Origin of the sequence: Saccharopolyspora thermophila (assembly GCF_014646075.1) — a bacterium.
Taxonomy (GTDB): Bacteria; Actinomycetota; Actinomycetes; order Mycobacteriales; family Pseudonocardiaceae; genus Saccharopolyspora; species Saccharopolyspora thermophila.
Map to the genome: position 1 here is coordinate 54,366 of NZ_BMMT01000011.1, position 55,337 is coordinate 109,702.

A 55,337-nucleotide genomic window follows, 5' to 3' on the forward strand; every position below is an offset into this window, starting at 1 on the left:
CGCCACCGACAAGACCAACAGCTGAGGTCACGGCGGGTGCCGACCGGCCCGGCAAGCACGTAAGGTGGTCGGCGTGGGTTTCTTCGCCGACATGGCGCTGTACCAGTGGATACTGGCGGTCATCTGGCTGGCGGGCATCCCGGTCGGGGTCTTCGCATTCGTGCACGCCACGTTGCAGCGCGCGGACGCCTTCACCGCCGCGGACAAGCTGAACAAGATGGCCTGGGTGGGTATCACGGGTGCCGCCGCACTGCTGCTGATCCTCGACATGAGGGGTCCGTACGGGATCATCTGGATCGCCGGGCTGGTCGCCTCGCTGGTCTACATCGTCGACGTCCGGCCGAAGCTGAAGGAGATCCAGGGGCGGTCCTGGTAGTGGACGTCCGATGGACCGCCCACGGCCGGGGTGCTCCGGTGACGCTGGTCGTGCACGGGCTCGGTGCCACCGAGGGGGAGGCCCGCATCCCGGCGTCCGGGCTGCCGGGGACGCGCGTCGTCGTCACGCTGCCCGGTCACGGCGGTGCTCCGGACGCGCCGCCCGGTTACTGGAACTACGCGTCGGTGGCCGCGGACGTGCTCGCGGTGGCCGATGAGGTTGGAGCGACCCGCGCGGTCGGTGTCTCACTTGGTGCGGGTGCGGTGACCCGCATCGCCGCCGAGCGCCCGGATCGCTTCGCGCGGCTCGCCCTGCTGCTGCCCGCCGCCCTGGACCGGCCGCGCGACGTGGCCGCGACCTGGGCTTTCGAACGGATGGCGGCGGCGGTCGCCGCTGACGACGGCGGCGCTGCGCTGCGCACGCTCATCGCCGCGGACCTGCCGGAGGGCATCGAGGTCGGCGACTACGTCGACCGCCGTGCCGAGGCGCTGATGCGGCTGGAAGAAGCGCTGCGCGACCTGCCTGAGCAGGCGCCTGTTGCGGACGCCTCGGCGTTGGCCGCGGTCCGTTCCGAGGTCCTGGTCATCGGTGCCACGGGAGACCCGCTGCACCCGGCGGAGGTGGCCAAGGCGGTGGCGGCGGCCTTCGCCAGCGCCCGGTTGGAACTGCTGCCGTCGCCCGCGCCGATGCTCACGCACCGCCGCGAGTTGCGGCGGCTATTGGTGGACTTCCTCGGTTGAGGCCCTCGTAGGGTTTGCGTATGGGTGTTGACTGGTCTGTGGCCGCCGGGACGCTCCAGGTGACCTCGGCGCTGGAACGCCTCGACCTGCTCGCCGACCCGGTCGCCGCGGCGGTCCGGGAACTCGGCGACGAGCGCGTCGGAGCCACCGAGATCGATCCGGAACTGGCGGACACCGCTGCCTTCTGCGAGCACTACGCCTCCCCGCTGGAACTGTCGGCGAACTGCGTCATCGTCGCGGGCAAGCGGGCCGGGGAGGTGCGCTACGCGGCGTGCGTCGTGCTGGCCACCACGCGCGCGGACGTCAACGGCGTGGTCAAGCGCCGCCTGGACGTGCGCAAGGCGTCGTTCGCGCCGATGGACGACGCGGTGCGGCTGACCGGCATGGAATACGGCGGGATCACGCCGTTCGGTCTGCCGCCGGAATGGCCGGTGTTGGTGGACCCGGCGGTGGTGGCGGCCCCGGCCGTGGTGGTCGGCAGCGGCCTGCGCCGCAGCAAGATCATCACGCCGGGTGAGGTCCTGGCTGGCCTTGCGACCGCGGAGGTCCTCGACGGCCTGGGCCGCTGACGCCACATCCGCGCGCCCTCCCGGACCCCGACGCTCACGTCGCCAAGGCCCGGGAGGTCAGGCCATCGACTGGGCAGGGGTCAGAAGACGACCGTGCGGCGGCCGTGGACCAGGACTCGGTCTTCGAGGTGGGCTCGGAGTCCTCGGGCCAGCACCACCTTCTCGATGTCCCGGCCCTTGCGGACCAGATCCGCCACGTCGTCGGTGTGGTCCACGCGGATCACGTCCTGCTCGACGATCGGGCCCGCGTCCAGCTCCGCCGTCACGTAGTGACAGGTCGCGCCAATGAGTTTCACGCCGCGTTCGTACGCCTGGTGGTACGGGCGGGCTCCGGCGAACGACGGCAGGAAGCTGTGGTGGATGTTCAGCGCGCGCCCCGCCCAGGCGTCGCACAGGTCCGGCGGCAGCACCTGCATGAACCGGGCCAGCACGATCGCGTCCGGCGCGTGCTCGTCCACCAGCTGCCGCACCCGCTCGAACGACTCCGCCTTCGCCGCCGGGTCCTTGGCGAACGGCACGTGGTGGAACGGGACACCGTGCGCCTCGGTGATCGGGCCCAGCGTCGGGTGGTTGCCGATCACCGCCCGCAGATCCACGTCCAGCTCGCCGGAACCGATGCGGCCCAGCAGGTCGTGCAGGCAGTGGCCCTCCTTGGACACCAGGATCACCACGCGGCGCCGCTCACCGGTGTCCGACACCCGCCAGTCGGAGCGGGCGTCGAGCTCCTCGGCGACGGTGGCGAATCGACGGCGCAGCTCGTCGATGCCGAACGGCAGCGAGTCCGCGCGCACCTCCTGGCGGGTGAAGAACCAGCCGGTGTCCAGGTCGGTGTGGTAGCCCGCCTCGACGATCCAGCCACCGAGGTCGGCGAGGAAGGTCGAGATGCGGGCCACGATGCCGGTGCGGTCGGGGCAGCCGAGGCTGATCACGAAACGACGTTCGGAAGGGCTCACGGGGCGTGATTATCGCAGGTAGCACCCGCTGTTTCGGGAGCAGGGCGGATCTTCGGCGCGCCCGCGTGGAGCAATGTGTCCTGACCCGGGTGGCACAGCGGTCCTCGCTCGGACGGACGCTCAGGACGCGCCCGGAAGCGACGCTCGTCGACGCCATCGCCTCGCGGCATCCGTGGGCACGCGCTGCTGCGACTCGCGCGGCTGTCTAGCGGCCGGACGCGATCGCTGCCAGGGCGGCGTTTCCGGTGACGACGGCCGTGCTCGGGCGGCCCCAGACCCGGCGGTACAGCGCGTCGGCGGTGCCGACGACCGTCGCGTCGGCTTCCAGACCCGCGTCCGTCGGGGCTCCCGTCGTCGGCGGCTGGCCGGGGCGGTACTCGACCAGCCACACGCGGCCCGCGTCCGCGGCGTGGTAGAGCACCGTGCCCTCGTGGTCGCGTTCCGCCCAGCCGGGGGCGACCGGCAGCAGGAGCGAGAGGAACTCGTCGATGCCGTCCGCGGCCAGTTCGGGGTCGAAGATCAGGTCGTGCACGTGGTCCGGGCCCAGGCCGGCCAGCGCGTGCTCGGCGTCGAGCCGGTGGATCGCCGTCTCGTGCGCCATCCGCCGCGTCCAGGTCCGCGCGGTGCCACCGGGGAAGAACGACCACACTGGACGGTCCGGGTCCGCTGTGGACAGTGCCGCCCGCACGGCCGCGAGCCGCTCGTCCCACCACGCCAGCACGTCGTCGAACTCGGCCGGTGGCCGCGGCGTCCGCGGCCGCTCGCTGCCCGGCTCCTGCTGGAGCGCGAGCTCCACCATCGCGTAGACCCGTGCCAGGTGCTGCACCAGCCTGCGCACGTCCCAACCGGGGCAGGTGGACACCTCGGCGTTCGGCCCGGCCTGCAGCACGGCGCCGCGGAACGCCGCGGCCTGGTCCTGGAACGCGCGGAAGTGGAACTCGCCGACCATGACTCCACCTTAGGAGCTCGACCGCTGGTGATCGAGCGCCCGGCGACGCGCGTCCGGGCTGGACAACCGACGCTACCCGTGGCCGTCCACCGCCGGCCAGGGTGCGTGTCAGGGGGCGACTGCGGACCAGGGGACGGTGAGCTCGCCGAGGCGCCAGCGGCGGCGACGGTCCAGGACCGGCCAGCCGGTCTCCGTGAACAGCTGGACGGTGTGCGCCCACCGGGCGCGCGGGCCGAACGGGGCAAGCGGCGCCGCCTTCGCCCAGCAGGCGTCGAGCTCGGCCAGCATCGCGTGGATCTTCTCGCCCGGCACGTTGCGGTGGATCAGCGTTTTCGGCAGCCGTTCGGCCAGGTCCGACGGCCGCTGCAGGTCGGCGGGCAGACACGCCAGCGTGAGGGTCAGCGGGCCGCCGCGGTCCAGCGTCACCCAGCAGCAGCGACGCCCGATCTCGTCGCAGGTGCCCTCCACCAGCAGCCCGTCCGGCGCCAGCCGGGAGCACAGCTCCTCCCACGCCTTCCACGCCTCCGGCTCGGTGTACTGCCGGAGCACGTTCAACGCCCGCACCAGCACCGGGCCCGGGAAGTCCCGCACGCCCGCGGCGAGCCCGGCCAGCTCGAAACCGCCCCGGCGGAACTCCAGCGCGGGCGGATGGGCCACCGCTTTGCCCGCGGCGACCCGGTCCGGGTCGATCTCCACCCCCACCACGCGGGCATCGGGGCGCACCCGGCGCAGCCGCGCGGACAGCTCCACAGTGGTCACCGGCGTCGCCCCGTAGCCCAGGTCGATGACCACCGGCTCCGCGGCGTCCCGCAGCACGCGCGCCACCCACGGGGTGCCGACGATCCAGCGGTCGACGCGCCGCAGCCGGTTCGGGTTGGTGGTGCCCCGGGTCGGCATGCCGAGAGCGCGGGCCCGACCGGCGGCGAGCCGGGGCGCCCGCTTCTTCGGGACCGACGTCATCCGCGGCGGGCCAGCCACTCGGTCGTGAACTGCTCCTCGGCCGCCAACAGCTTCTGCACCTGGTCGACCACCAGGTCCTCCAGCTTGCCGCCCACGAACGGCACGTTCACCCGCACATTGCCGGACACCACGAACTCGGACACCGCGGGGCCGGTCCGCTCGCTGATGTCGCGCAGCCACATCGACCCGGTGATGGTGCACGGGGCGCCGGCGATCTCCGCGGCGATCTCGCCGGCGAACGACCCGTCCTCGGCCTGCCGCCACGACTCGCTGCGGTCGATCTGCAGATCCCCGCCGACGACCGTGCGCGCCAACGCGGGCAGTGAGTCGGCCGGCACGCCGTGGTGCAGCTGGAAGCGGGTGCCGTCATCAGTGGCGACGTGTTGCACGAGGGCGGCGTTGTCGCCGCCGAGGCCGGCCAGCCGGTCCGTGAGGTAATCGATGTCGATCAACGCCTCGTAGACCCGGGCGGCGGGCCATTCCGAGGTGCTGCGGTGCTCGATGCGGCGTGCCATGCAGCGGAGGTTACCTTTGGCAACCGTGAACCCCTCCAAGTCCGGTGCCGAAGAGATGCGCGGCGACACACCGTTGCCGGGCGAACACGCCGGTGGTGACCTGCCGCTCGCGGGCTACACCACGCTACGGCTGGGTGGACCGGCGACCGGCGTGGTGGTCGCCCGGCAGCCCGACGAGCTCACCGCCGCGGTGCGCGCGGCCGACGAGGGCGGGCATCGGCTGCTGGTGCTCGGCGGTGGCTCGAACGTGGTGATCGCCGACGAGGGGTTCGCCGGGCACGTCGTGCGCGTGGCCACCAAGGGCCGCCAGTACGACAGCGTCGGCGACGGCCTGGTGCAGCTCACCGCGGAGGCCGGTGAGGACTGGGACGAGGTGGTGGCCGACACGGTCCGGCAGGGACTGGGCGGGCTCGAGTGCCTGTCCGGCATCCCCGGCCTCACCGGCGCCACCCCGGTGCAGAACGTCGGCGCCTACGGCGTCGAGGTGTCGGAGGTGCTGGTCTCGGTGGACCTGCTGGACCGCGCCACCGGCCGGGTGCGTACGGTCCCCGCCGAGGACCTCGGGCTGGGCTACCGCACCAGCGTGCTCAAGCACAACGACTCCGCGGTCGTGCTGCGCGCCAGGTTCCTGCTGCGCGACGACGGCCGCTCCGCGCCCATCCGCTACGCCGAGCTCGCCCGGGCACTCGACGTCGAGCCGGGCGGCACTGTGGACGTCGGCAGCGCGCGCGAGGCGGTACTGGCGCTGCGGCGCGGCAAGGGCATGGTCCTCGACCCCGACGACCACGACACCTGGAGCGCCGGCTCGTTCTTCACCAACCCCATCGTTCCGGCCGACGAGCTGCCGGGCGTGCTGGAGCGCATCGCCGCCAGGGTCGGGCCCGACCAGCGGGTGCCGCAGTACCCGGCGGCGGACGGAGCGACGAAGCTGTCCGCGGCGTGGCTCATCGAGCGTGCCGGGTTCGCCAAGGGTCACCCGGGGCCCGGCGGGCGGGTGCGGCTGTCCACCAAGCACACCCTCGCGCTCACCAACCGCGGCGCCGCGACGACCCGCGACCTGCTACTTCTAGCGCGTGAAGTTCGGGACGGAGTACGCCTGGCCTTCGGTGTTTCGCTGGCACCCGAGCCGGTGTTGGTGGACTGTTCGCTGTAGCAGCCGAAGAGCCGAACGGCCGTAAGGGTGACTCTTCGTGACTGTGGCGTAACCCTGAGTGTTAAATGGTGTAGGTGGAGGGGGCCACCATGCTGAGCATCAGGGAATTGAGGGATCGAGCGGTCATCCGCCCGATCAAACGGGCGGTCGAGGACCAGCTCCTGGACCTACCCGGGGTGACCGCTGTCGACATCGGCGAGAAACACCGTGCCGGACGCCGAACCGGGCAGCAAGTCATCGTGGTGTCAGTCGTGCGCAAGAAGCCCTTGGGACAGTTGGGGCCGGGCACGCGGATACCCGGCGACGTCTTCGGCATCCCGACCGACGTCGTGGAGGAGGAGCCGGTCCTCCAGCACATCCACTGCGGACGCAACGAGCCGCTGGCGCCGCGCCAACGTCGCGAGGAACGTGCCGCCGCGGTGCGCGGTGGCAGCGGTATCGCGCCGTACCGGACGGTGCACCTGGCGCCGCCGGCGGTCGACCAGGCCGGGCAGTACCGGCGGGTCGGGACGCTCGGCGCGCTCGTCACCGGCGCCGCGCCGACCGCGTCGATGATGGGCCTGACCACGTTCGACGTGGCGTGCCTGGACGACGCGTGGGCGGTCGGCGACCGGATGGTCGACCCGGAGGGCGGCCGGGTGCACGGCGACCTGGCGCGGGCGGCGCTGTCCGGGCGGGTCGACGCGGCGGCGGTGGCGATCGCGCCGGGCCTGGAGACGTCCAGCACGATCGACGGCATCGGACCCGTGACCGGGCACGGCACGGCCTACCCGGGTGAGCGGATCCGCAAGAACGGCTTCGGCACCGGCGTGACGCACGGCGTCGTGACCTCCGTGGACGCGACCGTGCGGATCGACCACGGTGAGGCCCTCGGGGTCCGGGTGCTGCGGGAGCAGATCCGCATCGTCGCCACCGACCTGCGGTTCTGCGGGCCCGGGGACGCCGGGGCGGCCGTGCTCGACCCGGGCGGCCGGGTGCTCGGGCTGGTGGTGGCGGGCGCCTGCGGCGGCGCGGTCGGCTTCGCCAGCCCGGTGGCGGACGTCCTCGCCGAGCTCGACGTCGAACTGTGCACCGAACCGCAACGCGTCCGCGTCTGACGAGGTGTCGTCGGGGGCGCCTGGCGCAACCCCGGACGCCGCCCGGCTTTCGCCCCTGCGCATGCGGCGCCGGGGCTGTCCCGCCAGGCGGCGTCCTTCCGGGATTCGCTCCGGCTGTCACTCAACCCGGTGGAACCGGCCGGCGGAGTGCTGGGCCCGGGGCCGCACGACGATGTGGTCGAGGTTCACGTGCGCGGGGCGGGTGACCGCGAAGGCGATCACGTCCGCGATGTCGTCGGCGGTCAGCGGGGTGTAGCCACGGTAGACGGCGGCGGCGCGCTCCTTGTCGCCGCCGAAGCGGACCTCGGAGAACTCCGTTTCCACCGCGCCGGGCGCGATCTCGGTGAACCGCACCGGCTCGCCCAGGTGCTCGCCACGCAGCGTCTGGTGCAGCGCCGCCTCCGCATGCTTGGCGGAGGTGTACCCGGCGCCGTTGTCGTACACCTCGAAGGCGGCGACCGAGGTCACCGTCACCACGTGCCCGTCGCCGGAGGCGATCAGCCGCGGCAGCAGCGCCTTGGTGACCCGCAGCGTGCCCAGCACGTTGGTCTCCCACATCCAGCGCCAGTCGTCCTCCACGGCGTCGACCACCTTGGCCAGGCCCTTGGCCCCGCCGGCGTTGTTGACCAGCACGCGGCACTCCGGCACCTGCGCGGTGAACTCCTCGACCGAGGCCGGGTCGGTGACGTCCAGAGGCAGTGCGGTGCCGCCGATCTCCGCGGCGATCTCGGTCAGCCGGTCGACCCGCCGAGCGCCCAGCACCACGTGGAACCCCTCGGCGGCCAGCCGGCGGGCGGTGGCCGCGCCGATGCCGGAACTCGCCCCGGTGACGACCGCGGTCGCAGAACTCGTGCTCACGTCTTCGATCCCTCCGCGAGATGAGCAGTTTCCGTGTCCATCCGACCACGTCGCCCGTGGTCGATGGGGACCGGTTCGGGCAGGGGTGGGGCGTCACCCGATCGATGTGACCGGACACACTAGGGATCGGGACATCTTTTCGGGGGGCCGGACGTCTTTGTGGATATGAGGGCCACGTTTCGGCGGCCATCCGAGCATTTTCCGGCAAAGAGGACGGACCCGGATCAACTGTGCGGAAAGGGATCGAGGTTCGGGAAGTGAGTGGTTCCAGGCTGCGGCTGTGGTGGACTGCGCTGGCGGGAGTGTTGGCGGCCGTGCTGCTGATCTCGGGTTGCGGTTCGCCCCCGCCGGATTCCCCGAAACCCACCGAGGCGAAGGTCGCCTTCGAACCGGGCGACGGCGCCGCCGAGGTGAACCCGGCCGCGCCCGTCAGGGCCACCGTGGACCGCGGCAGGTTCACCTCCGTCGCGCTGACCAACGCCGACGGCAAGCAGGTCGCCGGCGAGCTGTCCCCGGACGGGCGCAGCTGGCGGGCCACCGAGGCGCTCGGCTACGGCAAGACCTACACCTGGTCCGGGCAGGCGATCAGTGACGACGGCAAGCTGGTGCCGGTGCGGGGCAGCTTCACCACGCTGAAGCCGAAGCAGACCATCCGCGCCACCATCAACCCGACCGACAACGCCGTGGTCGGTATCGCGATGCCGATCAGCATCAAGTTCGACAAGCCGGTGCAGGACAAGGCGGCCATCCAGCGCGCGCTGACGGTGCGGACGTCGGTGCCGGTGGAGGGCGCCTGGGCGTGGCTGTCGGACAGGCAGGTGGACTGGCGGCCGAAGGAGTACTGGCCGGCGCACACGCACGTGAGCGTCCTCGCCAAGCTCTACGGCCTGGCCTACGGTGGCGGCTCCTACGGCCTGGCCGACCTGAGCACCGAGTTCGACATCGGCCGCGCCCAGATCGTCAAGGCGGCGGTGGGCACCCACCGGATGGTGGTGATCCGCGACGGCAGGGAGGTCGCGAACTACGCCGCCAGCTACGGCGAGGAGTACGACCCGGGCCGCAACACGCCGAACGGCACGTTCATCATCATGGAGAAAAAGCCGGTCGAGATCATGGACAACCCCCGCTACGGCTACCACGACGTGCGCAAGACGTGGGCGGCGCGGTTCTCCAACCACGGCGAGTTCATCCACGAGAACCAGGAGAACGCCGCCGCCCTGGGCAAGGTCAACAACTCGCACGGCTGCATCAACCTGAGCGCGGCCGACGCCAAGGAGTACTACGACAGCGCCCTGATCGGCGATCCGGTGGAGGTCACCGGCTCGGCCAGCAGCATGCCGCCGCAGTACGACGTCTACGACTGGCTGCTCACCTGGGACCAGTGGAAGGCGAAGTCCGCGATCTGACCCACACCGCCGCCCAAGGAGGGCATCCCGGCCGGGGTGCCCTTCCTTGTTGCGCTCCGTGGCCTGATGCTTGCGGTGCGTTCGTGCCGGTGTGAGGAGCGCCACCTGGTGTCGTTGATGCGGCCAGTTTTCCGCCGGAGGGGCGGTAGCGTCGGTCGGTGGCCCCGCGGTGTTGCGGAACGTTGCGGGAATGTTTCCGCGGCGGCGGGTGTCGGGGTTGACGTGTGTCCGAAGAGCTCGGGCCGACCGGCATGTGATGGGCAGCAGATGACCTCCAGGACCTTACGCATGCGGCCACGCCGCGCCGCCGTCTTCTCCCTGCACACCTCCCCGCTGGAACAGCCCGGCACCGGCGATGCCGGGGGCATGAACGTCTACGTCGCGCAGACCGCCCGGCTGCTCGCCGAGTTCGGCACCGAGGTCGAGATCTTCACCCGCGCCACGTCCTCCGACATCCCGCCCATCGCGGAACTCGCCCCCGGGGTGCTGGTCCGCAACGTGCTCGCGGGCCCGTTCGAGGGGCTGGACAAGAACGACCTGCCCTCGCAGCTGTGCGCCTTCGCCGCCGGGGCGCTGCGCGTCGAGGCCCGCCACGAGCCCGGCTACTACGACATCGTGCACTCTCACTACTGGCTGTCCGGCAAGGTCGGCTGGCTGGCCCGGGAGCGTTGGGGCGTGCCGCTGGTGCACACCGCGCACACCCTCGCCAAGGTCAAGAACGCCAACCTGGCCGCCGGGGACACGCCCGAGCCGATGGTCCGCGTGCTGGGTGAGGAGCAGGTCGTGGCCGAGGCCGACCGGCTGGTGGCCAACACCGAGTTCGAGGCTGCGGACCTGATCAACCGCTACGACGCCGACCCGGACGCGGTGGCGACGATCCCGCCCGGCGTCGACCTCGACCTGTTCACCCCGGGCGACCGCCGGGCCGCGCGCACCGCGCTGGGCCTGCCGCCGGACGCCGTGGTGCTCGCCTTCGTCGGCCGCATCCAACCGCTGAAGGCCCCCGACGTGCTGCTGCGCGCCACCGCGGCGCTGCTCGCGCGCCACCCGCGGGTCCGCGAGCGCCTCGCGGTGCTGGTGGTCGGCGGACCGTCGGGCAGCGGACTGGAGCGGCCCCGGGCGCTGCAGGACCTCGCCGCCGCGCTGGACATCACCGACGTCGTGCGGTTCCTGCCGCCGCGCAGCGGCAACGCGCTGGCCGACGTCTACCGGGCCGCCGACGTCGTGACGGTGCCGAGCCACAACGAGTCCTTCGGGCTCGTCGCGCTGGAGGCGCAGGCGTGCGGGACGCCGGTGGTGGCCGCCGCCGTCGGCGGCCTGCCGGTCGCGGTCCACGACGGGGTTTCGGGGCTGCTGGTCGACGGGCACGGCACCGAGCAGTGGGCGGACGCGCTGGCCTCGCTCGTGCTGCACCCGGATCGGCGGGCCCGGCTCGCCGCGGGCACCACCGCGCACGCCGCCCGCTTCTCCTGGCGCCGCACCACCGAACTGCTGCTGGACGCGTATGCGCAGGCGAAGATGGCCTTCCATGCGCAGCTGCGGATCCAGGAGGTGACCGCGTGACCCTCGACGCGACCATAAAGTCCACATTGGACGCCAACGGGCTGGACTACGCGGTCAGGGGCCCCGGCCGGTTCTTCGTGACGTTGCCGGGCAGCAAGAAGTTGCAGACCAACTGCTGGCTGATCGTCGCCGAACACGCCCTCGTGGTGGAGGCGTTCGTGTGCCGCCAGCCCGACGAGGCGCACCAGGACGTGTACCGGTTCCTGTTGCGCCGCAACGCAAAGCTCTACGGGGTGCACTACACCCTGGACCGCAACGGCGACATCTACCTCGTCGGCCGCATCGGGCTGCACGCGGTGACGCCCGAGGAACTGGACCGGGTGCTCGGCCAGGTCCTGGAGGCCGCCGACGGCGACTTCAACACCCTGCTGGAACTCGGCTTCGCCACCGCCATCCGCCGCGAATGGGGCTGGCGCGAGGCACGCGGCGAGTCGCTGGCGAACCTGCAGCCCTTCCGGCAGCTGGTGGAGCGCGACGGCCCCGTGCGGCCGCTGCACGACCAGCCCTGAACGGCGGTGCAACCGGAAGATCGTCCGGCTCCGTCCTCGCCGTGTACCCGACGACGGAGGAGAACGAGATGGGCCGGTTGCGGTGGCCGCTGGTGGTACTCATGGCGCTCGGTGCGCTGGTGGGCTGTTCCTCGGCTGAGCAGAACGGCGCCGACCTGACCACCGATTCGCACGCGGTGGCGCCGAGCGAGAGCGGCGACACCGCGCAGAGCACGACCAAGCCGGGCCCGCTTGCGCCTCGCCAGGTGGTCCGCACCGCGGACGTCGACATCGAGGTCGACGACGTGGCGGCGGCCGAGGACGCGGTGCGCCGGGTGAGCGTCGCCGCGGGCGGCTTCCTGCAGCAGGTGAACAGCCGCGCCGCGAGCACGACGCTCGTGGCGCGCGTCCCAGCCGGCAAGCTGGACCAGGTTCTGGTCGAGATCTCCCAGCTCGGGCGGGTCACCTCGCGCGACGTCCGCGCCGAGGACGTCACCGACCAGCTCGTCGACACCGGCAGTCGCATCGAGTCCCAGCGCGCGAGCGTGCAGCGTCTGCGCGAGCTGATGCAGCGGGCGACCACGGTCGACGAGATCGTGTCGATCGAGAGCGAGCTGACGTCGCGGGAAACCGAGCTGGACGCCCTGGAGCGCCGCAGGGCGGCCCTGTCCGGCCAGGTCGAGATGGCCACGCTCACGGTGAGCCTGGACCGCCCGAGCACTGCCCCGGACGAGGACACCGGCTTCCTGGCGGGTCTGTCCGGCGGCTGGCGGGCCCTGAGCGCGACCGGCGCCTTCCTCCTGACGGCCCTCGGCGCCGTCCTGCCCTTCGCGGCCACCCTGGCGGCCCCGGCAGCCGCGACCTGGCTCCTGGTCCGCCGCCGCGCCGCCCTGCGCCGCCCCACGAGCTGAGCACGGTTCCGCCGACTCGGACCACGGACTCACGCGGAGACCGCGCGGGGCGGCTCGGGAGAGAGGGGGAGTCACGAGCACGAGCCGCCCCGCGTGAGGGTCCCGCCTGACGGGCCGGTGGGCGGGGGGCACCCGAGGCCCGGCGGGGCGCGGCCCGATGGGGGAGACGAACCGCGCTCGCGCTCTCACGTGATCGGGGAGTGCGTGGGAGCCGATCAAGGGAGAGCGTTGTCAACTTCGCAGAGTCCTGCAGCCGCCACAAGACCGCCACATTACTCCATTCGTGTGATATTCAAACAAGAACGTAACGCAAAGAAGTCAATCAGCCGTCGTTTTGCCAACGAAGGTGACCGCCGCCACTTTCGTGTCACGGACCTGCGGTGATCGCATAACTGTCGGGTGAACCGCACAACCGAACCTGCGGGTCGCCGCGCAGTGCGCGAGGGTGGTTTTCGGCGGGGGCGGAGCGCCTCCGCGCACCCCGACGAGGAGCGGCGAGATGACCGATCGCAATGCCACCACGCAGTGGACCGGGGACCTCAGGTCCGGCTCCGGCACCGTCACTCTGGACTCGTCCCACGTCGGCCGTTTCCCGGTCACCTGGGCGTCCCGCGCCGAGGACCCGGCCGGGCGCACCAGCCCCGAGGAACTGATCGCCGCCGCGCACTCGGCGTGCTTCTCGATGCAGCTCGCCGGGCTGCTCACCGCCGGTGGCACCCCGCCGGAGTCCATCGACACCAGCGCCCAGGTCGGGTTCGGACCGCGCGGCGAAGGCTTCGCCATCACCGGCATCACCCTCACCGTGCGGGCGAAGGTACCGGGGATCGACCCGGAGGTCTTCCAGCGAACGGCGCAGCGGGCCAAGGAGATCTGCCCGGTGTCGGCGGCCCTGACCGGCACCACCATCGAGCTCGAAGCGACGCTGGACTAGGCGACGGGGGGTCACGCAGCGGAACCGGGCGGTCGGCAGCGGAGTGGAGACTGTGGTGCGCGCAACCTCCTGGGCGAACGTTCCCGGTGAGCTCTATAGCCTGGGCTTATGACTGCGACCCTGGTGCTGCTGCGGCACGGCGAGAGCACGTGGAACGCCGAGAACCTGTTCACCGGCTGGGTGGACGTCCCGCTGTCGGAGAAGGGCGAGGCCGAGGCCAGGCGAGGCGGTGAGCTGCTGCGCGAGGCCGGCCTGCTGCCGGACGTGCTGCACACCTCGCTGCTGCGTCGGGCCATCTCCACGGCCAACATCGCCCTCGACGTCGCGGACCGGCACTGGATCCCGGTGCGGCGCGACTGGCGGCTGAACGAGCGCCACTACGGCGCGCTGCAGGGCAAGAACAAGAAGCAGACGCTGGAAACCTACGGCGAGGAGCAGTTCATGCTCTGGCGCCGCTCCTACGACACCCCGCCGCCGGAGATCGAGCCGGGCAGCGAGTTCAGCCAGGACTCCGACCCGCGCTACGCCGACCTCGGCGACGCCCTGCCGCGCACCGAGTGCCTCAAGGACGTGGTGGCCCGGCTGCTGCCGTACTGGGAGTCGGCGATCGTCCCGGACCTGCGGGCGGGCCGCACCGTGCTGGTGGCCGCGCACGGCAACTCGCTGCGCGCGCTGGTCAAGCACCTCGACGGGATCTCCGACAGCGATATCGCCGGGCTGAACATCCCCACCGGCATCCCGCTGCGCTACGACCTCGACGAGAACTTCAGGCCGACCAACCCGGGCGGGACCTACCTCGACCCGGAGGCCGCCGCGACGGCCGCCGCCGCGGTCGCCAACCAGGGCCGCTGACCCCGGCGAGATCCGTTCCGCGGGAAGGGCGCCTCCGACCGAGCAGTCGGAGGCGCCCTTCCTTCGTCACTCACGGGTGGCGAGAGGTCGCAACGGAGCGCGACCCACCGACCCGGCGGTACGTGAACCCGTTCCGAGCAGGGGATGAAGGCCAGGTGAAAAAGCCCCCCATTTCGTGTCACGGGTATCACGGAACGCCCTCGTAGACTGGCCTTCGCCCACCCCGACCCGCTTACGATGCTGGCGTGACCGCATTGGGCTACGCCCTGATCATCGTCGCGCTGCTCGTCGGCGCGGCCGGCGGCTTCCTTCTCGCGCGGGGGTCCGGGCGCTACGGCCGCGCCACCCCTGCCGGACCCACCGTCGCAGAGCTGCTCCAACGGCAGGTGCACACCAGCGCGAACGGCGTGGTGCTGCTCAACAGGTTCGGCGACGTGGTACTGCACAACCCGCGTGCCGTCGAACTCGGCCTCATCCGCGACCACCAGGCCGACCCGCGCGCCCGCAAGGCCGCCGAACAGGCGCTGACCAGCGGGGAACCGGTTCCCGTGGACCTGTCGCCGCTCACCCGCACCGCGCTGCGCGGCCGCGGCCCGGCCGCGGTGCTCGGCGAGGTCCGGCCGCTTGGCGACGGCTTCACCGTCGTCGACGCCGCCGACGAGTCCGACTCGGTCCGCCTGGAGGCCACCCGCCGCGACTTCGTCGCCAACGTCAGCCACGAGCTCAAGACCCCCGTCGGGGCGCTCGCGCTGCTCGCCGAGGCGGTCCTCGACGCCGCCGACGACCCCGAAGAGGTCCGGCGGTTCTCCACCAAGATCCTGCACGAGTCCACCCGGCTGGGCACCCTCGTCTCCGAGCTGATCGCGCTGTCGCGACTGCAGGGCGCCGATCCGCTGCCCGAGCTGACCACCGTCGACGTCGACGCCGTCGTGGAGGAGGCACTGGGCCGCTGCCGCCTCGCAGCCGAGTCCGCCGGTATCGAGATCGCCGTCGACGAACCCTCCGGCTACCTGCTCGACGGCGACCGGACGCTGCTGGTCACCGCGTTGAGCAACCTCATCGACAACGCCGTGTCCTACTCGCCGCCGGGCAGCCCGGTGTCCATCAGCCGCCGCCTGTCCGGTGACTTCGTGGAGATCGCGGTCACCGACCGTGGCATCGGCATTCCACCCGAGTACCACGAACGCGTCTTCGAGCGGTTCTTCCGCGTCGACCCGGCCCGCTCGCGCGCCACCGGCGGCACCGGCCTGGGTCTGGCGATCGTCAAGCACGTCGCCGCCAACCACGGCGGCGAGGTCAGGCTGTGGAGCCGGCCGGGGACCGGATCCACCTTCACGCTCCGGGTGCCCAGGCACGGCGTGGGCAAGACCGACGGCCAACCGGCCGGTGAGCCGGACCGGGCGGCGCTGCCGACCCGGTCCACGACCGAGAGTGCGGACGGGGTCACAACCGTCGAAACGGGAGGAGTCCGGTGACCAGGGTGCTGATCGTGGAGGACGAGGAGTCCTTCGCCGACCCCCTCGCCTTCCTGCTGCGCAAGGAGGGCTTCACGGCCGCGGTGGCCAGCAACGGCCCGGAGGCGTTGGACGAGTTCGACCGCAACGGCGCGGACATCGTGCTGCTCGATCTGATGCTGCCCGGGATGAGCGGTACCGACGTGTGCAAGCAGCTGCGGCAGCGCTCCTCGGTCCCGGTGATCATGGTGACCGCCCGGGACAGCGAGATCGACAAGGTCGTGGGACTGGAGCTCGGCGCTGACGACTACGTCACCAAGCCGTACTCGGCGCGCGAGCTGATCGCCCGGGTGCGCGCGGTGCTGCGGCGGCGCGGCGAGGCCGAGGACCAGCAGCCGCAGGTGCTGACCGCGGGGCCGGTACGGATGGACGTGGAGCGGCACGTGGTGACCGTGGACGGCCAGGAGGTCAACCTGCCGTTGAAGGAGTTCGACCTGCTGGAGTACCTGCTGCGCAACGTCGGCCGGGTGCTCACCCGCGGGCAGCTCATCGACCGGGTGTGGGGCGCGGACTACGTCGGCGACACCAAGACCCTCGACGTGCACGTCAAGCGGCTGCGGTCGAAGCTGGAACCGAACCCCGCGGACCCGCGCTACCTGATCACGGTCCGTGGCCTTGGATACAAGTTCGAAGCGTGATGTTGACCGCGTGATGGAGGGCACCTCGACCGCGGTTACGCAGGTGCGCGGGCGGGGCGGGGTGGACCGGCGGCCGAGTTGTCGCCCCCACCTCGCCCCTCACCGCGTGCGCAGCCGGTAATTTGTCGGTCATGCGCCTGGGCGTGCTCGACGTCGGTTCCAACACCGTCCACCTCCTCGTGGTGGACGCGCACCGTGGTGCCCACCCGACCCCGATGACATCGGAGAAGACCGTGCTGCGGCTCGCCGAGCGGATCGGCCGGCACGACGGTCGGCTCACCGACGAGGACACCGACGAACTCATCCGCACCGTCGCGCAGGCCCAGGAGTCGGCGATCGCCGCCGGCTGTGAGGAGCTGATGGCCTTCGCCACCTCGGCGATCCGGGACGCGCACAACGCCGCCGAGGTGCTCGATCGGGTGCGCGAGGAGACCGGCATCGCGCTGGACGTGCTGCCCGGCGAGGACGAAGCCCGGTTCACCTTCCTGGCCGCGCGCCGCTGGTACGGGTGGTCGGCGGGCAACCTGCTGCTGCTGGACATCGGCGGCGGCTCGCTGGAGATGGCGATCGGCATCGACGAACAACCCGACCTGGCGGTGTCGCTGCCGCTGGGCGCGGGCCGGATGGCGCGCACCATGCTGCACGACCCGCCGCGGCAGGACGAGGTGAAAAAGGTGCGCGAATGGCTGCAGGGCCAGCTGGCCCCCACCGCGAAGCGCTTCCGGAAGCTGAGCCGACCGGACCGCGCGGTGGCCACCTCGAAGACGTTCCGCTCGCTGGCCCGGCTGGCCGGTGCGGCGCCGGCCTCGGCCGGGCCGCGGGTGCCGCGCACCCTCACCAAGACCGGGCTGCGGCAGCTGATCACGTTCATCACCCGCATGTCCGCCGCCGACCTGGCCACCCTCGACGGGGTGAGCAGCGCGCGAGCCCACCAGCTGGTGGGCGGTGCCCTGGTGGCGGAGGCGGCCATGCGCGCCCTGGGGCTCGAGGAACTCGACATCTGTCCCTGGGCGTTGCGGGAAGGGATGATTCTGCGGCGGCTGGACCACACGAACGGGGACAGCCACACTGCCATCCAGGCCCGGGCCGCGCTGGAGCGCCCGAAGACGGGGCCGACGGGTGGTACTGGACGGAAGATCGAGCACGGGGCACGGTGGGAGCGATGAGTCGGGACAAGGGGGCCGATCAGCCCACCCAGCGCACCGTGGCGGAGCTGCTCGCCGAGTACGGCGGCAGCACCCAGCGGAGTACCCGGCGACGGCGGCGGCGCGCCGATGACCCGAGCGAGACCGCACCGCAGGCGATCATCGATCGGGTGCTGTCGGACAGCGGCCAGCTGCGTGCGGTGCAGCCGGACGCCGAACCTCCGCAGCGCCGCGGTCGGCGCGCGGGCACACCACCCGCCGGGCAGGCAGCGCCACCACCAGCGGCCCAGCCACCCGCCGCGCCTGCGCAGGCCGCGGCGAAGGAGGCTCCCACGCCCGAGCCGCCACCGGCTCCGGAGCCACCGCCCGCGCCACCTGCGGAACCGCCTGCGGCGGCCGGGAAAGCCAGCTACTGGGCGCAGCGGTTCGCCTCCGCGGGCAAGGACAAGGCGGTGCCGTTGGCTCCCGCGGTCCCGCCGGAGGACGACGTCGAGGCCACCATCCAGCAGCCCGCGCTGCGCCGCCCCGAACCGGCGCCGCCGCAGGCGGAGGGCGTGACCGAGCAGCTGCCGCGGGTCGAGGAACCGGCACCGGCCGCGGATGACGTCGAGGGCACGGCCGTGCTGACCTACCCGTCGGCGCCGCCGCAGCAGTCGGAGGAGAAGGCCGAGCCCGACGATCCGTACGACTTCGAGTCCTATGACGAGCCCGAAACCGACTACGCCGAGGACGACGACTACGACCCGGAGCTGCCCGCGGGCCTGGACGCGGACGACTACCGCGCCGACAAGGAAGAGGAACAGCCCTCCGCCCGCAAGGAGTGGGGCACGGTCGCCCTGCAGGGTGTCGCCGGGCTGGTCGGCGGCGGGCTGGTCTGGTTCGGGTTCCGCTGGTTGTGGGCCTTCAACGCGTTCGCCGCGCTGGCGGCCGCGCTGGTGATCACCGGCTGCCTGGTGCTCATCGCGTGGAAGTTCTTGCGCACCAACGATCTGCAGACGATCCTGCTGGCTGTGCTCGTCGGCCTGTTCTGCACGGTGTCGCCCGCGACGCTGTTGCTGATCAGCCACTAGCCGACCCATCCCGTGAACCCTCGGTCATGCTGGGCAGGACATGACAGTGCAACCACCGCCGCACGAGGACGTCCCGGAACGCATCCCCGTCGGGCTGTCCAGCGCGTCCGTGTGGCCGCAGCCGGCGCGCGCCGCGTTCGAGATGGCCGCCGACCTGGGTTTCGACGGCGTCGAGGTGATGGTGTGGGCGGACGCGGTCAGCCAGGACGTGGCCGCGCTGCACCGGCTCTCCGAGCGGCACGGGGTGCCGATCCTGGCGATCCACGCGCCGTGCCTGCTGATCACGCAGCGGGTGTGGTCGCCGGAGCCGGAGGAGCGGCTGCGCCGGGCGGTGGTGGTGGCCAGCGAGCTCGGCGCGTCGACGGTCGTGGTGCACCCGCCGTTCCGCTGGCAGCGCCGCTACGCGGAGCGGTTCGGCGAGCTCGTCGCCGAGCTGGAGGAGACCAGCGGGATCGCGGTGGCCGTGGAGAACATGTTCCCGCTGCGCCCGCCGAGCACCCTGAACCGGCTGCGCGGCGGCCGCAGCAGCGGGCTGTCGGCGTTCACACCGTCGCCGGACCCGACCGAGGTCGGCTACCGCAACTACACACTGGACATCTCACACGCGGCGGCCGCGCACATGGACGCCATCGAGCTGCTCAAGCGCATGAAGGACGGTTTGGCGCACGTGCATCTCGCCGACGGGACCGGGGCGTCGCGCGACGAGCACCTGATCCCCGGCCAGGGCAACCAGCCGTGCGCCGAGGTGTGCGAGGCGCTGGCCGCCGACGGGTTCCGGGGTTCGGTGGTGCTGGAGGTCAACACCCGCAAGGCCCGCAACCCGCAGCAACGCGCGGCGCTGCTGGCCGAGGCGCTGCTGTTCGCGCGGTTGCACCTGGCGCCGCTGCGGGCGGGGTGATCAACAGGGCCACACCCGATGATCAACTTCTGTCCGGGTCACTAGAATCGTGACCATGAACCCGTTGCGCGGATCGGCCGCCGAGTGCTTCCACCCGCTGGACCGCACGTGACCGAGGTCCTGGATCCCTTCGCAGCGGCCACTTCGGTGCGCTCGCTGGGCGACGGCACCTTCGTCGCCAACCTCCACCCGGAATGGGTCGTCGGTGACAAGCCGCACGGCGGCTACCTGCTGGCGCTGCTGGCGCGTGCGTTGGGCGACGTGACCGGGTTGGCACCGCTGTCGGTCAGCGCGCACTTCCTGCGGGCGCCGCGCGTCGGCCCGGTGCTCATCCGCACCGAGGTGCTCAAGACGGGCAGGACGGTCACCGCGGCCCGCGCCCTGCTGGAGCAGCGCGGCGAGGTGTGCGTGGACGCCACGCTGAGCCTCGGCACGGTGCCGGAGGGCGACGCGGTCTGGTCACAGCTGCCGGACATGCCGGTGAACCCGCCGCCGAACGCCGTCGACCTCGCGGCCACCGAGGCGCGGAAGTTCTTCGCGCTCGCGCAGGTCTGCGACATGCGGCTGGACCCGGGCACCGCGGAGTTCCTCACCGGGGGCACCGGGGCGCCGCGGCTGCGGCTGTGGGTCAAGCCGCGGGAGGCGCAGCCGGACCTGCTGTTCGGGCTGGTGGCCGGGGACCTGACGATGCCGGTGACGGTGAACCTGGGCCGGTTCGGCTGGGCGCCGACGGTGCAGCTCACGGCGCTGCTGCGGGCGAACCCGGCGAACGGCTGGCTGCGCCTGGCGGTGGACTGCCGGGTGGTCCAGAACGGCTGGTTCGATGAGGACGTCACGGTGGTCGACTCGATGGGCCGCCTGGTCTGTCAGGCCCGCCAACTCGCCCTCGTCCCCTGAGCTCCGCCGAGCGAAGGACAAAACCCCCGGTACGTACCCGCGAGGGGCAGAGAGGCTGTCCGGGGGACTTCGTCGTCGACCATACCCCCACACGACACGCCAAGACCGGGCCGGGTGAGCACCCAACTTCAGGCAAACATGGGAACGTCTCCGCGCCTTTCTCGCCGGCGTCGGGGGTCAGGTCAGGCGGGTGATGGTGAGCTGGCCTTCGGCGTGTTGCTGGCGGAGGCGCTTCTTGTCGAACTTGCCGACGCTGGTTTTCGGCGCCTCCGGGATGAACGTCCAGTACTCCGGCAGCTGCCACTTCGCCACCTGGCCGGACAGGAAGTCCCGCAGCTCGGCGGCGTCCGCCTGGTGGCCCTCCTTGAGCACCACCGCCACCAGCGGCCGCTCCGACCACTTTTCGTCCGGCACCCCGATGACCATCGCCTCGGCCACCGCCGGGTGTTCCATCACCCTGTTCTCCAGCTCCACCGACGAGATCCACTCCCCGCCCGACTTGATCACGTCCTTGGCGCGGTCGGTGAGCTGCACGAACCCGTCCGAGGTGAGGTAGCCGACATCGCCGGTGCGCAGCCAGCCGTCGTGGAACCTCTCCGGATCGTCGTCGCCGTAGTACGCCCCCGCGATCCATGGGCCACGGACCTCCAGCTCACCGATGCTCCGGCCGTCCCACGGCAGCACCGAGCCGTCGTCGCCGACCAGCCGGGCCTGCACCCCGGCCGGGAAACGGCCCTGGCTGGCGCGGTACCTCCAGCGCTCCTCCCCGGTCAAGCCCGCCGGCGGCCGGGCCACGCTGCCCAGCGGCGAGGTCTCGGTCATGCCCCAGGCGTGCAGCACGGGGATTCCGTACGACTCCTCGAACGTCCGCATCAGCGACGGCGGGCACGCCGCGCCACCGACCACGACCTCCCGCAGGGACGAGACGTCGTGCGGGTTCGCCTCCAGGTACTGCAGCACGCCCTGCCAGATCGTCGGCACCGCCGCGGCCATCGTCGGCCGCTCCGCGGCGATCATCTTCACCAGCGGCTCGGGCTGCAGGAACCGGTCCGGCATGATCATCGACGCGCCCACCATGAACGCCGCGTACGGCAGGCCCCACGACATCGCGTGGAACATCGGCACCACCGCCAGGACGCGGTCGGCCTGCGACAACGCCATCCCGTCGGTCATGCACACCTGCATCGAGTGCAGATAGACCGACCGGTGCGAGTACACCACGCCCTTCGGGTTGCCGGTGGTGCCGGACGTGTAGCACATCGCGGCCGCGGACCGCTCGTCGAACTCCGGCCAGTCGAACTCGGTCGGCTGCCCCGCCAGCAGCTCCTCGTAGGAGTGCACCTCCACCCCGGCCGGGGCTTGTAGGGCGGCCTTGTCTCCGCCCACGACGACCACGTGCCGCACCGTCCCGAGCTCCGGCAGAAGCTTGCCGAACAGCGGCAGCAGCGTCCCGTCGACCAGCACCACCTGGTCCTCGGCGTGGTTGGCGACGTAGACCAGCTGCTCGGGGAACAACCGGATGTTGAGCGTGTGCAGCACGGCGCCCATCGACGGCACCGCGAAGTACGCCTCGAGGTGCTCGGAGTTGTTCCACATGAACGTGGCGACCCGCTCGTCGCCGGTGACCCCGAGGCCCCGCAGCGCGTGCGCCAGCTGTGCCGTGCGGCGGCCGATCTCCGCGTAGCTGGTGCGCCGCGCACCCTCGCCGGTCCACGTGACGACCTCGGCGCCGCCGTGCGGTCCGGTACCGTGCCGCAGAATGCGGGCGATCGACAGCGGGCCGTCCTGCATGGTGCTGAACATGGGGGATCAGAGCTCCTTCGGTCTTCTCGCTCATGCGCGCCGGAGTTCGCTCGGCCGTGGCTGGCGCTGTGATGGCAGCCACACTAGCGGCTGAGATCGAGTCGCGGGAGGGTTCACGGCACCGTGTGCCGCGTTGGGCACACCGGGGGTTGCGCAGCGTGTTCTGGCACCCTGAGCGGCATGACGACGATCGCGGTACTCGGAGCCGGAAAGATCGGGGAGTCCCTGCTGTCGGGCCTGTTGAAGGCCGGTCGCGCCCCGGCCGACCTGCTGTTCACCGAACGGTTCGCGACACGGGCCGCCGACCTGACCAAGACCTACGGCATCACGCACGTCGACGTCGCCACCGCGGTGCAGCGGGCCGACGTCATCGTCGTCGCGGTCAAACCGCAGGACATCGAACCGCTGCTGGACGAGATGGCGCCGAACCTGCCGGCCGGCAAGCTCGTGGTGTCGCTGTGCGCCGGCCTGCCCACCAAGCTGTTCGAACGCCGCCTTCCCGAGGGCACCGCCGTGGTCCGCGTCATGCCCAACACTCCGATGCTGGTCGGCGAGGCGATGAGCGCCATCTCCGGCGGGGCGCATGCCGAGGACGCGCACCTGGATCTCGTCGAGGAGCTACTGGGCAGCGTCGGCAAGGTGGTGCGGGTACCCGAGAGCCAGCAGGACGCGGTCACCGCACTGTCCGGTTCCGGCCCGGCGTACTTCTTCTACCTCGTCGAGGCCATGATCGACGCCGGGATTCTGCTCGGCATCCCGCGCGCCACGGCCGCCGACCTCATCGTGCAGTCCGCGGTGGGCGCCGCGGCCATGCTGCGCGAGGGTGGCGGGCACCCGGTGATGCTGCGCGAGGCGGTCACCTCCCCGGCGGGCACCACCATCGCGGGCATCCGGGAGCTGGAGAAGCACGGCGTGCGGGCCGCCCTCATCGACGCCATCGAGGCCGCCCGCGACCGCTCCGTCGAGCTGGGTCGGGCGCACGAGGAGTGAGTGCTTTCTCCCGGTACAACCAGGAAAAACACTCACCGCAAGGCCGGGTAGTTCGGCCATCGCAGGCATCCCACGTGTCCCGCTACTCTCGATAGAGCACGTGCGTCGGGGTTTGCCGTCGGAGGGGAAGCCGACGGCGCGCATGTGCCGAAGGGCACGGTGAAGCATGTCTGCCAACTCCGAACCCAGTCAACAGGCACCCCCGAGCATGGGTCAGGTGCGGTTCCTCACCGTCGCCGAGGTCGCCAAGCTGATGCGGGTGTCGAAGATGACGGTCTACCGGCTCGTCCACGCGGGCGAGCTTCCCGCCGCCCGCGTGGGGCGCTCCTTCCGGGTAGCGGAAAAGGACGTCCACGCCTACCTGGAGAGCGCCTACTACAGCGCGGGTTGAGGGCGTGGCGACGTCGGGAGGCGAGGTGGTGCGTCGCCGTCCGGCCGGGCTCGTGACGGGGCCCGATCGGACGGCGTTCGCGCAGGCGCGGACCGTTTCGAGGACCACGGCGGAAGGGTCGCGGACCAGGCCCGGTAGAGTTTCGGGTCGGTCGTGCCTGGTGCGCTCGAGCGGCTGCACCGGTGCGGAAGACGTTCGTACTGCCGTCAAGAGTGAAGGAGTCCGCATGGGCTCGGTCATCAAGAAGCGCCGCAAGCGCATGTCCAAGAAGAAGCACCGCAAGCTGCTCCGCAAGACCCGCGTTCAGCGCCGCAAGTTGGGCAAGTGACCCAGCTGCCGCCGTCGACCGCCTCGGGTCGGCGGCGGTTGTTTTTCGAGTGCGCGCCCTGCGCATCCGACGTCCGTCCGGACCCGCTCCGGCAACCCGGTGACCGGGTGCCGCGGCGGTAGCATCGCAGGCGGTAGCCGCGCGGGGGTGAGCATTGGGTCCGAAGGTCGTGCTGGTGACGGGTGTCAGCCGCTTCCTCGGCGGCCACCTCGCCGCGCGCCTCGCCGCCAACCCGGCGGTCGAACGCGTCCTCGGGGTGGACACCGCACAGCCCGCCCGCGACCTGATGCGCCGGATGGGCCGCACCGAGTTCGTCCGCGCCGACATCCGCAGCCCGCTGATCAGCAAGGTGATCGCGAACGCGGGCGTGGACACCGTGGTGCACGCGGCGGTCAACTCCCACTCGGGGCCCGGTGGCCGGGCCACGATGAAGGAGATGAACGTCATCGGCACCATGCAGCTGCTGGCCGCCTGCCAGCAGTCGCCGCAGGTGCGCAAGCTGGTGGTCCGGTCGACCTGCGCGGTGTACGGGGCGAGTTCCCGCGACCCTGCGGTGTTCACCGAGGACATGGAGCCCAAGGACCTGCCGTCCTCCGGGTATGCCAAGGACGCGGTGGAGATCGAGGGCTACGTGCGCGGTTTCGGGCGGCGCCGCCCGGACGTCGACATCACCACGCTGCGGTTCAGCAACCTGATCGGCCCGCGCATCGACGCCCTGCTGACCCGCTACTTCTCGTTGCCGGTGGTGCCGACGGTCCTCGGTTTCGACGCGCGGCTGCAGCTGCTGCACTCCGAGGACGCGCTGGCGGTGTTGGAACGCGCCGCGCTGACCGACCGGCCCGGCGTGTACAACGTCGCCGGGGACGGGGTGCTGATGCTCTCGCAGGCCATCCGGCGGGCCGGCCGGATCGCCATGCCGATGCCCGGCATGGCCGTGCTGCCACTGACCCAGCTGTTCCGTAGCGCCCGCCTGGTGGACTTCTCGCCGGAGCAGCTGCGGTACCTCAACTTCGGCCGTGTGCTGGACACGAGGAAGCTGCGGGAGGAGTTCGGCTACACCCCGCGGTGGACCACGCAGCAGGCGTTCGACGACTTCGTGCGCGGCCGCTCGCTGCGCCCGGTCGTCGAACCCGAGGCGGTCATGGCCCTGGAACGCCGTGCCGGGAAGCTGCTGGCGAAGCTGCGCTGAGGAGGTGTGATGGCGGATGCGCAGGTGATTCCGCTGCGTGCCGCGGACCGCGAGTACGCCGAGGCGGCCGCCGACGACCCACGGCCGGGCTGGGAGGACACCGTCGCCGACGTGCTCGCCTTCGCACGGCGCCGCCTGCTCGGCGACTACCAGGTCGACGAGTTCGGGTTCGACGCGGAGCTGACCGACGAGGTGTTCCTGCGGCTGCTGCGGCCCGTCTACGAGAAGTGGTTCCGGGTCGAGGCGATCGGGCTCGACCACGTGCCCGGTGACCGGGGTGCGCTGGTGGTGGCCAACCACTCCGGGACGCTGCCGTGGGACGCGCTGATGACGACGGTGGCGCTGCACGACCACCATCCGGCCCGGCGGCACCTGCGGATGCTCGGCGCCGACCTGGTCTTCCGCACCCCGGTGCTCGGGCCGCTGGCGCGCAAGGCCGGGCACACGCTGGCCTGCAACCCGGACGCCGAGCGGCTGCTCACGGCCGGCGAGCTGGTGGGGGTGTGGCCGGAGGGATTCAAGGGCATCGGCAAGCCGTTCAGGGACCGCTACAAGCTCCAGCGGTTCGGGCGCGGCGGTTTCGTGTCCGCGGCGCTGCGCACCGGGGTGCCGATCGTGCCGTGCGCCATCGTGGGGGCCGAGGAGATCTACCCGAAGCTGGCCGACATCAAGCCGCTGGCCCGGCTGCTGGGCGTGCCGTACTTCCCGGTCACGCCGCTGTTCCCGCACTTCGGGCTGCTGGGTGCGGTGCCGCTGCCGTCGAAGTGGTACATCGAGTTCGGCGAGCCGATCGAGACCTCCGGCTACCCGGAGGGCGCGGCGGACGACCCGATGCTGGTGTTCAACCTCAGCGACCAGGTCCGCGAGATCATCCAGCAGACCCTCTACCGCCTTCTCGCCCAGCGCACCAACGTCTTCCTCGGCTGACGACGGTCGGCGGGCGCGGCGCATTGTAGGGCCGGCGCGGGCCCGTCGCCGCGTTGCGACGCGAGCCGGAGCGGCGTGTATTGGGGTTGGCGGATGCCCATACCCGCGATCGGGCGCGGGCGGCCCTACCCACGGGCGGTGGATGATGACCTTTCCGGCCTTCGGCGCTCAGGACCCCTTCGCCGACCTGCTCAACCGGTTCTTCGGCATGTCGCCCCGCACCTCGCCGCCCGCCGTGCAGCGGGTGCCGATCGGACGGCTGCTCACCGAGTCCGCCACCGACCTGCTCCGCCGCGCCTCGGCGCGCACCGAGCAGGACGGCAGCGCCGACCTGGACACCGAGCACCTGCTGTGGGCGGCGACCCAGGTGGAGCCGACACGGAAGCTGCTGGCCCAGGCCGGTGTCGAACCCGACCGCCTCGCCGCCCGGATCGCCGAGGTGCTGCCCGGCGCGAGCGGCCAGCCGTCGGCGAACCCGGGCATGACCCCGGCCGCGAAGCGGGTGCTCATCGGCGCGCACGCGCGTTCCCAGGCCGCCGGAGCCTCCTACATCGGCCCGGAGCACATCCTCGCCGCGCTGCTCGACGACCCGGACGCCGCCGCGGTGCGGCTGCTGGACGCGCAGGAGATCGACACCGACCGGCTGCGCGGCCGCGTCGAGCGCTCCGCCGCCGCGGGGGGTACCCCGGTCACCGCCGAGGCCACCGACACCCCGACCCTGGACGAGTACGGCCGGGACCTCACCGCACAGGCTCGCGCGGGCAAGCTCGACGTGGTCGTCGGCCGCGGCGACGAGATCGAGCAGACCATCGAGATCCTGTCCCGGCGCGGCAAGAACAACCCGGTGCTGATCGGCGAACCGGGCGTCGGCAAGACCGCCATCGTCGAGGGCATCGCGCAGCGCATCGTCGCCGGGGACGTGCCGGAGACGTTGCAGGACAGGCGGGTCGTGGCGCTGGACCTGACCGGCCTGGTCGCCGGTGCCCAGTACCGCGGCGAGTTCGAACAGCGGCTGAAGAAGGTCATCGACGAGGTCCGGGAGGCCGAGGGCTCGGTGGTGCTGTTCATCGACGAGTTGCACAATGTGGTCGGCGCCGGCCGGGCCGAGGGCGGCATGGACGCGGGCAACATCCTCAAACCCGCGCTCGCCCGCGGCGAGCTGCACGTCATCGGCGCCACCACGATCGACGAGTACCGCAGGCACGTGGAGAAGGACGCCGCGCTGGAGCGCCGCTTCCAGCCGGTGCTGATCGGCGAACCGACCGTCGAGGAGACCATCCAGATCCTGGAGGGCCTGCGCGACTCGTACGAGGCGCACCACGGCGTGCGGTTCACCGACGAGGCCCTGACCGCCGCCGCCACTCTCGCCGACCGCTACGTCAGCGACCGGTTCCTGCCGGACAAGGCGATCGACCTGCTGGACCAGACGGGCGCGCGGGTGCGGCTGCGCTCGCTGCGCCGCGACACGCGGCAGCGGGAGCGCGAGGACGAGATCGCCAAGCTACGCCGGGAGAAGGACGAGGCGGTGGCCGCCGAGGACTTCGACCGCGCCGCCGAGCTCAAGCACCGCATCGAGACCATTGAAGGCGAACTGGCCGGGATCGCCGAGCGACGCGAGGGCATCACCGACGTCACCGCCGACGACATCGCCGAGGTGCTGTCCCGGCGCACCGGCATCCCGGTGGCGCAGCTGACCGCGGACGAGCGGGACCGGTTGCTGAAGCTGGAGGAGGCGATGCACGCGCGGGTCGTCGGTCAGGACGAGGCGGTCACCGCGGTCGCCGAGGCGGTGCGCCGCAGCCGGTCGGGGATGGGCGACCCGGATCGGCCGATCGGCTCGTTGCTGTTCCTCGGCCCGACCGGCGTCGGCAAGACCGAGCTCGCCAGGACCCTCGCCGAGATGCTGTTCGGCGACGAGCACCGGCTGGTGCGGTTCGACATGAGCGAGTTCCAGGAAAAGCACACCGTGTCGCGGCTGCTCGGCGCCCCACCCGGCTACGTGGGCTACGAGGAGGCCGGGCAGCTGACCGAGAAGGTGCGCCGCCAGCCCTACAGCGTGCTGCTGTTCGACGAGATCGAGAAGGCGCACCGCGACGTGTTCAACGCGCTCCTGCAGGTGCTCGACGACGGCCGGCTGACCGACGCCCAGGGCCGCACCGTGGACTTTCGCAACAGCGTGGTGATCATGACCAGCAACATCGGCGCGCAGCGCATCCTCGCGCACGAGGGGCCGGTGGAGGACATCCGGGACGCGCTGCTGGATGACCTGCGCACGGTTTTCGCCCCCGAGTTCCTCAACCGCATCGACGAGGTCATCCTCTTCCACCGGCTCACCCGGGACGACCTGGCCCGCATCGTCGACCTGCTGCTGGACCGCAGCCGGCGGCTGCTGCGCGCGCAGGAGGTGGAGCTGGAGGTCACCGACGAGGCCAAGCGGTGGCTGACCGAGCGCGGCTTCCAGCCCCGGTTCGGGGCCCGGCCGCTGCGCCGCACCATCCAGTCGGAACTGGACAACCGGATCTCCCGGCTGCTGCTCGGCGGCGAGGTGCAGCCCGGCGACACGATCATCGCGTCGGTCGAGGACGACGAACTGCGCTGCACGCTGGCGCGGCCCGCTTCCGTGCCCGAGCAGGCGCGCAAGTCCGTCCCGGCCGGGCACCCGTCCCGATGACGGCCGGTGCTGTCGGTGGTGGCGGGCATGCTCATCGCCACCACCCGGCCGCTGCTGCGGTCTGGTGAACCCACTTCGACGCAAAGGAGCGCGTGATGTCTTCCCGGCTCAACCCCTACATCAGCTTCGACGGCAACGCCCGGCAGGCCGCCGAGTTCTACCAGGACGTCTTCGGCGGCAACCTCGTGCTGTCCACCTACGGCGACTTCGGCGGCCCGGACGCACCGGAGGCCGACAAGATCATGCACGCGATGCTGGAGACCGACCGCGGTTTCACGCTGATGCTCGCGGACGTGCCGCCGGGCATGGAGCACAAGCCGGGCAACACCATGTCGGTGAGCGTCAGCGGCGACGACGCCGAGGCCCTGCGCGGCTACTGGGAGAAGCTGTCGGCGGGCGGCACGGTCTCGGTGCCCCTGGAGAAGCAGGTGTGGGGCGACACGTTCGGCGCCTGCGTGGACCGGTTCGGCGTCTCCTGGATGGTGAACATCAGCGAACCGGCCGCGTAACGCCTCGAGGGACCAGGCACGGACGTCAGGAGCGGTCGCGGCGGCGGTAGGCCAGTCCCGCAGCGATCGCTCCGGCGATCGCGCTGGCGCCCAGCATCGAGTTCAGTCCGATCCGGGCCGCCTTGCGGCCCGTGCGGAAGTCGCGGACCTCCCAGCCGCGGGCCCGCGCGATCTCGCGCAGCCGCTGGTCCGGGTTCACCGCCACCGCTGTGCCCACCGCGGACAGCATCGGGATGTCGTTGGCGGAGTCCGAGTACGCCGTGCACCGGCGCAAATCCAGGCCCTCGCTGGCGGCCAGGGCGCGCACCGCGTGCGCCTTCGCCCGGCCGTGCAGCATCTCGCCCACCAGACGACCCGTGTAGACCCCGTTCGAGCTCTCCGCGACCGTGCCCAGCGCGCCGGTCAGGCCCAGGCGGCGGGCGATGATCTGGGCCAGCTCCACCGGGGTCGCCGTCACCAGCCACACCCGCTGGCCCGCGTCGAGGTGCATCTGCGCCAGCGCGCGGGTGCCCGCCCAGATCCGGTCGGCCATCAGCTCGTCGTAGATCTCCTCGCTGAGCTCCACCAGCTCCGAGACCTTGCGCCCGGCCACGAACGACAGCGCCTGCTCGCGGCTGGCCTGCATGTCCTGCGTGTTCTCCCGGCCGCCGATCCGGAACTTCACCTGCTGCCAGGCGAAGCCGGCCAGGTCGGTGGCGGTGAGGAACTTGCGGGCGGCCAGGCCGCGGGCGAAGTGGAACAGCGAGGCGCCCATCATCATCGTGTTGTCGACGTCGAAGAACGCCGCGGCGGTGAGGTCGGGCGGGTCGGCCAGCGAGCCGTCCGGGCCCGCGGCGGCGGCGACGGCCGCCTCGGCGGAGGCGCGACCGGCCACCTTGGCGCTGTCGATGGGGCGGGCTGATCCGGGCATGCGCAGTCCGTCGTGGTGGTCCGCGCCATCGGCTGAGCCTTGACGTGTCGGCACCGCCGCGCCTCCCGGGGTCCTCCGGTGTGATCGGGAACGGTTGTGACGTTCCAGGTCCGACCGAACCGGCGCAACCCGGTCCAGCAGACTTCTAGCTTAAGACCTGGGTTCAACGACATTGCCGCCCGGCGCGGCCGCGGTCAGCGGAGATCATCCGGCAGGAGCTGGGCGAGCCGGCGGACGGCCCGGTGCTGCAGCGCCTTGACCGCGCCCTCGTTGCGCTGCATGGCCGCCGCGGTCTCGGTGACCGACAGGCCCTGCAGGAAACGCAGGCGGATGCACTCCCGCTGGTCCGGGTTGAGCTGCCGGACGCAGCGCAGCAGCTCACGGTGGGTGGCCTCGGTGAGCACGTGCTGCTCCGGGCCGACGTGGCTGCGCCCGAGCGGCACGGTGTCGGTGAGGTCGGAGGTGGGGATCTCCAGCCGGTTTCGGCTCGACTTGATGTGGTCCAGGACCAGGTTCCTGGCGATGGTGATGAACCAGGCCGCCACGTCGCGGCCCTGGTAGCTGATCGAGGCGATCCGGCGCATCGCCCGCAGGAAGGTCTCGCTGGTGATGTCCTCGGCCAGGCAGTGGTCGCTGACCCGGAACAGCACGTACCGGTAGACGACCTGGGCGTACTGGTCGTAGAGGTGCCCGAAGGCGTTGTTGTCGCCCTGCTGCGCTGCACTGACGTAGGCCCAGTTGCCGGGCCTGGGGGGCGTGGTGGTCGGGACGCTGGGGATGGGGGCGGGGGGTGCGAGCGTCTTCGGGCTGCTCATCTCCTGCGACCTCCTGCCGTCGTGGGCGGGCCGACCGGGTGCTGGTGGGGACGCACCGGCGCCGGCGTCATGTCGCGGTGTCCGTCGGACACCCGCCTCCGGCGGTCGTGCGGGGTCTGGTGATCTGGGGACCTGGCGCCGGGGGCATGGGCGTTGGAGCAGCAGCATACGTGTTGTTACTCGAAAGTAGGTAGTGCGCGACGGTGACGGTTCGATCACTCTGGGTATTCGCGTGCGGGCGTTCGTCTCGCTGAGGAGGGTGATTTTGACCACGCGAGGAGTGCTGCCGGTGAGCCGGGCGCGGCCAGCCCCCGAGTACGTTGGAACCGGGAAATCCGGCCCCCTTACCACTCCTGGAGCGAAGGCATGCACGAGGTGACGGTGATGACCCGGGAGAACTGCCACGCGTGCGAGGACGCGATCTCCGACGTGCGGCGGATCTGCACCGAACTCGGCGTGCCCTGGTCCACCCGGGACGTGGACTCCGACCCCGAACTGCGCGCCGAGTACGGCGACCACGTGCCGGTGATCTTGATCGATGGAGCCGAGCACGGCTACTGGAAGGTCGAGGAGGAGCGGTTCCGCCGCGCCCTGGCGAGCTGACCACCGCAGCAGGCCGCCACGTGCCGCAGACCACGCGTTTTGGCACGTCGGGGGGCCATCGGCAATGATGTGGGGGACGGTTTGCCCGTCCGGCGGACCCCCACCGCGGCGACTTTGTGCATGCGTTCACAAATAGTTACGGTGTAGGGGGTCGGGCTGGCGGAATCCCGGTGCGGGTCAGCGGATCAGGTGTCGAGGTGGCGGATCTCGGCGCGCCGAGACCGCCGTTGCGGCAGACCGGTCGGTGCTCGGCGCCGCGACGCCGGAAGCCGACGACCGCGCGGCGTGCGCCACGGCGCCGACGCGCGGACAGGCCAGAGCAGTAGGAAGGCCAGTGCAGCAGGCAGGGCGAGGGAGATCCAGCGTGACGGCCGACGGAGCGGACGTGCAGGACGGTGACGGGCAGGCCGAGGCCGATTCCCGGACCGAGCCCAAGCAGTCGCCGGAAATTGAGGTGCCCGCGGCACGCGAGCGCGCCCGGGCCATCCCGGAGGCGGCCGTCGCCCGGCTCGCGGTCTACCTGCGCGCCCTGTCCGGGCTCGCCGACCAGAACGTCAGCACCGTCTCCAGCGACGAACTCGCCGTGGCCGCCGGGGTGAACTCGGCCAAGCTGCGCAAGGACCTGTCCTACATCGGTTCCTACGGCACCCGCGGCGTCGGCTACGAGGTCTCGGTGCTCATCGGCCAGATCGAGCGCACCCTCGGGCTGACCCGAAAGCACAGCGTCGCGGTGGTCGGGATCGGCAACCTCGGGCACGCGCTGGCCAACTACGGCGGCTTCCCCAGCCGCGGCTTCCCGGTGTCCGCGCTGTTCGACCTCGACCCGGACCTGATCGGGGTGCCGGTGGGCGGGATCCCGGTCAGCCACATCGACGACATCGTCAAGGTGTGCACCGAGCGCGAGGTCACCATCGGCGTCATCGCCACGCCCGCGCAGGGCGCCCAGGAGGTCTGCGACCGTTTGGTCGCCGGTGGCGTGACATGCATCCTGAACTTCGCGCCCGTCGTGCTGCAGGTCCCGGAGAACGTCGAGGTGCGCAAGGTCGACCTGGCGGTGGAGATGCAGATCCTGTCGTTTCACGTGGCCCGGCGCCAGCAGGAGGCGGCGGCAGAAGCCGATCAGTCCGCAGTGGACGGAGCGGACATCGGTCCGCCGGGCTCCGGCGGACAGGTACCCGGCGACGTTGAATCGGCAGACAGGATGGTGGAACGGCTGTGAACCTGCTCACCGTCGGCATCTCCCACCACAGCGCTCCGGTGCGGGTGCTGGAACGGGTGGCGATCAGCTCGGAGGACATCCCCAAGATCCTCGACGCGCTGCTGCAGGGCGAGCACGTCTGCGAGGCGTTCGTCGTCTCCACCTGCAACCGCGTCGAGGTCTACGCGGTCGCCGAGACCTTCCACGGCGGCCTCGACGACGTCACCTCGGTGCTGGCCCGCCACGCCGGTGCCGAGGTCGGTGACCTCGCCGACCACCTGTACGTCTACTACGCTGGCGCCGCCGTCGAGCACCTCTTCTCGGTGGCCGCGGGACTGGACTCGATGGTCGTCGGCGAAGCCCAGATCCTCGGCCAGCTGCGGCAGGCGTACGGCGTCGCCGACGAGAACGGCGCCGTCGGCAGGACCCTGCACGAACTCGCCCAGCAGGCCCTGCGCGTTGGCAAGCGCGTCCACGCCGAGACCGGCATCGACGCCGAGGGCGCGTCGGTGGTCTCCGAGGCGTTGGCCGACGCCGAGGCCGCGCTCGACGGCCTGGCCGGGCGCCGCGCGCTGCTGGTCGGCGCGGGCTCGATGGGCGGCCTGGCCGCCGCGCAGCTCAAGCGAGCCGGCATCGGCGAGGTCGTGATCGCCAACCGCACCGCGGCCAACGGTGAACGGCTCGCCGAGTCGCTGCGCGCCGACGGCGTCACCGCCCGCGCCACCGACCTGGCCGACCTCGCCGACGCGATCGCCGCCGCGGACCTCGTCGTGGCCTGCACCGGCGCGGTCGGGGCCGTGGTGACCGAAGACGTGGTCGCCGCCGCGCTGACCGTGCGCGACGACCGCCCGCTGCTGTGCTGCGATCTGGGCCTGCCGCGCGACATCGCGATCGAGGTCGGTGAGCTGCCCGGCGTCACCGTCGTCGACCTGGAGAGCCTGCAGCGGCGGCTGTCGGACAAAAACGGCGGCAACGAGTCCGAGCGGGCCGCGCAGATCGTCGCCGAGGAACTGCGCAACTACCTCGCCGCGCAGCGCTCGGCCGAGGTGACCCCGACCGTGACGGCGCTGCGCAAGCGGGCCGCCGAGGTCGTCGACAGCGAGCTGCTCCGGCTCGACTCGCGCCTGCCCGACCTGGACGAGGGCGTACGCGACGAGCTCGCCCGCACCGTCCGGCGCGTCGTCGACAAGCTGCTGCACACGCCGACGGTCCGGGTCAAGCAACTGGCGTCGGTGCCCGGCGGCGCCGGGTACGCCGACGCCCTCCGCGAGCTTTTCGAGCTCGATCCCCAGACCACCGCGGTGCTCGGCACCCCGCAGGCCGACGAGGTCCTGCCGGGCGGGGCGACCGTCGCCCGGGTGCGGCGGCGGGACCGGGCAGGACAGGACGGTGAGGATCGTTGAACAAGATTCTCCGCATCGGAACCCGCGGCAGCGCGCTGGCCATGGCGCAGAGCTCCCGGGTGGCCGAGGAGCTGGAGAAGGCCGGATACCCGACCGAGCTGGTCACCGTGACGACCCCCGGCGACCGGTCGATGGCGCCGATCGCCGAGATCGGCGTCGGCGTGTTCACCTCCGCGCTGCGCGAGGCGCTGGCCGCCGGTGAGGTGGACGTTGCGGTGCACTCCTACAAGGACCTGCCGACCGAACCAGACCCCCGGCTGTCGCTGGCCGCCGTCCCGGTCCGGGAGGACCCGCGGGACGCGCTGGTGGCGCGGGACGGTCTGACGCTCGGCGAACTGCCCCCGGGCTCCGTAGTGGGCACCGGTTCGCCGCGCCGCGCCAGTCAGCTCCGGGCCCTCGGCCTGGGGCTGGAGGTGCGCAGCATCCGCGGCAATGTGGACACTCGCATGCGCAAGGTGACCGACGGCGAGCTGGACGCCGTCATCCTCGCCCGCGCCGGCCTCGCCCGCGTGGGTCGGCTTGCGATGATCACAGAAACGCTCGATCCACTGCAGATGCTGCCCGCGCCCGCCCAGGGCGCGCTGGCAGTGGAATGCCGCGTCGACGACGTGGACACCGAGCACCTGCTGCAGTCCGTTCTGGACGATCAGGCCAGCCGCGCCGCGGTGGCCGCCGAGCGCGCCATGCTGGCCGCGCTCGAAGCGGGCTGTAACGCGCCGGTCGGCGCGCTGGCCGAAGTGGTGGATGACCTCGACGAGGACGGGCGCGTGGCGCTGCGGCTGTCCCTGCGCGGGGTGGTGGCGACCGACGATGACCAGTTGGTGCGCGCCTCCATCACTGGTGAGACGACCGCCGCAGAGCAGCTCGGCCGCGCGCTGGCCGCCGAGCTGCTCGAAGCCAGGGCCGCATTGCTCAGCGGACCCGGGCAGTAGTTGATGGGGAGTGCCCTGATGACCCGAGCACGTAAGACCCCCGGACGCATCGCCTTCGTGGGCTCCGGTCCCGGTGACGCGGGACTGCTCACCGTCCGGGGCCGGGACGCGATCGCCCGCGCCGCGCTGCTGGTGACCGACCCGGACGTACCCGCCGACATCGTCGGCCTGGCCGCCGACGGCGCCGAGGTGCGGCCCGCCGTGGGCGACCCGGCCGACGTGGCCAAGGACCTGGCCAACGAGGCGGCCACCGGGCGCAACGTGGTCCGGTTGGTCGCCGGTGACCCGCTGACCGCCGACGCGGTGGTCCGCGAGGTGCAGGAAGTCGCCAAGACCGAGGCCACCTTCGACGTCATCCCGGGCGTCACCGCGGGCAGCGCCGTCCCGGCCTACGCCGGTGTGGCGCTGGGCGCGGTGCACACCGAGGTCGACGTCCGTGGCGACGTGGACTGGGCGGCGTTGGCCGCGGTGCCCGGCGCGCTGGTGCTGCACACCACCGGTAGCCACCTGGCCGAGGCCGCGTCCGCGCTGGTCGAGCACGGTCGCCCGGCGACCACCCCGGTCGCGGTGACCGCCTCCGGCACCACGGTGCAGCAGCGCACCATCGACACGACGTTGGCCTCGCTGGCCGCCGACGCCGGTGAATTGCAGGGCCACCTGGTGGTGACCATCGGCGACGTCGTGGCCGAGCGCAGCAAGCTGTCCTGGTGGGAGTCCCGCGCCCTGTACGGCTGGAAGGTCCTGGTGCCGCGCACCAAGGAGCAGGCCGGCGTGATGAGCGACCGGCTGTGGTCGCACGGCGCGGTGTCGCACGAGGTGCCGACGATCTCCGTGGAGCCGCCGCGCAGCCCCGCGCAGATGGAGCGCGCGGTCAAGGGCCTGGTCGACGGCCGCTACCAGTGGGTGGTGTTCACCTCGGCCAACGCGGTGCGCGCGGTGTGGGAGAAGTTCGCCGAGTTCGGCCTGGACGCGCGTGCGTTCTCCGGTGTGAAGATCGCCTGCGTCGGCGAGGCGACCGCGGCGAGGGTGCGTGCCTTCGGCATCACGCCGGAGCTGCTGCCGTCCGGCGACCAGTCCAGCGAGGGCCTGCTGCAGGACTTCCCGCCGCACGACGACATCCTCGACCCGGTTGACCGGGTGCTGCTGCCACGTGCCGACATCGCCACCGAGACGCTGTCGGCCGGGCTGCGGGAACGCGGTTGGGAGGTCGACGACGTGACGGCCTACCGCACCGTGCGGGCCGCGCCGCCGCCGGCCGAGACCCGCGAGATGATCAAGACGGGCGGGTTCGACGCGGTGTGCTTCACCTCGTCGTCCACCGTCCGGAACCTGGTCGGCATCGCGGGCAAGCCGCACGCCCGGACGCTGGTGGCCTGCATCGGCCCGAACACGGCGGAGACCGCCAAGGAGTTCGGCCTGCGGGTGGACGTGCAGCCGGAGGTGCCGCGGGTCGAGGACCTGGTGGACGCCCTGGCCGAGCACGCGGCCCGGCTCCGCGCCGAGGGCGCCCTGCCCCCGCCGCGCAAGGCCAAGCGCGCCCGCCGCAGCTGACGAGCGAGCCGAGGGGCACCCACCACCGAGCAGGCGGAGGGTGTCCCTCATTCGTTCCGTCCGGGGCACGTCGTTGGGTGTGGAAGCTGACCGGTCCGCTTGCGCGGACTCCGGTTCGCGCGCGGTTCGGGGTGCGGACCCTCGGCCGGGCGTTCCGCCGGGATGGATACGCTCGTGGTGTCACCCCCGCCGCGATCGTTTTGGGGAGCCGCCTGATGTATCCCTCCCATCGTCCGCGCCGGCTGCGCCGCAACGCCTCCCTGCGCCGGTTGGTGTCGGAGACGTCCGTGGAGCCTCGGCACCTCGTGCTGCCGATGTTCGTCCGCGAGGGGGCCAGCGAACCGGTGCCGATCGCGACGATGCCCGGTGTCGTGCAGCACACCCGCGACTCGCTGCGCAAGGCCGCCGTCGAGGCGGTCGAGGCCGGGGTCGGCGGGCTCATGCTGTTCGGCGTACCGGAGCAGCACGACGCGATGGGCTCCGGAGCGGTCGACCCGGACGGCATCCTCAACGTCGCGCTGCGCGACCTGTCCGCCGAGGTTGGCGACAGCACCGTGCTGATGGCCGACCTGTGCCTGGACGAGTTCACCGACCACGGCCACTGCGGCGTGCTCGACGAGGACGGTGTCGTGGACAATGACCGCACCCTGCAGATCTACGGCGAGATGGCCGTGGTGCAGGCGCAGAGCGGGGCGCACGTGGTCGCCCCCAGCGGCATGATGGACGGCCAGGTCGGCGTGATCCGTGAGTCGCTCGACGCGACCGGGTTCACCGACACCTCGATCATGGCGTACTCGGCGAAGTACGCCTCGGCGCTGTACGGCCCGTTCCGCGAGGCGGTCAACTCCCAGCTGCAGGGCGACCGCAAGACCTACCAGCAGGACCCGGGCAACGGCCGGGAGGCGCTGCGCGAGCTGGAGCTCGACCTCGCCGAGGGCGCCGACATGGTGATGGTCAAACCCGCGATGTCCTACCTGGACGTGCTGCGCGACGTGGCGAGCGTCGCCGACGTGCCGGTGGCCGCGTACCAGATCTCCGGCGAGTACTCGATGATCGAGGCCGCCGTCGCCAACGGCTGGCTGGACCGGCAGCGCACCGTGCTGGAGACGCTGACCTCGATCCGCCGCGCCGGGGCCGACATCGTCCTGACCTACTGGGCGGTCCAGGCGGCGAAGTGGCTGCGGGACGAGCGCGGCGGTCGGGTATGACCGAGCCGGTCCAGCGCGTGGACGCGTTCGGCCGACCGCTGCCCGACCAGCGACCGCAGGCGCCGCAGTCGCTGCTGCGGGCCCGGTGGTTGTGGATCGGCGCGGTGCTGATCGGCATGGTGCAGGCGTTCGTGCAGCTGGTCGACCGGCCGCGGCTGATCGCCCAGCTGCGGCAGCTGCAGCCCGAACTCGGCCAGGAGGAGCTCGACGCCGCCGCCAACAGCGGGATCATGTTCACGTTCCTGCTCAAGGCGATGATCCTGCTGGCGTACGTGCTGCTGTCGCGGCGGATGCTGGAGGGCCGCAACTGGGCACGCGTGGTGCTGACCGTCTTCGGCGGCTTCGGCGTGTTCAACGCGCTGGTTACGGTACTGACCGTGGCGGTGGTCGGTCCCGACCTGATCCGCGAGCTCAGCGGGGTGACGATCACCGGTGCTGACGTGGCGTTCTCGCTGGCCGTGATGGCCGCGGATCTCGCCGCGATCGTGCTGATGTACCTGCCCGAGTCCAACCGGTTCATGCGTGCCGCCCGCGGTGGTCACGCACCGGAACACCCCCGTAGCGGATGGTCATAACCGCTGGACAGCGGGGTGATGGGTTCTTAGGCTGGGCATGTGACGTCGCCGGAGCCCGAGCCGTTCCAGCCGAGGCACCTGTCCGGCCCTTGGCGGCCGAGCACGGTCGAGTACGCCTTCTGGTCCGGCATCGCCGGCGTGGTGGTGGGTTTCGGCATCCTGGCCGCGGCGTTCCTGATGGTCTCCGACGCGGAGCTGCAGCTGGTGCTGGACCAGGCCAGGGCGCAGGGGCAGCCGATGACCCTGGAGCAGGCCCGCAGCATCTACCTGGCGGTGCTGGCCCTGACCACCGCGATCGTCGCGGTGATCGCCGCATTGTGGATCATGTTCCTGTTCTTCCTGCGCCGCGGTCGGAACTGGGCGCGCATCGTGGTCACCGTCGTCGGCGTCGTGTGGTTCCTGATCACCATCCCGTCGGTGTTCGGCGGAACCGGCGGCAGCGCGCTGACCGCGGTGCTCGGGGTCCTGCAGCTGGCGGCGGTCGGGGCGACGGTGGTGTTCGCGAACCTGGCTCCGTCCACCGAGTATTTCCGGGCCGCGGGGCGTCGGTAACAACTCGCCGGAGTCAGTGGACAGCGGTGATCGCCGGCAATACGGTTTCCGAATGACCACGCCGCAGCAGCCCTGGCCGCAGCAACCGCAGCAGTTCCCGGGCGGTCAACCACAGTTCCCCCCCGGGTACGCGCCGCAGTACGCGGCCCCGAAGCCGAGGGTTCCGGGCACGGTGTCCTTCGCCAGCGTGCTCGGTCTGGTGGTGCCGCCGCTGTCCGCCCTGCTCAGCGTGGTCAGCTTCGTGATCATGCTGACCATGTTCAGCGACATCCTGTCGTCTGCGTTCTCCGCTCTTGCCGTGAGCGGCTTCTTCACCCTCGCCGCAGTCGTGTGCGCGGCGCTCTGGGTGGTCTTCTCGCTGCGGATGCGCGGCGGTCGCAATTCGGCGCGGATCACGCTGGTGGTCCTGGCCGCGGTGTGGTTGCTCTACGACCTGTACTCGATCGTCATCTTCGTCCTGAACGTCGCCGGCACCTTCGACCAGTTCGTCCACGTCGTCGGTTCGCCGACCGTGCTCATCGGCCTCGCGCAGATGGTGCTGGTGCTGGTCACGACGGTGCTGTTCCTGATCCTGGTGTCCGTGAAGCCGTCCACCGAGTATTTCCGCGCGATGGCCGGGCGGTGAGTTTCGGCAACCAAGTGGACAGCAGGTGAGCCCTGTTCATACTGTTTGCCGCGTGACATCGCCCCAGACTCCCTGGAATTCGGGCGGGTACCCGCAGTACCCGCAGAGCGGAACGCCGTCCGGTGCGTTTCCGCAGCAGCAGTACCCGCAGGGCGGATATGCGCAGTACCCGCGGTCGAATCCGTTCGCGGCCCCGCCGGTGCCCGGCCACGACCTCGGGGAATTCCGGCGCCCGGCCACGGTCGAGGTCGCGTTCTGGATCTCCGTGGTGGTGCCGCTGCTGGCGACGGTGCTGTCGGTGGTCAGCTACCTGCTGCTGCAGGGCTGGATGAACGACTCGCTGTCCGGGATGGGCGACAACGAGTACACCGCGGAAATCACCTCGGTGGCCAACGGGTTCCTGCTGTTCTTCTTCATCTTCTTCACGATCATCTACCTGATCCTCACGGCGCTGTGGATCCTGTTCGGCTTCAAGATGCGGGCCGGCCGGAACTGGGCGCGCATCACGCTCACCGTGCTCGCCAGCATGTGGTTGCTGTCCAGCCTGGTCAGCCTCGTCCAGGGCGGCACCATGCTGACCGGCAGCACGGTGGAGGAGATGGAGATGCCCGGCTCCTTCCTGGCGCTGACCTACACGCAGGGCGGGCTGGGCGTGGTCGGCATGGCCCTGTTCATCACCCTGGTGTTCCTCAAGCCGTCGAACTGGTACTTCCAGGCGGCGAACCGGCGCTGATGGAACCGCCGCCGCGACCGCTGCGCTGGGCCGTCGTCCTGTGGTGGGCGGTGGCGATCGTCCTTCTGCTGCAGGTGGCGTTGCTGTGGGCCGATCGCGCGGAACTGCCGCAGCGGTTGGTCGAGCGGCAGGTCGCGCCCGCGGAGGCGGCCGCCCGGGCGCACCACCTGCTGCTGGTCAACACGGGAGTCGCCGTGGTGTTCGCGGCGGCCTACCTCGGGTTCGGCGCGTTGCTGTTCCGGCGGCGCGCCTGGGCCCGCAACGCGGTGTCGGTGTTCGCGCTGGTGCACCTGGTGATGCTGTTGGCAACCGGGGCAGTGTTCGGCGTGCACGCCGTCCTGCTGGTGCTGGGCGTGGCCGCCGGAGTGCTGCTGTGGCGGCGCGCCAGCACAGACTGGCTGACGGGTGAGCGATGAGCGGACCGGTGTTGTACGCCGAGCGCGGCAGCAGCTGGTGGCCGGTGCTGTGGGGACCTGCGTTCGCGCTGCTGGGGCTCGGTGTCGAGGCGCTGACTCCGGGCCCGGTGAACACGGCGACGTGGCTGCTGCTGGCCGGAGCGCTCGCCGCGGCCGCGGCCGTCTGGGTGTACGGGCGGCGGCGACTGGTTTCGGTGCGCCTGACCCCGACCGAGCTGGTGCAGGGCCGCGAGGTGCTGGAGGTCAGGCGCATCAGTGCGGTCCGCGACGTGGGCGCGCCGGTCGGCGCCCGGGTACTCGGCGGCAGCTGGACGGTGCCGAAGGGAACCGGCGAGGTGCCGCTGCGGCTGGACGCCGACGAGGTGGTGCTGGCCTGGGCGAAGAACCCGGAAGCCCTGGCCCGGGAACTCACTCGCCTCGTGGAACGCTGAGCGCCCCGGAGATCGCCGCTCACCGGTCTTACGGGTTCGTGGTGTGCACAACGGGTCATGAGACGCTTCTGCGCGTGACGACTCCGGACCCGCGGCCCGCGGACGGGCCGCCGAAGCTCACCGCCGAGACCAGCGAACCCGCTCGTTCGGGCGGCGTGCACCAGCCCTGGCGGGCCGCCGTGGCCGGGATCGAACTGGTCTTGGCCGTGCTGCTGGTGGTGTTCGCGTGGTGGGCGTGGGGCCAGGGCAAGGTGACCATCGCCCTGCCCGGGCCGGGCGGCGCCGTGGACGTCGTGACCAGGTCGGTCGGCAGTTGGTTGTCCGGTGCCGTCGGGGCGGTGACGGTGGCCGGGTTGTTGGTGCTTGACGCGGCCCGCCAGGTGGTGCTGGCCGTGCGGGTGCGCCGACGGGCCTGATGACGGGGTGAGGCCGGTCACCGGCCCGCGCCTGTCAAACTGGGGGCGTGACAGCTTCTGCGAACCCCGCCTCGAACGTGAACGACGATCCGGCTCCGCGGTCGCGGCAGCTGTTCGAACGCGCTCAGGCCGTGACGCCGGGAGGCGTCAACTCGCCGGTCCGGGCGTTCCACTCGGTCGGCGGCACGCCCCGGTTCATGGTGCGCGGCGAAGGTGCCTACCTGTGGGACGCCGACGACAACCGGTACGTGGACCTGGTGTCGTCGTGGGGGCCGATGATCAACGGGCACGCGCACCCGGACGTGGTGCGCGCGGTGCGGGAGGCCGCCGCGCACGGCCTGTCCTTCGGCACGCCCGGCGTCGGCGAGATCGACCTCGCGCAGGAGATCATCGACCGCGTCGAGCCGGTCGAGCAGGTCCGGCTGGTCAACTCCGGCACCGAGGCGGCGATGAGCGCCGTGCGGCTGGCCCGCGGGTTCACCGGTCGGCAGAAGATCGTCAAGTTCGCCGGGTGCTATCACGGCCACGTCGACGCGCTGCTGGCCAGCGCGGGCTCCGGCGTCGCCACCCTCGGCCTGCCCACCTCGCCGGGCGTCACCGGCGCACAGGCGGCGGACACCATCGTGCTGCCCTACAACGACCTCGACGCGGTCCGCCGGGTCTTCGCCGAGGAGGGCGACCAGATCGCCTGCGTGATCACCGAGGCCGCGGCGGGCAACATGGGTGCGGTCGCGCCGCTGCCCGGCTTCAACGAGGGCCTCCGGGCGATCACCCGGGACGCCGGGGCGCTGCTGATCATGGACGAGGTCATGACCGGATTCCGGGTCTCGGCCGCCGGCTGGTACGGGATCGACGGGGTCGCCGGTGACCTCTACACCTTCGGCAAGGTGATGTCCGGCGGGCTGCCCGCCGCGGCGTTCGGCGGTCGCGCCGACGTCATGGCCCACCTCGCCCCGTCCGGACCGGTCTACCAGGCGGGGACGCTGTCCGGGAACCCGGTCGCGGTGGCCGCCGGTCTGGCCAACCTGCGGGCCGCCGACGCCGAGGTGTACGCCGCCCTGGACCGCAACAGCAAGCGGCTCGGCGAGCTGCTCGGGTCCGCGCTCACTGCGGCGGGCGTCCCGCACCAGGTCGCGTTCGCGGCCAACATGGTCAGCGTCTTCTTCAGCGAGACGCCGGTGCACAACTACGAGCAGGCGCAGGCCCAGCAGGTGTGGCGCTACCCCGCGTTCTTCCACGAACTGCTCAGGCGCGGTGTCTACCCGCCGCCGAGCGCCTTCGAGTGCTGGTTCGTCAACGCGGCGATGGACGACGCGGCGTTCGAGATCATCGCCGACGCGCTGCCGCACGCCGCACGGGCCGCCGCGGCGGCCACAGCACCGGAGGCGGGCGCATGAGCGATGAGCGGACCGTGGTGCACTTCCTGCGCCACGGAGAGGTCCACAACCCGGAGGGCGTCCTCTACGGGCGCCTGCCGGGCTACCGGCTGTCGGACCGCGGGGAGCAGCAGGCGAAGGTCGTCGCCGAGTTCCTGGCGGGCCGCGACATCGCGCACGTCGTCGCCTCCCCGCTGCAGCGGGCGCAGCAGACCGCGCTGCCGATCAGCGATATGTTCCAGCTCGAGGTGGCCACCGACGAGCGGCTCATCGAAGCGGAGAACATGTTCGAGGGGCTGAAGGTCTCCGTCGGCGACGGTGCCCTGCGCTCGCCGAAGCACTGGCCGAAGCTGTGGAACCCGCTGCGCCCGTCGTGGGGCGAGCCGTACCTGAAGATCGCGCACCGCATGCTCGGTGCCGCACACCGGGCGCGGCAGGTGGCGGCCGGTCGGGAGGCGGTGTGCGTGTCGCACCAGCTGCCGATCTGGACGCTGCGGCGCTTCCTGGAGGGCAAGCCGATGTGGCACGACCCGCGTCGGCGGCAGTGCTCGCTGGCCTCGCTGACCAGCCTGGTGTTCCGCGGCGAGGAACTCGTGCGGATCGCCTACGTCGAACCGGCCGGGGGGACTGATCCGAAGGTGACAGGGGCATGAAGCGGCTGTTGGTACGTCTCGGGCTCGTTGCGGCAGCCCTGACCCTGGTCGGCGGATGCGCCACCCAGGGCCAGGACGCGGTGGCCACCGGCGGCGAGTTCACCTTCGTCTCGCCCGGCGGGCAGACCCGCATCTTCTACCCGCAGCAGGACCGCGGCCGCGTTTCCGGGCTGGCCGGGGAGAACCTGCTGGAGCCGGGCAAGCAGATCGGCGTCGACGACTTCCCGGGCAAGGTCGTGGTGCTCAACATCTGGGGCTCGTGGTGCGGGCCGTGCCGGTCCGAGGCCGACGACCTGCAGGCGGTGCAAAACAAGACCGCTGCCCAGGGCGTGCAGGTGCTGGGCATCAACGTGCGCGACAGCCGCTCGGCCGCGTCGGACTTCCACCGCGACCGCGGGTTGACCTACCCGTCGATCTTCGACCCGGCGGGCCGGTCGCTGCTGGCACTGCGCCAGTTCCCGCGCAGCACCGTTCCAGCGACGATCATCCTCGACCGGCAGCACCGGGTCGCGGCGGTCTTCCTCACCGAGATGCTGGAGAGCGAGCTGCTACCCGAGGTGCAGAAGATCGCCGCGGAGCAGTGACCGCCGCGGGGTCCGCGGATCGCCGGTAGCGGCGCGTTGCCAGGTGTGATGCTCGCCTCCAGTGGTCCCGAATACGCGGGACCTATGGCCCTGGCCGCGGGGCCGCGCTCCTGCGCAGCCCGTTCACCAGGCATGATGTGGGGCGCTTCACCCGGCCCGGTGCGCCCGGGCCGTTCCGGCTTCCCTACCCTCGAAGCGTGAACCCCACCGAGCTCGCCGCGTCCGGCCCGCTGCTGTTCGCGGCGGCGATCGCGGCGCTCGCCGGGGCGATCAGCTTCGCCTCGCCGTGCGTGGTGCCGTTGGTGCCCGGCTACCTGGCCTACCTGGCCGGGGTCGTGGGCGCGGAGGCGCCGCCGATCGACGAAGCAGAGGCCGAACAGGGCCGCCGGGGGCGCTGGCGGGTGGCCGGGGCCGCCCTGCTGTTCGTCGCCGGATTCAGCATCGTGTTCGCGGCCGGGACGCTCATCCTCCTTGGGGTGTCCGATGCCCTGCTGGCCAACGAGCAGCTGCTGCAGCGCGTGGGCGGGGTCGTCACCGTCGCCATGGGCCTGGTGTTCCTCGGGTTGATCCCGGCCCTGCAGCGGGACGTGCGGATCCACCGGGTGCCCCGCGCCGGGGTGTGGGGCGCGCCGCTGCTGGGTGCGGTGTTCGGCCTCGGCTGGACCCCCTGCCTGGGCCCCACGCTGGTCGGCGTGATCTCGGTGGCCGCGGGCACGTCCGTGGACACCAGCACCGCCGTCCGCGGTGTCCTGCTCGTCCTGGCGTACTGCCTGGGACTGGGGGTGCCGTTCGTGCTGCTGGCGCTCGGCGCGAGGTGGGCAGTCCGGAGCACCGGTTGGCTGCGCCGCCGGGGCCGAGCCATCCAGATCGCGGGAGGGGTGCTGCTCGTGGTGGTGGGCCTGCTGCTCGTCACCGGCCTGTGGGGAGACCTGATCGCGGTGCTCCGCGGTCCGATCGCCGGTTTCGAGACACCGATCTGATGCGCGGCTACCTGACCACCACCCTGGCGTTGCTGCGCAACACCTGGCGCGGGCTGACGTCGATGCGCACCGCGCTGGTGCTGCTGTTCCTGTTGGCGCTGGCCGCGCTGCCCGGCGCGCTCATCCCGCAGCGGTCGCTGAACCAGTCCGAGGTGGACCGGTACTTCCGCGAGTACCCGACCCTGGCGCCGATCCTGGACAAGCTCGGGGCCTTCGAGGTCTTCAGCTCCGTCTGGTTCGCCTCCATCTACGTCCTGCTGTTCATCTCGCTGATCGGCTGCCTGCTGCCGCGCTGCTACGAGTACTACAAGCAGTGGCGCGCCAAGCCGGTCCGCACGCCACGCAACCTGTCCCGGATGCCACACCACGAGTCGGCCACCCTGCACGCCTCGGTCGACGAGGTGATGGCCGCCGCCCGCAAGCGGCTGCGCGGCTGGCGCATGGTGGAGCGCGAGGAGGCCGACGGCGCGCGCTCGATCAGCGCCGAGCGCGGGTTCCTGCGCGAGATCGGCAACCTCGTCTTCCACTTCGCCCTGGTCGGGCTGCTCGTCGGGGTCGCGGGCGGCAAGCTGTACGGCTACGAGGGCCAGGTCATCGTCATCGCCGACGGTTCGGAGTTCTGCAACTCCGGCACCTACAACTACGACTCGTTCCGGGCCGGGCTGACCGTCGACGGCACCCAGCTGTCCCCGTTCTGCCTGCGCGTCAACGACTTCGACGTGCAGTACCAGCCGAACGGGCAGGTTGAGGCATTCCGCGTCGACATGCAGTACCAGGCCGGCGACGACCTGGAGACCGGCACCTGGCGGCCGTACCTGCTGCAGGTCAACCACCCGCTGCGGATCGCGGGCGACCGGATCTACCTGACCGGCAACGGATACGCGCCCCGGTTCACCGTCACCTTCCCGGACGGTCAGCAGCGCACCGGTCTCATCCAGTGGCAACCGGTCTCGCCACAGACCATGCTGTCGCAGGGCGCCACCAAGTTCGATCCGCCGGGCGTGCAGGACGAGGTGCAGCGCCGCCAGAACCAGATCGCGGTCACCGGGCTGTTCGCACCCACCGCCACCTTCGACGGCGCGGTGCTCAGCTCCGGCTTCCCCGACCTGCTTGACCCGGCGGTCGCCGTGGACGTGCTGCGCGGCGACCTGGGGTTGGACTCCGGTCGCGGCCAGTCGATCTTCGGCGTGGACCAGTCCATGGTGGACCAGGGGCGCCTCAAACGGGTGGCGCGGGAGAACCTGCGCATCGGCCAGGAGATCCGCCTCGACGACGGCACCACGGTCCGCTTCGACGGCGTCGAGCGGTGGGCCAACCTGCAGGTGTCGCACGACCCGTTCCAGCCGTGGGTCCTCGGGTTCGCGATCGCCGTCATCGTCGGCATCGGGACGTCGCTGGCCATCAAGCGCCGCCGCGTGTGGGTGCGGGCCGTCCCGCACCCGGAATCGGACGGATCCGGCAGCGTGCGTACCGTTGTCGAGGTCGGCGGACTCGCCCGGACCGATCAGGCCGGTTACGGCGAGGAGTTCACCAGGCTGGCCGCCGACCTGCTCGGGACGGGTGTCGACCACTCCTCCCCGGAGGCACGCGCGACCGCCGGACCCGCGCGCGAAAGGAAGAGCTGATGTCGGTCAACCAGACGCTGTCGACGTACAGCGACATGGCGTACGCCACCTCGGTGGTCATCTACATCGCCGCGATGCTGCTGTACTTCGGGGAATTCGCCTACGGCCGCACCGGCACCGCGGCTCGCAAGCGCGAGTCGGTGCTGGTCAGCGCCGGTGGCGGTGAGTCCACCGAGCAGCCGGTGGTCGGGCGGATCGAGACGCCGCAGAAGCGCCCGCTGTCCGAACGGCTGGGCGGCATGGCGGTCGCCATGACGGTGCTGGGTGTGCTGGTGCACGGTGCTTCCCTTCTGCTGCGCGGTTTCGCCACCGGCCGGGTGCCGTGGGGCAACATGTACGAGTTCGGCTCGGCGATCTGTCTGGCCGCGGTCATCGCCTGGCTCGTCGTGCTGTTCCGGCAGCTGCGCGCCGGTCGGCGCGACGCGACCCCGACGCAGCTGCGCGGGCTCGGCGGTTTCCTGATGCTGCCGGTGGTCCTGCTGTTGTTCCTGTCCGGCACCGTGCTGTACGCCCAGGCCGGTCCGCTGATCCCGGCGTTGCAGTCCTACTGGATCGTGATCCATGTGTCGGCCGCAATCGTGGCCAGCGGTGTGCTGCTGTTCGCCGGAGTGGCCAGCGTGCTGTACCTGCTGCGCGCCCGGTACGAGAACAACCCGTTGAAGATGGCGAAGTTCGGCTCCCGGCTGCCCACCAGCCAGGCGCTGGACCGGATGGCCTACCGCGCCACGGTGATCATCTTCCCGGTCTGGACCTTCGCCATCATCGCGGGCGCGATCTGGGCGGAAGCCGCGTGGGGCCGCTTCTGGGGCTGGGACCCGAAGGAGACCTGCTCCTTCGTCGCCTGGGTTGTCTACGCCGCATACCTGCACGCGCGCGCCACCGCCGGCTGGCGGGGCGTCCGCGCCGCGTGGATCAACATCTTCGGCCTCGCGGTGATGATCTTCAACCTGTTCTTCATCAACATCGTCGTCGCGGGTCTTCACTCGTACGCTGGACTGTGATCCGGTGATCGGTGCCCGGCCGGGCACCACACCGCCGGGGTCGCCGTCCTCCTTTCGACCCCGCAACTGCCCGCCACCAGCGCAGTCCGCGCCCCGGCGAGCGCACCTTCCGGTGGGGTCGATCGCCCACCCCCGGTGACTCGTGGGTATACCTGGGACTACCGTGCCTCTCGGGGGCGGGGAGATCTCGATTCGGTCCGGCAGGGCTCGACTCGATTGTTGGAGGGACGGCAACGGTGACCGGACAGTACGAAGAGCCTGACGCACGGCGGGACGCGGGCACCGCTGCGACCTCGGCCGAGGGTGCGTCCTCCGGATCCGAGGCCAAGGGTGCGGCGTCGGCTCCGCAGGGCGGTTACGTGGAGTCGGCGACCACACCGGGGCAGCCGCATCCCGCCACCGAGCCCACGCCGTCGTACGTGGATTCGTCGCAGGAAGCGGGCGCCTACCCGGTCGACGACGCGCCGCAGCCGTACTACCCAAGCGGTGCGCCGACCGGCGCGTCGCCGAACTATGCGGACCCGAGCCGGTCCGGCCCGCAGCAGTTCCCGAGCGGGCCGTACCACGCGGACCCGGCGGCGTCCGGGCCGCACCAGCAGCCGACCATGTCGGGACCGCACCAGGTGCTCGGGACGCAGTCCGGTCCCTACTCCGTCTCCGGTGGGCCTTCTGGACCGTACGCGCCGGTTTCCGGTGGCCCGTCCGGACCGTACCCGCCGACCGCCAGCGGGCCGTCCGGACCGTACCCGGCGCCCGGCGCGGGACAGCAGCCGATGAACCAGCAAGTCGGCCCGCAGCAGTCGTATTCGCCATACACCCAGGCTGGACCGTCCGGGCCGGCGGGGGATCAGCCGTTCGGCCAGGACCTCTCGTCCGCTCAGCTACTTCGGCAGACCAAACGGTCACCCCAATCGGGTTGGCGGCGCGCCGTGTACCTGGCCACCGGCAAGACGGTGAACCTCGGCGAGAGCCCGGCCGACCGGCGCCGCCGCGAATTGATCACCAGGGTGAACCAGCCGCTGCAGGGCTGCTACAAGATCGCCATGCTCAGCCTGAAGGGCGGCGTCGGCAAGACGACCACCACCGCCACCCTCGGCTCCACCTTCGCGTCGCTGCGCGGCGACCGGGTGATCGCCGTCGATGCCAACCCGGACCGCGGCACGCTGAGCCAGAAGATCCCGCTGGAGACCACCGCGACCGTGCGCCACCTGCTGCGGGACGCGCACCGGATCCGCAAGTACAGCGACGTCCGCTCCTACACCTCGCAGGGGCCCAGCCGGCTGGAGATCCTGGCCAGCGAGCAGGACCCGGCCGTCTCGGAGGCGTTCAGCGAGGACGACTACCGGCGCACCGTGACGCTGCTGGAGCACTTCTACAACGTGGTGCTGACCGACTGTGGCACCGGGCTGATGCACTCCGCGATGAAGGGCGTGCTGGACCTGGCGGACTCGCTGGTCGTCGTGTCGTCGAGCTCCATCGACGGGGCCCGCAGCGCTTCGGCCACATTGGACTGGCTGGACGCGCACGGCTACGGGGACCTGGTGTCGCGGTCCGTGGCGGTGATCAACTCGGTGCGGCCGGCCGCTGGGAAGGTCGACATCGACAAGCTGGCCGCGCACTTCGGGGCGCGGTGCCGCGCGGTGTCGAAGATTCCGTTCGACCCGCACCTGGAGGAGGGTGCCGAGGTGGAGCTGGACCGGCTGGCTGCGCCGACCCGGATGGCGCTGCTGGAGCTGGCGGCGATCGTGGCCGACGACTTCCCGCACGCGCCGGGGCGCAACCGCCAGGGGTGAGGGAACCGGTGCGGGCGTGCGCCGCCCGCACCCAGGTGCGTCAGTCCTTCTCGTCCGAGGGGCGCGACCTGCGGCGCTGCTCGTCGAGCTTGCGCAGGAACTCGGGGTCGTCGTCCGGCGCCACGGGCGCCTGCCGGGGGCGGCGGGCCGCCGCGATCGAGGCGGGGCCGAACGCCTTCCACATCAGCACGACGATGGTGAGCGCACCGATCGCCGCCAGGACATAGATCATCGGGGCCACCTCCCACAGTCTCCGCTTCGAGATTAGCCAATCCCGACTGCGGTTGTCGTTGACGCGGATGGCGCGGTCCCGCGGCGGATCCGCCGGGCGCGGTCCGGTCCGGGTGGCGCCTCGCGGACGGGGCGAGGTCCCACCCGGACCGGCGGACCGCCGGGCGGTCCCGCAGCGCCCGGGCGGCGCGGTGGTTCAGACCGGGCGGCGCGGTTCAGGCCGGACGGTTGACGTCGTTGGTCAGCTCGGCCAGCAGCGTGCGGACCTCGGACTCGCGGAAGCGGCGGTGTCCACCGGGGGTGCGGATGGAGCCGATCCGCCCGGCGGTCGCCCACCGCGTCACGGTCTTGGGGTCCACCCGGAACAGCGCCGCGACCTCACCGGGCGTGAGGAGCTGCTCCTGGCCGTTCTGGCGAGACTGCTGGGTCGCGGACACAGTCGACCTCCACTTGTCGAGTCGTGGTCATTCGGGCATTCCGGTCGCATCCTGGCACCTCGATGGTCAGGTACTCGAACATTTGGCTTTAGGTAAAGGGAAGGTAAGGGACGAAAGCGGCTCTTCGGGCGGTGCGCGGCCGCGCCCCCGCGGTCGCCCGGCAGGTCGGCGCCCGGATTGCTCTACCCTGGGTGACGTGCAGGAACAGCAGGAAGTCGAAGGCGCGAAGCCGAACCTCGCGCGCGACGTCGCGCTCTACACCGCCGCCCGGCTGGCCATGGTGGTCGCCGTGGCCGCGCTCCTCGTGCTGGCGCAGGTGCCGGCGCTGGTCGCGCTGGCCGTGTCGGTGGTGGTCGTGATGCCGCTGTCGCTGGTGGTGTTCGGTCGGCTGCGGCGGCGCGTGGCGACCGGCATGGCCGAGCGGGCCGCGGCGCGCCGGGCCCGCCGCGAGGAGCTCCGCGCCCAGCTGCGCGGCGACCGCACCTCGCAAGCCCGGTGATCGGCAGCATCGACCGCTCCTGCGCCAGGACCCGTGACTGGACCTGCGAAGCGGTGCGTGTGATCGAGGCCGACGCCAACCGCAGCGCGGACACCCACCTGCTGCGGTATCCGCTGCCGGCGGAGTGGGGAGTCGACCTCTACCTCAAGGACGAGTCAACACATCCGACGGGTTCTCTCAAGCACCGGTTGGCCCGATCGCTGTTCCTGTACGCGATCTGCAACGGCTGGGTAACCGAGAACACACCCGTGATCGAGGCGTCGTCGGGTTCGACGGCCGTGTCGGAGGCATACTTCGCGCGCCTGCTCGGCCTGCCGTTCATCGCGGTCATGCCGCGCTCCACCAGCCCGGAGAAGGTGGCGCTGATCGAGTGGCACGGCGGGCGCTGCCACTTCGTCGACGAGCCGGGCGCGATCTACACCGAGTCGCGGCGGCTGGCCGCGGAGCTCGGCGGTCACTTCATGGACCAGTTCACCCACGCCGACCGGGCCACCGACTGGCGGGGCAACAACAACATCGCCGAGTCGATCTTCGAACAGCTCGCGCTGGAGCGGTACGCCGAACCGACCTGGGTGGTCGTCGGCGCGGGCACCGGCGGTACCAGCGCGACCATCGGGCGCTACCTGCGTTACCGGCGGCACAACACCAGGTTGGCGGTCGTCGACCCGGAGCACTCGGTGTTCTTCGACGCGTGGCGGGACGGTGACACGTCGCGGACCAGCGACAAGGGCTCGCTGATCGAGGGCATCGGGCGACCGCGGGTGGAGCCGTCGTTCGTCGGCGAGGCGATCGACCGGATGATCAAGGTGCCGGACGCGGCGTCGATCGCCACCATCCGCTACGTCGAGCAGGTCCTGGGGCGCCGGGTCGGCGGTTCCACCGGTACCAACCTGTGGGGCGTGTTCGCGCTGGTCTCCGAGATGATCCAGCAGGGTCACCAGGGCAGCATCGTGACGCTGCTGTGCGACGGCGGGGAGCGGTACACGAACACGTACTACGACGACGGCTGGGTGGCCGAACGCGGACTGGACCTGAGCGGGCCGCAGGCGGTGCTCGAGCACTTCCACGCCACCGGCGAGTTCCGGGTGGCCTACTAGCGGCCCGCGCCGGACGGGCCGACGCTACCGTGCAGGGGGCGCGCAGGAAGGGTGGTGCTGGTGAGGCGTCAGGCAGGGCTGTCCGCGATCGCGCTGGTCGGGGTGGTGGCCGGGTGCACGGCGGGCGAGTCCGGGCCGCCGACCGTGCCGCCGGCCGCGCAGACCAGCACCACCGAGGAGGTGACGTCCTCGGCCGCGGCCCCGTCCCTCACCCGGACCGTGTCGCCTGAGCAGCGCAGGCGCCTCGCCGACCTGACGCCGGAGCAGGTGTGCGGGCTCGTCGACGTCGGTGACCTCAGCGCGTTGGCGTTCCCGGTTGACAGCGGACACCCGCGCGAGGTCGGGTTCGCCGTGCGCGGCTGTAGTTTCCAGGCGCGTTCTGGCGAGCGTTCCGTGGTGATCGGTGCCCAACCCGAGGGCTACGGGACGCTCGGGCGCGAGGAGGTCGACCTGGGCCCGGTTCGGGGCAGTCAGACGCTGCACGCCAGCGACTGCACGGTATTCGTGCCGGTTGCCGGGGCGACGCTGCAGGTCTCCGTGACCGCAGGCGAAACGAGCGCCGAGCAGTGCCAGACCGCGCAGCACGTGGCGCAGTACGTCCTCGCCGCTGTCGTGCAGTCCTGAGACGTCGCGAACCCGGCACGGAGACGGTCTGACTCCCGGCGACGTCGCAGGACCGGGCCGCCGCGCGGAGGTTGGGCTGGCCGACGCGTCGGATGCGGGCCCTGCCGATCAGCCGAAGGCCAGCGCCAGCGCGGTCACCGCGGCCCAGATGAGCATCGCGAAACCGGTGTCGCGCAACGCCGGAATCAGCGCACGCCCCTGCGCGCCGCCGACCACCGCCCGCAGCGGCATGATCAGCGCTGGTAGCGCGAGGAAACCGAGCAGCACCCAGGAGTTGCGCAGCCCGATCAGGACGGTGATCAGGAACGGCACGAGCGTCAGCGCGACGTAGAGCGTGCGCGTGTCGCGGTCGCCCAGCAGCACCGCCAGCGTGCGTTTGCCGGTGACCCGGTCGGACGGGATGTCGCGGAGGTTGTTGGCCACCAGGACGGCGCTGGACAGGGCGCCGACGCCAACCGCGGCGCCGATGCCGAAGCCTGAGATGGTGTCCGCCTGCACGTACATCGTGCCGAGCACGGCGACCAGCCCGAAGAAGATGAACACCGCCAGCTCGCCCAGCCCGGCGTACCCGTAGGGCCGCTTGCCGCCGGTGTAGTACCAGGCCCCGGCGATGCACAGCGCGCCCACCGCCAGCAGCCACCAGTGTCCACTGAGGACGACGACGCCGAGGCCGGCGACCGCGGCCAGCCCGAAGCAGATCCAGGCCGCGTTGCGCACCGCGGCCGGCCGGGCCGAACCGGAGCCGACCAGCCGGAACGGGCCCACGCGGTCGTCGTCGGTGCCGCGGATGCCGTCGGAGTAGTCGTTGGCGAAGTTCACGCCGATGATCAGCAGCAGCGCGACGGCGAGCGCGAGCGCCGCGGTGGCGGGGTCGAACCGGTCGACGCCGGCGGCCGCCCCGGTTCCGGCAAGAACCGGAGCGATCGCGTTCGGGAAGGTGCGAAGACGTGCGCCTTCAATCCATTGAGCGACAGTCGCCATGGGGGTCATCTTCGCGCACGCGCCGGCCCGCTCCGGCGAGAACCTCCCCGGGCGATCACGACCCGAGCAGCACCGCCAGGGCCCGGCGGTCGGGTTTGCCCGGTCCGCGCAGCGGGAGCTCCGGGAGGAAGACGATGCGTTTGGGGGCCGCGGCGGCGCTGATCCGCTCCTTGACCGCGGCGCGGAGGGCGTCCTGCGGCGGCGGGGCCGCCGGGTCGGTCGGGACGACCGCGGCCACCACCGCCTGGCCCCACTCCGGGTCGGCGACGCCGAGAACGCACACCTCGCGCACGCCGTGCTGCTCGGTGAGCACGCGCTCCACCGGGAGCGGGGCGACGTTGACGCCACCGGTGATGATCATGTCGTCGGCCCGGCCCAGCACCTCCAGCCGGTCGCCGCGCCAGCGGCCGATGTCGCCGGTGCGGAACCAGCCGTCGGCGAAGGCCGCCGCACCGGGCTGGTTCCGGTAGCCCCGGGCCACCATCGGCCCGGCCAGGTGGATCGGGCCCGTCCCGCCGTCGATGCGGACCCGGGTGATGTCCAGCGGTCGACCGTCGTAGACGCAGCCGCCCGAGGTCTCGCTCATGCCGTACGTCGTGGTCACGCGGACACCGCTGTCGACAGCCCGGGCCAGCAGCGCGGGCGGCGTCGCCGCTCCGCCGAGCAGGACGGCGTCGAACTCGCGCAGCGCGGCGAGCGCCGCACCACCCGCGCTGACCAGCCTCGACAGCTGTGTCGGGACCAGCGCGGTGTAGTGCGGTCCGTTGGCGGCGAGCACCTCCCGGGCCGCTTCGGCGAACCGGTCGGGGCGGAAGCCACCCGTGGTGTCGACGGCGTGCGGGCGCGTTCCGGCCAGCAACGCCCGGACCAGGACCTGGATGCCCGCGATGTGGTGGGCGGGCATCGCCAGCAGCCAGTGGCCGGGACCGCCGAGGCGGCGGTGGGTGGCCCCGGCCGAGGCGCGCAGCGCCGACGCCGCGAGCAGCACGCCCTTCGGGGTGCCGGTGGAGCCGGAGGTGGCGATGACCAGGGCGGTCGGGTCGTCGGCGGTGTCCTCGTCGCCGGTCAGTGCCGGTTCGCCGGCCAGCGCGGCGGTCAGCCGGTCGGCCTCGGCCGGGTTGTCGGCGGCCACGGGGAGCAGAGCCGGGCCCTCCCCGGCGAGCGCCCGCGCGAGCGGGGCCAGCGCCTGCAGGGCACCGGTTCCTGGTGCCACGGGGAGTGGCTGCACCGTGCGGGCTGTCGGCATGCAGCCATTCTCGGCCGCGGATCAGCGGGGGCCAACGATAACCCCGCCACTCGATCACCTGTTCTAGCGATCAAGTGTTCGATTACGTCGGCCGATGATCTCTGCGTACCGGTGGAGAGGAGTGCGTGATGTTGGTGGTGATCGTGCTGGTGGTCCCGGCCGAAGAGGGGTGGGCCGGCGGTGCCGCTGAAGACCGGTTCCGGACCGGGGCCGCCCGGTCCGGAACCGGCTCGGTGAGCTCAGAAGTACCAGGGGAACGCGGACCAGTCGGGCTTCCGCTTCTCCAGGAAGGCGTCACGCCCCTCGACGGCCTCGTCGGTCATGTAGGCAAGGCGGGTGGTCTCGCCCGCGAACACCTGCTGGCCGATCAGCCCGTCGTCGATGGCGTTGAACGCGAACTTGAGCATCCGCTGGGCGGTCGGCGACTTGCCGTTGATCTCGCGGGACCACTGCAGGGCAGTGTTCTCCAGCTCGGTGTGCGGGACGACCGCGTTGACCATCCCCATCCGGTGGGCCTCCTCGGCGGTGTAGGTCCGCCCGAGGAAGAAGAT

General features: G+C 71.7%; 61 protein-coding genes (2 of these 61 cut by a window edge). 48 read left to right on the plus strand and 13 right to left on the minus strand.

Going from position 1 to position 55,337, the window contains the following annotated elements:
* From IEY17_RS16055 to IEY17_RS16070, 4 genes are all read left to right on the plus strand, one after another.
* Window positions 1–25: the 3' portion of a hypothetical protein gene (locus IEY17_RS16055; RefSeq protein WP_188988516.1), read on the plus strand. The gene continues 554 nt to the left of window position 1, outside the view; 25 of the gene's 579 nt are visible here — the last part of the coding sequence; its start codon lies beyond the left edge, outside the window; the stop codon is at window positions 23–25.
* 66 nt (window positions 26–91) lie between these two features.
* On the plus strand, window positions 92–376 hold the full coding sequence (locus IEY17_RS16060) for a DUF2516 family protein (RefSeq protein WP_188988753.1): 285 nt from the start codon (window positions 92–94) through the stop codon (window positions 374–376).
* Between the two features lie 38 nt (window positions 377–414).
* The gene (locus tag IEY17_RS16065) at window positions 415–1,116 is read left to right on the plus strand and encodes an alpha/beta fold hydrolase (RefSeq protein ID WP_229680216.1); all 702 of its coding nucleotides are present in this window, start codon (window positions 415–417) and stop codon (window positions 1,114–1,116) included.
* A gap of 20 nt (window positions 1,117–1,136) precedes the next feature.
* On the plus strand, window positions 1,137–1,685 hold the full coding sequence (locus IEY17_RS16070) for a YbaK/EbsC family protein (RefSeq protein ID WP_188988519.1): 549 nt from the start codon (window positions 1,137–1,139) through the stop codon (window positions 1,683–1,685).
* A gap of 80 nt (window positions 1,686–1,765) precedes the next feature.
* Here IEY17_RS16070 and purU read toward each other — a convergent pair whose 3' ends face one another.
* From purU to IEY17_RS16090, 4 genes are all read right to left on the minus strand, one after another.
* Complete coding sequence (gene purU / locus IEY17_RS16075; protein ID WP_188988521.1) at window positions 1,766–2,638, minus strand: formyltetrahydrofolate deformylase; 873 nt, start codon at window positions 2,636–2,638, stop codon at window positions 1,766–1,768.
* A 205-nt stretch (window positions 2,639–2,843) separates the two neighbouring features.
* Window positions 2,844–3,587, minus strand: a complete 744-nt coding sequence (locus IEY17_RS16080; RefSeq protein WP_188988523.1) for a maleylpyruvate isomerase family mycothiol-dependent enzyme — start codon at window positions 3,585–3,587, stop codon at window positions 2,844–2,846.
* Window positions 3,588–3,695: 108 nt separating this feature from the next.
* Window positions 3,696–4,547: a class I SAM-dependent methyltransferase gene (locus tag IEY17_RS16085; protein ID WP_188988755.1), complete on the minus strand. Its 852-nt coding sequence runs from the start codon at window positions 4,545–4,547 to the stop codon at window positions 3,696–3,698.
* A complete protein-coding gene (locus IEY17_RS16090) occupies window positions 4,544–5,062 on the minus strand; it encodes a DUF2505 domain-containing protein (protein ID WP_188988525.1) in 519 nt (172 codons plus the stop codon). The genes IEY17_RS16085 and IEY17_RS16090 overlap by 4 nt, the downstream gene beginning before the upstream one ends.
* A gap of 55 nt (window positions 5,063–5,117) precedes the next feature.
* Between IEY17_RS16090 and IEY17_RS16095 the strand changes: the two genes are divergently transcribed.
* On the plus strand, window positions 5,118–6,215 hold the full coding sequence (locus tag IEY17_RS16095) for a UDP-N-acetylmuramate dehydrogenase (RefSeq protein ID WP_229680231.1): 1,098 nt from the start codon (window positions 5,118–5,120) through the stop codon (window positions 6,213–6,215).
* Window positions 6,216–6,322: 107 nt separating this feature from the next.
* Window positions 6,323–7,312 carry a S1 family peptidase gene (locus IEY17_RS16100; protein ID WP_229680218.1) on the plus strand — a complete coding sequence of 330 codons (990 nt, stop codon included), beginning with the start codon at window positions 6,323–6,325 and terminating at the stop codon, window positions 7,310–7,312.
* Between the two features lie 117 nt (window positions 7,313–7,429).
* Here IEY17_RS16100 and IEY17_RS16105 read toward each other — a convergent pair whose 3' ends face one another.
* The gene (locus IEY17_RS16105; protein WP_188988530.1) at window positions 7,430–8,170 is read right to left on the minus strand and encodes an SDR family NAD(P)-dependent oxidoreductase; all 741 of its coding nucleotides are present in this window, start codon (window positions 8,168–8,170) and stop codon (window positions 7,430–7,432) included.
* A 257-nt stretch (window positions 8,171–8,427) separates the two neighbouring features.
* On the opposite strand from IEY17_RS16105, the gene IEY17_RS16110 reads away from it, so the two are divergent.
* The 12 genes from IEY17_RS16110 (at window position 8,428) to IEY17_RS16165 (ending at window position 20,483) form a co-directional block, all read left to right on the plus strand.
* Window positions 8,428–9,576, plus strand: a complete 1,149-nt coding sequence (locus IEY17_RS16110; protein ID WP_188988532.1) for a L,D-transpeptidase — start codon at window positions 8,428–8,430, stop codon at window positions 9,574–9,576.
* Window positions 9,577–9,843: 267 nt separating this feature from the next.
* A complete protein-coding gene (gene mshA, locus IEY17_RS16115; protein ID WP_373289892.1) occupies window positions 9,844–11,139 on the plus strand; it encodes a D-inositol-3-phosphate glycosyltransferase in 1,296 nt (431 codons plus the stop codon).
* Window positions 11,136–11,648: a type III secretion system chaperone family protein gene (locus tag IEY17_RS16120; protein ID WP_188988536.1), complete on the plus strand. Its 513-nt coding sequence runs from the start codon at window positions 11,136–11,138 to the stop codon at window positions 11,646–11,648. The genes mshA and IEY17_RS16120 overlap by 4 nt, the downstream gene beginning before the upstream one ends.
* A 41-nt stretch (window positions 11,649–11,689) precedes the next feature.
* Window positions 11,690–12,538 carry a DUF4349 domain-containing protein gene (locus IEY17_RS16125; protein WP_229680220.1) on the plus strand — a complete coding sequence of 283 codons (849 nt, stop codon included), beginning with the start codon at window positions 11,690–11,692 and terminating at the stop codon, window positions 12,536–12,538.
* Window positions 12,539–13,037: 499 nt separating this feature from the next.
* Window positions 13,038–13,469, plus strand: a complete 432-nt coding sequence (locus IEY17_RS16130) for an OsmC family protein (protein WP_188988538.1) — start codon at window positions 13,038–13,040, stop codon at window positions 13,467–13,469.
* A 108-nt stretch (window positions 13,470–13,577) separates the two neighbouring features.
* Window positions 13,578–14,321 (plus strand): phosphoglyceromutase, encoded by a 744-nt coding sequence (locus IEY17_RS16135; RefSeq protein WP_188988540.1) that lies wholly within the window; start codon window positions 13,578–13,580, stop codon window positions 14,319–14,321.
* Between the two features lie 245 nt (window positions 14,322–14,566).
* Complete coding sequence (locus IEY17_RS16140; protein WP_188988542.1) at window positions 14,567–15,796, plus strand: sensor histidine kinase; 1,230 nt, start codon at window positions 14,567–14,569, stop codon at window positions 15,794–15,796.
* Complete coding sequence (locus tag IEY17_RS16145) at window positions 15,793–16,473, plus strand: response regulator transcription factor (protein ID WP_188988544.1); 681 nt, start codon at window positions 15,793–15,795, stop codon at window positions 16,471–16,473. Before IEY17_RS16140 ends, IEY17_RS16145 begins: the two co-directional genes overlap by 4 nt.
* 131 nt (window positions 16,474–16,604) lie before the next feature.
* A complete protein-coding gene (locus IEY17_RS16150) occupies window positions 16,605–17,639 on the plus strand; it encodes a Ppx/GppA family phosphatase (RefSeq protein WP_188988546.1) in 1,035 nt (344 codons plus the stop codon).
* Window positions 17,636–18,688, plus strand: a complete 1,053-nt coding sequence (locus tag IEY17_RS16155; RefSeq protein ID WP_188988548.1) for a hypothetical protein — start codon at window positions 17,636–17,638, stop codon at window positions 18,686–18,688. Before IEY17_RS16150 ends, IEY17_RS16155 begins: the two co-directional genes overlap by 4 nt.
* 40 nt (window positions 18,689–18,728) lie before the next feature.
* A complete protein-coding gene (locus IEY17_RS16160) occupies window positions 18,729–19,586 on the plus strand; it encodes a sugar phosphate isomerase/epimerase family protein (RefSeq protein WP_188988550.1) in 858 nt (285 codons plus the stop codon).
* Between the two features lie 108 nt (window positions 19,587–19,694).
* Window positions 19,695–20,483, plus strand: coding sequence for an acyl-CoA thioesterase (locus tag IEY17_RS16165; protein ID WP_188988551.1), 789 nt, complete (start codon window positions 19,695–19,697; stop codon window positions 20,481–20,483).
* 177 nt (window positions 20,484–20,660) lie between these two features.
* On the opposite strand, the gene IEY17_RS16170 is transcribed toward IEY17_RS16165, so the two are convergent.
* Window positions 20,661–22,286, minus strand: a complete 1,626-nt coding sequence (locus tag IEY17_RS16170; RefSeq protein ID WP_188988553.1) for a long-chain fatty acid--CoA ligase — start codon at window positions 22,284–22,286, stop codon at window positions 20,661–20,663.
* Window positions 22,287–22,466: 180 nt separating this feature from the next.
* Here IEY17_RS16170 and proC point away from each other — a divergent pair, with 180 nt between their 5' ends.
* The 7 genes from proC to IEY17_RS16205 all read left to right on the plus strand — a co-directional run bounded on the left by proC (window position 22,467) and on the right by IEY17_RS16205 (window position 29,291).
* Window positions 22,467–23,276 carry a pyrroline-5-carboxylate reductase gene (gene proC, locus IEY17_RS16175; RefSeq protein ID WP_188988555.1) on the plus strand — a complete coding sequence of 270 codons (810 nt, stop codon included), beginning with the start codon at window positions 22,467–22,469 and terminating at the stop codon, window positions 23,274–23,276.
* Between the two features lie 166 nt (window positions 23,277–23,442).
* Complete coding sequence (locus tag IEY17_RS16180; RefSeq protein ID WP_188988557.1) at window positions 23,443–23,667, plus strand: helix-turn-helix domain-containing protein; 225 nt, start codon at window positions 23,443–23,445, stop codon at window positions 23,665–23,667.
* Between the two features lie 226 nt (window positions 23,668–23,893).
* On the plus strand, window positions 23,894–23,995 hold the full coding sequence (locus IEY17_RS16185; RefSeq protein WP_010241351.1) for a 30S ribosomal protein bS22: 102 nt from the start codon (window positions 23,894–23,896) through the stop codon (window positions 23,993–23,995).
* Between the two features lie 154 nt (window positions 23,996–24,149).
* Window positions 24,150–25,184 (plus strand): NAD-dependent epimerase/dehydratase family protein, encoded by a 1,035-nt coding sequence (locus IEY17_RS16190; RefSeq protein ID WP_188988559.1) that lies wholly within the window; start codon window positions 24,150–24,152, stop codon window positions 25,182–25,184.
* Between the two features lie 9 nt (window positions 25,185–25,193).
* Window positions 25,194–26,111 (plus strand): lysophospholipid acyltransferase family protein, encoded by a 918-nt coding sequence (locus tag IEY17_RS16195; protein ID WP_188988561.1) that lies wholly within the window; start codon window positions 25,194–25,196, stop codon window positions 26,109–26,111.
* A 145-nt stretch (window positions 26,112–26,256) separates the two neighbouring features.
* Complete coding sequence (locus IEY17_RS16200) at window positions 26,257–28,782, plus strand: ATP-dependent Clp protease ATP-binding subunit (protein ID WP_188988563.1); 2,526 nt, start codon at window positions 26,257–26,259, stop codon at window positions 28,780–28,782.
* A 95-nt stretch (window positions 28,783–28,877) separates the two neighbouring features.
* Complete coding sequence (locus IEY17_RS16205) at window positions 28,878–29,291, plus strand: VOC family protein (protein ID WP_188988565.1); 414 nt, start codon at window positions 28,878–28,880, stop codon at window positions 29,289–29,291.
* A 25-nt stretch (window positions 29,292–29,316) separates the two neighbouring features.
* On the opposite strand, the gene IEY17_RS16210 is transcribed toward IEY17_RS16205, so the two are convergent.
* Both IEY17_RS16210 and IEY17_RS16215 read right to left on the minus strand, forming a co-directional pair.
* The gene (locus IEY17_RS16210; protein ID WP_188988567.1) at window positions 29,317–30,201 is read right to left on the minus strand and encodes an HAD family hydrolase; all 885 of its coding nucleotides are present in this window, start codon (window positions 30,199–30,201) and stop codon (window positions 29,317–29,319) included.
* A 194-nt stretch (window positions 30,202–30,395) separates the two neighbouring features.
* Window positions 30,396–31,016 carry a sigma-70 family RNA polymerase sigma factor gene (locus tag IEY17_RS16215; RefSeq protein ID WP_188988569.1) on the minus strand — a complete coding sequence of 207 codons (621 nt, stop codon included), beginning with the start codon at window positions 31,014–31,016 and terminating at the stop codon, window positions 30,396–30,398.
* 366 nt (window positions 31,017–31,382) lie between these two features.
* On the opposite strand from IEY17_RS16215, the gene IEY17_RS16220 reads away from it, so the two are divergent.
* The 20 genes from IEY17_RS16220 to IEY17_RS16315 all read left to right on the plus strand — a co-directional run bounded on the left by IEY17_RS16220 (window position 31,383) and on the right by IEY17_RS16315 (window position 49,671).
* Window positions 31,383–31,619, plus strand: coding sequence for a glutaredoxin family protein (locus tag IEY17_RS16220; RefSeq protein WP_188988571.1), 237 nt, complete (start codon window positions 31,383–31,385; stop codon window positions 31,617–31,619).
* 364 nt (window positions 31,620–31,983) lie between these two features.
* Window positions 31,984–32,838 (plus strand): redox-sensing transcriptional repressor Rex, encoded by an 855-nt coding sequence (locus IEY17_RS16225; protein ID WP_188988573.1) that lies wholly within the window; start codon window positions 31,984–31,986, stop codon window positions 32,836–32,838.
* Window positions 32,835–34,220 carry a glutamyl-tRNA reductase gene (locus IEY17_RS16230; protein WP_188988575.1) on the plus strand — a complete coding sequence of 462 codons (1,386 nt, stop codon included), beginning with the start codon at window positions 32,835–32,837 and terminating at the stop codon, window positions 34,218–34,220. The genes IEY17_RS16225 and IEY17_RS16230 overlap by 4 nt, the downstream gene beginning before the upstream one ends.
* Complete coding sequence (gene hemC, locus IEY17_RS16235; RefSeq protein ID WP_188988577.1) at window positions 34,217–35,152, plus strand: hydroxymethylbilane synthase; 936 nt, start codon at window positions 34,217–34,219, stop codon at window positions 35,150–35,152. The genes IEY17_RS16230 and hemC overlap by 4 nt, the downstream gene beginning before the upstream one ends.
* Before the next feature lie 18 nt (window positions 35,153–35,170).
* On the plus strand, window positions 35,171–36,703 hold the full coding sequence (locus IEY17_RS16240) for a bifunctional uroporphyrinogen-III C-methyltransferase/uroporphyrinogen-III synthase (protein ID WP_188988579.1): 1,533 nt from the start codon (window positions 35,171–35,173) through the stop codon (window positions 36,701–36,703).
* A gap of 215 nt (window positions 36,704–36,918) precedes the next feature.
* The gene (hemB, locus tag IEY17_RS16245) at window positions 36,919–37,911 is read left to right on the plus strand and encodes a porphobilinogen synthase (RefSeq protein ID WP_188988581.1); all 993 of its coding nucleotides are present in this window, start codon (window positions 36,919–36,921) and stop codon (window positions 37,909–37,911) included.
* Entirely contained in the window at window positions 37,908–38,486 is a 579-nt protein-coding gene (locus IEY17_RS16250; RefSeq protein ID WP_188988583.1) for a hypothetical protein, read from the plus strand. The genes hemB and IEY17_RS16250 overlap by 4 nt, the downstream gene beginning before the upstream one ends.
* A 39-nt stretch (window positions 38,487–38,525) precedes the next feature.
* A complete protein-coding gene (locus tag IEY17_RS16255; protein WP_229680221.1) occupies window positions 38,526–39,038 on the plus strand; it encodes a hypothetical protein in 513 nt (170 codons plus the stop codon).
* Between the two features lie 52 nt (window positions 39,039–39,090).
* Window positions 39,091–39,663: a hypothetical protein gene (locus IEY17_RS16260; RefSeq protein WP_188988585.1), complete on the plus strand. Its 573-nt coding sequence runs from the start codon at window positions 39,091–39,093 to the stop codon at window positions 39,661–39,663.
* 52 nt (window positions 39,664–39,715) lie between these two features.
* The gene (locus tag IEY17_RS16265) at window positions 39,716–40,396 is read left to right on the plus strand and encodes a hypothetical protein (RefSeq protein WP_229680222.1); all 681 of its coding nucleotides are present in this window, start codon (window positions 39,716–39,718) and stop codon (window positions 40,394–40,396) included.
* Between the two features lie 50 nt (window positions 40,397–40,446).
* Window positions 40,447–40,812 (plus strand): hypothetical protein, encoded by a 366-nt coding sequence (locus IEY17_RS16270; RefSeq protein ID WP_188988587.1) that lies wholly within the window; start codon window positions 40,447–40,449, stop codon window positions 40,810–40,812.
* Window positions 40,809–41,243 carry a hypothetical protein gene (locus tag IEY17_RS16275; RefSeq protein WP_188988589.1) on the plus strand — a complete coding sequence of 145 codons (435 nt, stop codon included), beginning with the start codon at window positions 40,809–40,811 and terminating at the stop codon, window positions 41,241–41,243. The genes IEY17_RS16270 and IEY17_RS16275 overlap by 4 nt, the downstream gene beginning before the upstream one ends.
* Before the next feature lie 74 nt (window positions 41,244–41,317).
* Window positions 41,318–41,659: a hypothetical protein gene (locus IEY17_RS16280; RefSeq protein ID WP_188988591.1), complete on the plus strand. Its 342-nt coding sequence runs from the start codon at window positions 41,318–41,320 to the stop codon at window positions 41,657–41,659.
* Between the two features lie 47 nt (window positions 41,660–41,706).
* Entirely contained in the window at window positions 41,707–43,056 is a 1,350-nt protein-coding gene (gene hemL / locus IEY17_RS16285) for a glutamate-1-semialdehyde 2,1-aminomutase (protein ID WP_188988593.1), read from the plus strand.
* Window positions 43,053–43,688, plus strand: coding sequence for a histidine phosphatase family protein (locus IEY17_RS16290; RefSeq protein ID WP_188988595.1), 636 nt, complete (start codon window positions 43,053–43,055; stop codon window positions 43,686–43,688). Before hemL ends, IEY17_RS16290 begins: the two co-directional genes overlap by 4 nt.
* Window positions 43,685–44,272: a TlpA family protein disulfide reductase gene (locus tag IEY17_RS16295; protein WP_188988597.1), complete on the plus strand. Its 588-nt coding sequence runs from the start codon at window positions 43,685–43,687 to the stop codon at window positions 44,270–44,272. Before IEY17_RS16290 ends, IEY17_RS16295 begins: the two co-directional genes overlap by 4 nt.
* Window positions 44,273–44,469: 197 nt before the next feature.
* Window positions 44,470–45,252 carry a cytochrome c biogenesis CcdA family protein gene (locus IEY17_RS16300; protein WP_188988599.1) on the plus strand — a complete coding sequence of 261 codons (783 nt, stop codon included), beginning with the start codon at window positions 44,470–44,472 and terminating at the stop codon, window positions 45,250–45,252.
* Window positions 45,252–46,877 (plus strand): cytochrome c biogenesis protein ResB, encoded by a 1,626-nt coding sequence (resB, locus tag IEY17_RS16305; protein WP_188988601.1) that lies wholly within the window; start codon window positions 45,252–45,254, stop codon window positions 46,875–46,877. Before IEY17_RS16300 ends, resB begins: the two co-directional genes overlap by 1 nt.
* Window positions 46,877–47,878 carry a c-type cytochrome biogenesis protein CcsB gene (gene ccsB, locus IEY17_RS16310; protein ID WP_188988603.1) on the plus strand — a complete coding sequence of 334 codons (1,002 nt, stop codon included), beginning with the start codon at window positions 46,877–46,879 and terminating at the stop codon, window positions 47,876–47,878. The genes resB and ccsB overlap by 1 nt, the downstream gene beginning before the upstream one ends.
* Window positions 47,879–48,114: 236 nt before the next feature.
* Window positions 48,115–49,671, plus strand: a complete 1,557-nt coding sequence (locus tag IEY17_RS16315) for a MinD/ParA family ATP-binding protein (protein ID WP_188988605.1) — start codon at window positions 48,115–48,117, stop codon at window positions 49,669–49,671.
* Window positions 49,672–49,711: 40 nt separating this feature from the next.
* Here the strand turns inward: IEY17_RS16315 and IEY17_RS16320 are convergent, their stop codons facing one another.
* Both IEY17_RS16320 and IEY17_RS16325 read right to left on the minus strand, forming a co-directional pair.
* Window positions 49,712–49,903, minus strand: a complete 192-nt coding sequence (locus IEY17_RS16320) for a hypothetical protein (RefSeq protein ID WP_188988607.1) — start codon at window positions 49,901–49,903, stop codon at window positions 49,712–49,714.
* A 214-nt stretch (window positions 49,904–50,117) separates the two neighbouring features.
* Complete coding sequence (locus IEY17_RS16325) at window positions 50,118–50,339, minus strand: BldC family transcriptional regulator (RefSeq protein WP_188988610.1); 222 nt, start codon at window positions 50,337–50,339, stop codon at window positions 50,118–50,120.
* A 196-nt stretch (window positions 50,340–50,535) separates the two neighbouring features.
* On the opposite strand from IEY17_RS16325, the gene IEY17_RS16330 reads away from it, so the two are divergent.
* From IEY17_RS16330 to IEY17_RS16340, 3 genes are read left to right on the plus strand one after another with little or no spacing between them, the layout of a single operon-like run.
* A complete protein-coding gene (locus IEY17_RS16330) occupies window positions 50,536–50,838 on the plus strand; it encodes a DUF4229 domain-containing protein (protein ID WP_268240363.1) in 303 nt (100 codons plus the stop codon).
* Window positions 50,838–51,935 carry an L-cysteine desulfhydrase Cds1 gene (gene cds1 / locus IEY17_RS16335; protein ID WP_229680233.1) on the plus strand — a complete coding sequence of 366 codons (1,098 nt, stop codon included), beginning with the start codon at window positions 50,838–50,840 and terminating at the stop codon, window positions 51,933–51,935. The genes IEY17_RS16330 and cds1 overlap by 1 nt, the downstream gene beginning before the upstream one ends.
* 60 nt (window positions 51,936–51,995) lie before the next feature.
* Complete coding sequence (locus IEY17_RS16340) at window positions 51,996–52,559, plus strand: DUF3558 family protein (protein WP_229680223.1); 564 nt, start codon at window positions 51,996–51,998, stop codon at window positions 52,557–52,559.
* 108 nt (window positions 52,560–52,667) lie between these two features.
* On the opposite strand, the gene IEY17_RS16345 is transcribed toward IEY17_RS16340, so the two are convergent.
* The 3 genes from IEY17_RS16345 to IEY17_RS16355 form a co-directional block, all read right to left on the minus strand.
* Window positions 52,668–53,540, minus strand: coding sequence for a 1,4-dihydroxy-2-naphthoate polyprenyltransferase (locus IEY17_RS16345; RefSeq protein ID WP_188988615.1), 873 nt, complete (start codon window positions 53,538–53,540; stop codon window positions 52,668–52,670).
* A gap of 55 nt (window positions 53,541–53,595) precedes the next feature.
* Window positions 53,596–54,786 (minus strand): o-succinylbenzoate--CoA ligase, encoded by a 1,191-nt coding sequence (gene menE, locus IEY17_RS16350; RefSeq protein WP_188988617.1) that lies wholly within the window; start codon window positions 54,784–54,786, stop codon window positions 53,596–53,598.
* 239 nt (window positions 54,787–55,025) lie between these two features.
* Window positions 55,026–55,337 carry the 3' portion of a 1,4-dihydroxy-2-naphthoyl-CoA synthase gene (locus IEY17_RS16355; protein WP_188988619.1) on the minus strand. Its footprint extends 612 nt past the window's final position, so only the last 312 of its 924 coding nucleotides appear in the window; its start codon lies off the right edge, out of view — the gene reads right to left on this strand; it ends in the stop codon at window positions 55,026–55,028.

Coding starts and splice junctions, on each gene's coding strand:
- IEY17_RS16060 (WP_188988753.1), top strand. CDS start 92: ATGGCGCTGTACCAGTGGATACTGGCGGTCATCTGGCTGGCGGGCATC.
- IEY17_RS16070 (WP_188988519.1), top strand. CDS start 1,137: ATGGGTGTTGACTGGTCTGTGGCCGCCGGGACGCTCCAGGTGACCTCG.
- IEY17_RS16080 (WP_188988523.1), bottom strand. CDS start 3,587: ATGGTCGGCGAGTTCCACTTCCGCGCGTTCCAGGACCAGGCCGCGGCG.
- IEY17_RS16085 (WP_188988755.1), bottom strand. CDS start 4,547: ATGACGTCGGTCCCGAAGAAGCGGGCGCCCCGGCTCGCCGCCGGTCGG.
- IEY17_RS16090 (WP_188988525.1), bottom strand. CDS start 5,062: ATGGCACGCCGCATCGAGCACCGCAGCACCTCGGAATGGCCCGCCGCC.
- IEY17_RS16095 (WP_229680231.1), top strand. CDS start 5,118: ATGCGCGGCGACACACCGTTGCCGGGCGAACACGCCGGTGGTGACCTG.
- mshA (WP_373289892.1), top strand. CDS start 9,844: ATGACCTCCAGGACCTTACGCATGCGGCCACGCCGCGCCGCCGTCTTC.
- IEY17_RS16130 (WP_188988538.1), top strand. CDS start 13,038: ATGACCGATCGCAATGCCACCACGCAGTGGACCGGGGACCTCAGGTCC.
- IEY17_RS16135 (WP_188988540.1), top strand. CDS start 13,578: ATGACTGCGACCCTGGTGCTGCTGCGGCACGGCGAGAGCACGTGGAAC.
- IEY17_RS16150 (WP_188988546.1), top strand. CDS start 16,605: ATGCGCCTGGGCGTGCTCGACGTCGGTTCCAACACCGTCCACCTCCTC.
- IEY17_RS16155 (WP_188988548.1), top strand. CDS start 17,636: ATGAGTCGGGACAAGGGGGCCGATCAGCCCACCCAGCGCACCGTGGCG.
- IEY17_RS16160 (WP_188988550.1), top strand. CDS start 18,729: ATGACAGTGCAACCACCGCCGCACGAGGACGTCCCGGAACGCATCCCC.
- IEY17_RS16170 (WP_188988553.1), bottom strand. CDS start 22,286: ATGTTCAGCACCATGCAGGACGGCCCGCTGTCGATCGCCCGCATTCTG.
- proC (WP_188988555.1), top strand. CDS start 22,467: ATGACGACGATCGCGGTACTCGGAGCCGGAAAGATCGGGGAGTCCCTG.
- IEY17_RS16180 (WP_188988557.1), top strand. CDS start 23,443: ATGTCTGCCAACTCCGAACCCAGTCAACAGGCACCCCCGAGCATGGGT.
- IEY17_RS16185 (WP_010241351.1), top strand. CDS start 23,894: ATGGGCTCGGTCATCAAGAAGCGCCGCAAGCGCATGTCCAAGAAGAAG.
- IEY17_RS16195 (WP_188988561.1), top strand. CDS start 25,194: ATGGCGGATGCGCAGGTGATTCCGCTGCGTGCCGCGGACCGCGAGTAC.
- IEY17_RS16200 (WP_188988563.1), top strand. CDS start 26,257: ATGACCTTTCCGGCCTTCGGCGCTCAGGACCCCTTCGCCGACCTGCTC.
- IEY17_RS16205 (WP_188988565.1), top strand. CDS start 28,878: ATGTCTTCCCGGCTCAACCCCTACATCAGCTTCGACGGCAACGCCCGG.
- IEY17_RS16210 (WP_188988567.1), bottom strand. CDS start 30,201: ATGCCCGGATCAGCCCGCCCCATCGACAGCGCCAAGGTGGCCGGTCGC.
- IEY17_RS16215 (WP_188988569.1), bottom strand. CDS start 31,016: ATGAGCAGCCCGAAGACGCTCGCACCCCCCGCCCCCATCCCCAGCGTC.
- IEY17_RS16220 (WP_188988571.1), top strand. CDS start 31,383: ATGCACGAGGTGACGGTGATGACCCGGGAGAACTGCCACGCGTGCGAG.
- IEY17_RS16240 (WP_188988579.1), top strand. CDS start 35,171: ATGACCCGAGCACGTAAGACCCCCGGACGCATCGCCTTCGTGGGCTCC.
- hemB (WP_188988581.1), top strand. CDS start 36,919: ATGTATCCCTCCCATCGTCCGCGCCGGCTGCGCCGCAACGCCTCCCTG.
- IEY17_RS16250 (WP_188988583.1), top strand. CDS start 37,908: ATGACCGAGCCGGTCCAGCGCGTGGACGCGTTCGGCCGACCGCTGCCC.
- IEY17_RS16260 (WP_188988585.1), top strand. CDS start 39,091: ATGACCACGCCGCAGCAGCCCTGGCCGCAGCAACCGCAGCAGTTCCCG.
- IEY17_RS16275 (WP_188988589.1), top strand. CDS start 40,809: ATGAGCGGACCGGTGTTGTACGCCGAGCGCGGCAGCAGCTGGTGGCCG.
- IEY17_RS16290 (WP_188988595.1), top strand. CDS start 43,053: ATGAGCGATGAGCGGACCGTGGTGCACTTCCTGCGCCACGGAGAGGTC.
- IEY17_RS16295 (WP_188988597.1), top strand. CDS start 43,685: ATGAAGCGGCTGTTGGTACGTCTCGGGCTCGTTGCGGCAGCCCTGACC.
- resB (WP_188988601.1), top strand. CDS start 45,252: ATGCGCGGCTACCTGACCACCACCCTGGCGTTGCTGCGCAACACCTGG.
- ccsB (WP_188988603.1), top strand. CDS start 46,877: ATGTCGGTCAACCAGACGCTGTCGACGTACAGCGACATGGCGTACGCC.
- IEY17_RS16320 (WP_188988607.1), bottom strand. CDS start 49,903: ATGATCTATGTCCTGGCGGCGATCGGTGCGCTCACCATCGTCGTGCTG.
- IEY17_RS16345 (WP_188988615.1), bottom strand. CDS start 53,540: ATGGCGACTGTCGCTCAATGGATTGAAGGCGCACGTCTTCGCACCTTC.
- menE (WP_188988617.1), bottom strand. CDS start 54,786: ATGCCGACAGCCCGCACGGTGCAGCCACTCCCCGTGGCACCAGGAACC.